Here is a 57671-nt window from a genome sequence, read left to right as displayed (position 1 = left end):
TTTCACGAGTCCGGCAGCGATCTGGCTTACGCGTGTCGACAGCAGTCGCCAGCTGACCACGCGGGGAGCGGCGCCGCTGGACGGCACCATCTCGATCAGCGCGGTCTCGTCGCTGTGACTCAACTCGTCGAGGTATTGCCAGAGCGGGCGGAAGCCGGCGGCAGTTTCAGCAACCATCGACTCGTCGTCATCCGCCGCAACAGAATCTGCATCGGATTCAGGCTCGCTGGCGGCACGGTCGCCCAGCCAGGTCAAGACGGCGGCTGCGTAGTCGACATCCTCTGCAAGAAGGTGCCCTGCACCCTCGAAGCGGTGCACATCTGCCTGCGGCAGACGGGTGATGAGGTCGTCGAGGTAGCGATCGCTGAAGATCGGGTCGCGCGGACCCCACAGAAGCAACGCCGGTACGTCGACGTGGCGCAGCTTCTCGGCGATCCGGTCGAGTTCAGCAAAACTCTCATGCTCAGCGTCGACAGGAATATCGGCGACGAAACCGCCGATGCCGCCACGGCGGACTGCGCCGCGGTATGGCGCCCGGTAGCCGCGCTTCACATCAGTGGAAAGGGGCGGATGCGCCAGAGCCAGCGTCGTCTCGAGGAACGCCGGCGTGCCGACGGTCGCCGCTCCGAGTACGCCCTGGCGCAGGGCCAGCCGCAGCGGAGCGGGGATAGGGGAGTCCTCTGGCTGGTGGATGGCGGTATTCAGCAACATCACACCGGCGAGCATGTCGGGGTGGTCGACAGCCCAACCCATGGACACGACACCGCCCCAGTCATGCCCGAGGGTAATGACGGGACCGTCGAGACCGATCGAGTCGGTAAAGTCGGCGAGATCACGCACGCGCTGCTCGAGCGTGCGCGTCCGGCCGGTGCGTTCAGAGAAGCCCATTTCAAGCTGGTCGACAGCAATTACGCGCCACACGTCGCCGAGGGGAGCAGGGGCATCCGCTGCCGCGGGTGCCGCAGTTGTCGAGGCTACTGCTGCCACAGCCGTCGCCGACGAGACCAGGCGCCGCCAGAGATACGACCACGTCGGGTTGCCGTGCACGCAGAGCACAGTGCCGACCGGCGTGACGCCGAGTCGGTCGAGCTCCGCCGCATTGTCGAGCACATGCCAGCGCTGCGTGTTGCCTGTCGCAGCACCCGATGAATCGCGTTCTGGCACGTCGACCAGGCGCGAGAAGGCCGGGTCGAGCCCAACAAGTCCCGTGGGTGGGAGTGAAGCTGGTGAGGGCGTTGACGCTGTACGCGGCAGCGAGGCGGTCACCAGACGATTTCCATCATTGCGGTGTTGAGACCTGAGCCGACGCCCATCAGCAGCACGCGGTCGCCTGACTTGAGGTTGTCAGCTTCGGCGGCCAGCGTGATCGGGATCGACGCCGGGCCGACATTGCCGAACTTCGGGTAGGTGAGCGGCACCCGCGCGCGATCGATGCCGGTGGCCTTCAGGATCGCGTTGGTGTGCACATCGGAGACCTGATGCAGGATGTAGCGGTGCATGCCCGACCAGTCCCAGTCACGCTTCGACTCGGTCCAGGCCGAGACCACAAGCTCCATGCCGCCCTTGAGCAGCGCCTTGGCGTCGGTGAACATGCCGTCGACGCTGCCGACGCAGAGATCGTTGAACTGGGTGGCGGCGCGGGTAACGCCACCGAGCATCCGGTGGCCTGACGGGTGTGCGTCAGCGCGTCCGAGTACGGCAGCAGCGGCACCAGAGCCCAGAGTCAGGCTCGCGAACTCACTCATGAACTCTTTGCGCCCGATTTCGGGGTTGCAGAGACGATCAATCGTGTTGGTCTGGATGTCGTCTGCGTCTTCACCATCGATGACGACCGCGTAGTCGATCTGTCCGGCGTCGATAAGCTGCCCGGCGAGGGTCATGCCGTTGACGAAACCGAGGCAGGCGTTCGCGATGTCGAAGTTGGTTGCAGACGACGGCAGACCGAGACCGTGGTGGATGCGCACGGCAACCGACGGTTCAAGGTGTTTACGTGTCACCGACGTGTTGATCATCAGCCCGACCTGGCCTGGCTCGATTCCCGCGGCCTGGAGGGCACGTTGACCAGCAGCTACTGCCGCGTCGTCGAATTTCTCACCTTCGGCCCAGTTGCGCCGCTCGTGTACCCCGGCCACGCGCTGTAGCAGGCCCTTGGGTAAACGCAGCCGTTTGAGCGCGGGCGCGAGGCGATGGTCGATGTCCTCAGACGTAGTGATTCGCGGTGCGATGGTACTCGCCACCGACAACAGGGCAACGTTCTGATGCCTCGTCGTGGCATTTCCGTTCAACGGAGCTCCCTGTCAATTGCGTGGGACGTCGTAGTTGTCCCGCGGCAATTATCCTCCTCGCAAAGCTGAGAGTTACATCTGCCCCGGTTTCTCCCGATCAAAGATGGGTTCACGGAACGCGTGCGATCCATTCTGGCGTCGTGAACTTGCTCTCCACGAGGGCCTCAGCTGCCTTATATTCCGAATCGGTAATGTCATCTGGGGTCGCCCCGTACAGCTCGGTGAAGGTCTGCTTCATCCGCTCAATGATCTCGGCACGTGAAAGTCCGGTCTGGCTCTTGAGCGGATCGACCCTCTTGGCCGCACTGGTGATGCCCTTGTCGCTGAGTTTCTCGCGACCGATACGCAGTACCTGCACCATCACTTCGCCATCCATGTCGTAGCTCATCGTGACGTGGTGGAGCACTCCGCCGTTTCCGAACCGCTTCTGCGCGGCGCCACCGATCTTGCCCTTCGGGCTGGTGATGTCATTGAGCGGCTGGTAGCTGGCGTCGATACCGAGCGACTTGAGCGTCAGGATGACCCACTCGTCGAGGTAGGCGTATGAATCGGCAAAACTCATGCCCTGCACGAGCTCGGCCGGCACATACAGCGAGTATGTGATGACAGACCCCTTCTCCATCATCATCGCGCCGCCGCCCGAGATACGACGGACGACGTCGAAGCCGAATTTGGCTGCACCCTCTGGGTCAACTTCATTCTTGAGCGACTGGAAGCTACCGATGACAACTGCCGACTCGTCCCACTCCCAGATGCGCAGCGTTGGCTGACGAAGACCCTCTCCGACCTCGGTGGTGAGCACCTCATCGAGCGCCAGGTGCATGGCAGGCGAGACGGCCTTCGAGTGGATGATCTTCCAGTCGTAGTCCTTCCACTCGCTGGCATGGGCCAGGGAGCGACGGATGGCGACAGCGACGCCCTCTGGGCTGAAGCCCAGCAGCGTCGCGCCCTCCGGGAGGGCAGCGCGTACGGCCGCGGCATAGGTGGCCGCGTCGCTGTTAGCGGGCAGCCCGTTCACCGCAGCGTTGATCGCCTCAAGCGCCTCATCGGGCTCGAGGAAGAAATCCCCGGCCAACCGGAAATTCGTTATCTTGTTGTCAACGACATCGAGGTCAACGACAACGAGCTTTCCGCCTGGGACTTTATATTCACCGTGCATGCGATCCAGCCTATGCCTCGCACCCCGGTCGGCTCCCGCGCGGCGTGCACTCATCGCGTGCTACGCGCCGCAAAATTCGGCCACCAGATCCATGGGTCGCCCGAATTCGCTAGTGCCGGAGCCCGCGCTCGAGCGAAAAGGGGCGACTCATGGAGCAGCGGGTGCGGAGTTCGGCTGGTCCGGCAGGTGTTCGTTCAGCCAGGCGATGAGGTCAGCACGTACAGCTTCCCGATTGGTTTCGTTGTAGATCTCGTGGCGGGCACCTGGATAGATGATGAGGTGGATGTCGCGCAGTCCCGACCGCTTGGCGTAGGCATCCGCCAGCTTGAGCGCACTCTTCTCGCCACCAACGGTGTCATCGCCGCCGACCTGGATCAACAACGGAAGGTTGCTCGGCAGGTTTTTGGCTGGACGGCCAAAGAGTCGGAGGCCGTCGCGAATCCCGAACAGCTTGGCGATCGGTGTCAGCGTGGTGAGCGGATCGGCGACGAATGCCTCAGCGACGGCAGGATCGCGGCTGAGCCATTCGGCTCCTGTCGTGCCGAGGTGCTTGTGCTTACGGTTCAAGTCGCCGGTGTCGAGTGAGCCCGGCCAGCGATACGCCGTGCCGCTCAGGACGACCGCGTCGTACTCAGACGCGTGCTTGCTCACGATCATCTGCACCATGAACGATCCCCAGCTGTGGCCGAACAGCACCAGCGGAACCCCGGGGTTCTCCGCCCGAATGATGCCGCTGAGCTGGTGAACCGCCGCGACAGCGGCACGCAGCCCGCCGGGACCCAGCTTTCCCATTCGCGTCAGGTCACCGCCGTGCTGGATGAATCCGGTCTGGCCATGACCGCGATGGTCGTCGGCGTACACGCTGTAGCCAGCCTCGTTGAGCGCAGTCGCAAGCTCAACGTAGCGCTGGGCATGCTCCCCCACGCCATGCGAGACCTGCACCACTGCCCGCGGCTTTTCAACCGGCCAGACGTAGTACGTGATTTCGACACCGTAGGAATCTGTGTAGGTAGGCACGTTGCCATTGTGACGTAGCGCACAGCGATAACGCACTAGTGACAGCCCGGCAGACGATCCGCGAATACTTAGCCAAACTAATTTGTTATGCTAATCAATTACGGAAAGGGTGTGCGATGTCAGCAGTTTCTGCCGCAGAGTCGGCGTCATCAACCGTCACGACGCACGACGCAGTCGCCGAGCTGAGCCACGACTTCCGTCTCGCGAACGGCCGCCTGGCCAGGCGGCTCCGCCAACAGCAGGCGGGCAACGAGGTGACACCCGGGCAGTTTTCTGCCCTGTGCGCCCTCTTCACTCACGGGTCGCTGACGCTCGGGGAGCTCAGCGAGCAGGAGCGTGTGACACCGCCATCGATGAACCGCACGGTGAATGCCCTGGTGGAATTTGGCCTCGTCATGCGCACCAATTCGGCCGATGACGGCCGCAAGGTGGTGCTGTCGCCGAGCGACGAGGGCAGCGACCTCGTCCTGAAGACCAGAGAACGCCGGGATGCCTGGATCACTCAGCGCGTGGTGAAGCTCACCACGCACGAGCAGCAGATCCTCGCAGAGGCGACAACGATCATGCGGAGGCTTGCCGAGAGTTGAGTGCAATGTTCCGCTCATTGAGCGGTGTAAATTATCGAATCTGGTTCGCCGGAGCGCTGGTGTCGAACATCGGCACCTGGATGCAGCGCACCGCACAGGACTGGATCGTCCTCACGCAGCTGACCGACCACAACGCCACGGCGGTCGGCATCGTGATGGCACTGCAGTTCGGTCCACAGCTGCTCCTGATGCCGTGGAGCGGCCTCATCGCCGATCGGTTTGACCGGCGAAAACTGCTCATTCTGACCCAGACGCTGATGGGCGTGCTTGGTCTTGGCCTCGGCCTCATCACGGTGTTGGGTGTTGTCGAACTCTGGCAGGTTTACCTCTTTGCCTTTGCCCTCGGGGTTGTATCTGCCATCGACGCCCCTGCCCGCCAGACGTTCGTCGGCGAGCTCGTCACCAACGAGAACATGTCAAACGCCGTCGCGCTCAACTCGGCCTCATTCAACGGCGCCCGTCTGATCGGCCCCGCCGTCGCCGGCGTGCTAACCGCGGCGGTCGGCGCCGGTTGGGTGTTCATGATCAATGCGGGGACGTTTGCCTTCACCGTGCTCGCCATGTTCTTGCTGCGGAAGTCCCTGCTGCGACCGCAGCCGCGCGCCTCCCGTGAACGCGGGCAACTGATGGCCGGTTTCCGCTACGTGAAAAGCCGGCCAGACATCATCGTCGTGCTCATCGTGGTCTTTCTCGTCGGCACCTTCGGCTTCAACTTCGCCATCTTCACCTCGACCATGGCCACCGTCACGTTCGGCCTCGGGGCAAGCGAGTTCGGTTTCCTCAGCTCGATCATGGCAATCGGCTCCGTCGCTGGGGCGTTGATGGCCGCCCGCAGGGCAGAGGCCCGCCTGCGCCTCGTCCTTGTCGGCGCCGCCGCCTTCGGCGTGTTCTGCGCAGTCGCCGCCTTCATGCCCAACTACAACCTCTTCGCCCTCTCGCTGGTCTTCGTCGGTTTCTCCTCACTCACCTTGATGACCACGGCCAATGCCTACGTGCAAACGACGACAGAGCCGGCCATGCGCGGCCGCGTGATGGCCCTCTATATGGCAATCTTTGCCGGAGGCACCCCGCTTGGCGCCCCACTTGTCGGCTGGGTGGCCGACGAGTTCGGGCCGCGGTGGGCGGTCGGCGTGGCCTCGGCATCCGGAATTCTCGCCGCCATTGCCATCCTGATCTGGATGGTGAAGTACCGCGACCTGCGCGTACGCCTGCGCCTGCGCGGGGCCCAGCGCTCCCGGGTGCGTTATGCGGGCGACGGGCTTCCGGCGACGGCAGCCGTGCGCGTTGTCAGAGCGGATGCCGCCAGAGCGGATTCCGGCAGAGCGGATTCCGGCGGCACGACACTCACCGACGACCTCGAGACTGAAGACCGCGAAACGGCAACGACGGAGATCGCCATCGTCGAAGCGACGGCGCCGCGCTAGCCGGGCACGTCGGCCAGGCAGCTCGCTAGCTGCGCTGACCGGCGAGGTTGGTTGAGTGACTCACTCGCCCCGACCATGCACCGGTCTCGCGTTCGCCGGGGGTTCTCCGACCTCCTGGATTGTGTGGCCGGTGCAAGCCGTTTTGGTTACGCTGGCTCGCTCGATGCGCGACACGATGAACCATCGCATTGCGTTGCGCAGTCGGCACCATCCGACGAGGTACCAGTGGCCGTTCGTGGAGGCGAACAGCACGGGCTCAACGTCGCGGGTGGTCGTGGTCCCATCTCTCGACGTATACCGAATGCGGATTACTCGCTGCTCGGCCATCGCCTCCTCCAGCGCCGACCTGAGTGCACGCGAAGAGGAGGGAATCGCGTTGACCCAGACGCGTCCGGCCAGCTCGTCGGCTCGTGCTCGGGTTCTGGGATCGAGGACGTCCAGGATCTTCTGGATCCCGGCTGCTGCCAGATCGGCGTATGGGGCATCGGGTGCAGCGGACACGGCCGCCATGAGCGCCACGGCCTGCGCTGGGGACAGGGTGACAGGCGGTAGGGACGCACCAACGGCCAATCCGTAGCCACCGCCCGGTCCGGGGCGAGACCATACGGGCGCGCCGCTGTTCTCAAGCGCAGCGAGGTCTCTCTTGACTGTGCGCACGGACACGCTGAACTCTCTCGCCAGCCGATCGGCGGAGCACCCCCGCGACCCGTTCCGGCGCAGCATCTCGGACAGGGCATGGAGTCGTTCTGCTCGTTTCACCGTTCAGCCCTCATCAAATTCATGACACAAATAGTGACATACACCTGCCCGCAGCACCTCCCAAGGTGGTGACATGACAACTACTACGAGCAGTCCGACCATCATTCTCATCGCCGGCCACTGGCTGGGCGCTTGGGCGTGGGATGAAGTCCTTGAACACCTGAAAACCGACCGCTCTCGTGCACTCGCGATGACGCTGCCTGGTCTCGATGGGGACGATCCTGACCGTGCGGCGAAGACTCTCGACGATCAAGCCGCAGCGATCCTGGACGTCTTCGCGGGGCTCGGGGTCTCCGAGGATCAGCCCGCGACCATCGTCGCTCACAGTGGAGCGAACGCTCCCGTCAGCCTTGTTCTTGACCGGCACCCTGAACTTGTTCATCGGGTGGTGTGGGTCGACTCTGGCCCCGTGGCGTCGGGAAGCGTCTTCGCCCCGGATATTGCGGACGAATTGGAGGAGCTTCCGCTGCCGTCCCTCGACGTCCTCGCACAGCAGGCGAGCCTCGAAGGCCTGAGCATAGAGGTCCTCGAGCGTTTTCGGTCCAGGGCCGTCCCTGAGCCCGGCCCCGTGCTTCGCCAGCCCGTCGAGCTCACGAACGATGCCCGGCGCGCGGTCCGGACCACGCTGGTGTGCTGCTCGATCCCCAGCGCGCAGGTGCTGGAGCTGGCCCGCACGGGTCATGCCCTGTTTGCCGAAGTCGCGAACCTCGAGCACCTCGACGTCGTTGACCTCCCGACCGGGCATTGGCCTATGTGGAGCCGCCCGCGCGACCTCGCCAACGCCATTCAGTCAGCGGCTTCTCGAACCAACTGAACCGCACGCACAAGCTGAAGGGGCCAGCCGAATTCGGCTGGCCCCTTTACGCTTTCGTGCCCCCTGGTCTAGCGAACGCCGCTCATCAGGCGCAGGATCGGCCGCGTGAATATCGCCAGGATGATGCCGAGCACGATGGCGATGCCACCGAGCACACCGAAGTAAAGCTGCTCAGGAGCCGAGTCGTACCACTCAGCGAGGCGACCGGAAATAGCGGTGCCGAGAGCGACAGACAGGAAGAACAGCGCAACCATCTGAGTCTTGAATAGCTCGGGCGCGAGCTTGGTCGACACGGACAGGCCGACGGGCGAGAGCAACAGCTCGGCAATCGTGAAGACAAGCAGGATGCCGATCATGGCCAGAAGCGGAGTCGAGTTGGCTCCCCCGCCGGCAAACGGCAGGAACAGCAGGAAGGCAACGCCCATGATTGCGGTACCGAACGCGAACTTCACCGGAGTTGACGGCTGCCTGTCGCCCCATTTGGTCCAGAGGGCGGCAAAGACACCGGAGAGCACGATGATGAAGATCGGGTTGATCGACTGAACCCACGACACCGGCATCTCCCAGCCGAAGAGATTTCGGTCGAGTCGCAGGTCGGAGTAGATCGTCACCACGGTGAACTGCTGCTGATAGAGCGACCAGAAGGCGACGCTCGCGATGAAGAGCGGAATGAACGCGTACACGCGCTTCCGTTCAATAGTCGTGATGTGCTTGTTGCTGAGGATCACGATGAAGTAGGCGACGGATGCCACGATCGTCACGCCGATCACGATGGTCACCAGGTTCTCGGCGGTGATCACGCCGGTGATCACGAGCACCACGATGAGCACGATGGCCGCTGCACCGATCAGCGCGTACGTCAGGAACTTGTTGCGCGGCAGGGGGTCTGGAACTTCACGGGATGACGCAGGAAGCCGCTTGCGTCCGAAGGAGTACTGGGTGAGGCCGATCGCCATTCCGACGGCCGCCAGGCCGAAGCCATAGTGGAAGCCGAGTGTCGTTTGCAGGAGACCCGTCAGGATCGGGCCGAAGAACGCGCCCAGGTTGATGCCGAGGTAGAAGATCGAGAATCCGGCGTCTCGGCGAGAATCATCTTTTTTGTACAGCGTTCCGACGACCGATGTCGCGTTGGCTTTCAAACCACCGCTACCGAACGCGATCAGGATCAGGCCCGTTGCAACGCCCGCGACGCCGGGAATGAGGGCAAGAGCAATGTGCCCGAACATGATGACGAACGCGCTGACGTAAAGCACGCGTTCCGAGCCGACCAACCGGTCGGCGATCCAGGCGCCGAGGATCGTCGACAGGTACACCGCGCCGCCATAGGCACCGACGACTCCCGCCGCCGTGACCTTGTCGATACCCAGGCCGCCCTCTGCTGCCGAGTAGTACAAATAGAGCAGCAGGATGCCCTGCATCCCGTAGAACGAGAAGCGCTCCCACATCTCGACGCCGAAAATACTCGCTAGCGCACGAGGCTGCCCGAAGAACTTGTGGTCATCCTGAGGGGTGCCAGAATCCGGCTCCGCGATCCTAGTCATACATCGACGATACCCCCGCTCTCGGCGAATGGACGACCCCGGGACCGCTGAAAAGCGAGGCTCAGCTAGCTAGCCAGATGTCCCTCACGGCGCAGCTCGGCAAGGAAGAGGTCGTAGCGATCACTGAGCCCGGCAACCTGCGCGGGGTCGGGTTCAACGACACTTGATGAGCCCGCCATCCTGGATGCGACAGCTGGCAGACCCTCAGTCACCAGACCGTTCACCGCAAGGATCGCCGCACCAAACGCGCTCGATCGATTGAGCGGGACGACAACTTCGCGACCTAGGATCGACGCTCTGATGACGTTCCAGACCGAGCTGGAACTGCCTCCACCGCTGAGATGGTGTCGACCGAGTGATACTCCAAGCCCGTGAAGTCGCGTCAAACCGAGCCGCTCGACAAAGCCGACACCTTCCAGCACTGCTCGGTGCCGTTCGATCGGATCCGTCGTCGTCAACGATGCGCCGCTGTGGTCTATCGAGAATCCCTGCAACATTCTGTCTGCCACGGGGAACCGCTCGCCAACCCCTGACAGCGGGTACATGACGACGGACGCCCCGCCGAGTGCTGCCGCACGCCGATCAGATTCCCGCACATCGAGTCTGGCCGCAGCTCCGCGCCCGAGCACACCGGCCCCGGAGTTGGAGGCACCCCCTACCCAGAAGGATCCATCAGGAGCCACATGCGAATAGACGCCGAACGATGGCTCAGTGATCTCGGTCTCGCACACGGCTTTCAGCACCAGAGTGGTGCCGAGTACCCCCACGGTATCGCTAGCGCTGACCGCTCCCGTCGCCAACTGGGAGGTGCAGCCATCGGTCATTCCAGACACAATGACCACATCTTTCGGCAGCCCGAGCGAGCGAGCGATCGAATCCGTCACAGTACCTATCGCTCGGCCGGGGGACACGATGTCTGGCATCCGTTTCACATCCAGCCCGAGCGTGGCCAGCGCCTTGTCATTCCAGGCTCGAGTGACGGGGTTGATCCCACTCTTCAGAGCGTGGGAGGTATCACTCGACACAATTTCGCCGGCAAGCGCCGCCGCGACGCAATCGGGTGTGAAGAGGTAGCGTGCCGCCGGCCGATTCCGGTCAAGCCATGCGGTGCGGGCTAAAGCGGTCGACGGTCGCCCGGCTTGTCCCGCTCGTGCCAGTTCGGCCAGTTCTGCGGCACCTCGTGCGTCGTTGTAGAGCAGAGCGGGACCCGCTGGACGCCCGCGATCATCCGTTGGAACAATCGTGCCGCTCGTGCCCGTGATCGACAGGGCGCTGATGCCACGCGCGCTCTGCCCGAGATCGGCCGTCAGCATGGCGATTAGCCGCTGTGCCACCTCAGCGTATGCCGGCGCCTGCTCACGCACACCGTTGCAGCCCTGAGGCGCGGGCAGCAACGCCGTTCTCTCGGCGATGGTGACGCCCGTCTCCGCGTCAACCGCAATCACCCGGGCGTTCGCAGTAGCCAGATCAATGCCGAGGACGACGGCACGACCACTGATCCCGTTCACATCACTCAGCTCTTCGCAGCGATCGGCGTGGTGCCGAACGGCTCTGTGGAGAGCAGCCGCTCAGCGAGTCCGCCGAGCGAGTGCACGGCGAAGTCGGGTTCGGCGAGCTGCTCGACGCTCGGCTCGTCGGGCGCCTCACCGCGCAGCAGCCACACAGTGCGAAGACCGACAGCCTTCGCCGGGCGGACGTCGGTGTCGAGGCGGTTGCCAATGTGCACCGCCTCGCCAGGCGCCACTCCGGCTTCCTTCAGACACCAGCGAAAGAGTTCTGGTGACGGCTTTTCGAAGCCGACAACTGCCGAGACTCCCCAGACGTCAATCAGCCCACCGAGCCCGTCGCGATGTAGCGCATCAATGACCGGCGCTTCCTGGTTGGCCAGCACGCCGATCCTCACCCGACCCGCTAGCTGTCGAAAGAATGGCAGGACATCGTCGTACATCGTTCCAGCCGGGTGGGACCAATACGTGCGGGTTAGCTCATGTAGTTCGCGCTTGCGATCGACGCTCCCCAGGAAATCTGCAGCGAGCGCCTCTCGCAGGGACCCACTTTGCTGCGCACGGATTCTGTTGTACACCTCACGGAACTGTGATCGGTCGACTGCCCCGTTACCATCGCGCTCCCTCAGTTCATCGAGGGCGGTGAGCACAGCGGCGACGAAGTTTTCGTCGTCGTAGATGGGACCGCCGATGTCGCAGAAGACCGCACGCACCACTGGCGACACTAGTTCGTACCCGCCAGCGCCTTGCGTCGTTCTGCGAAGTCTTCCCTGTCGAAATACTTGGCCACGACGTCAGCACCGAGCCCAGCCACTCCACCGATCGCGTAGGCATTCAAGCGCACGCGAGCACCCTTGACGGCCATCAACGAGATTGCCTCTGCCCCAGCGGCACTGGAGGCAATTGCAACGATTCCGTGGTTGCCGAGGAGCACGAGCGAGGGCAGCGCGCCGTGCTTGTCCACGTACGCCTGCAGGTGGTTGTAGAACAACCGGCCCAGATCAATTCCGGGCTGCGCGTATGGCACGAACAACGGCACGCCGAGCACGACGGCCTCATCTGAGTACACCGCTTCGTCGAATGCCGTTGCCGCGTGCACGCTGGCGAGCAACGACACCACGGCAGTCGGATGCGTGTGGGCCACGAACGCTGACGGCGAAATGGCCTGCACTGCAACGTGGATGAGTGTTTCGATCGAACCGCGCCGGTGGACGTCCCCATGCTCGCCAGCGTCGAGCACGGCCGTAAGGTCTGCCTGGGTCGCGGCGGGATCGTTCATGAGCGCGACCAGCGGAGCAACGTCGACGATGACGAATTCGTCGCTCGTTGATGTCGCCATATTTGATCCCGATGTTTTCACCGCGATGCGGCCGTCGGTGAGGCGCTGGGAGGTGTTCCCTTCCGCGAGGATCACGAGGTCTTTCGCTGGTTCTCCCAGTGAGCGGGTCAGGGTGACGAGCTCGTCGGTGACGAAGGTGGGATTCCATTCGGTTGCCATTTAGATACCTCCATACTTGCGCTTGGTGATTCCGTTCAGCAGCGACGCGAAGATCAGCACGAGGCCGAGCGCGAGCAGCTGGAACTGCGTGCCGTCATTGCCGGGCAGTGCCAGGAGGATGCCGGCGTTGATCCAGACGATCAGCAAGGTGGAAAGCACGATGCCGGACACTCGGCCGATGCCGCCGGTGATCGCAACGCCGCCGAGAACCGCGATGGTAATCGATGGAAGTGCCATGCCGTTGCCGCTTGTGCCGGCATCCGGCCTGGCCGATGCGAACTGGGCGACGGTGACGACCGCGACGAGCCCGGATATCACTCCGGAGAGGATGTACACGGTCATACGGTTCGACTTCACGTCGATCCCAGACCACGTGGCAGCAATATCGTTCGTGCCGAGCGCGTAGAGGCGTCGACCGAAGGTGGTCTTATTCAGGAGCACCCAGACGATCACGATTGTGGGGACGAGGAAGGTGAAGATGCCGAGCGGCACGAGGGGCAGAGAGCCACCGATCAAGGGAAGCTCGATCGACTGCGCTGCGGAATAGAAGTCCTGGATGACCGGCGAGTTCACGGGCTTCTGATCGCTGACAACCAGTGCGAGGGATCGGAACGCGTAGTAGGTGGCCAGCGTTGCAATCAGCGGCGGGAAGCCGACGTATGACACCAGGACGCCGTTGACGGCGCCACACACTCCGCCGACCACAACAGCGAGGACCAGTGCCGCCAAGAGGCTCCAACCCCAGATTCCGTATGCCAGCCCGAAAATCACGCTGGTAAGCGACACGATTGACCCGACTGACAGGTCAATCCCGCCCCGACCAGAGAGGATCACCAAGAGTTGGGCAAGCCCGAGCATCGCCAACGGAACCGCGCTGATCAACGCGGACGCCATGTAGTCCGCGTCGAAGGCACCGCTCAGTGCGCCTGCTGCATCCAGCACAGACATGACGACAACGACGATGACAATGAGTACGGCGAGCAGGACGACCCGCTGCGTGAGCAGCGCTTCCAGTGCGCGAGCGACCAGAGGGCGTCCCGCCGGGCTCTTTCCCTGCGGCGATGCGCCGGGCGAGGTTGATGGGCGATCCGTTGTGATGGTCATGCTTTTCTCCTGGCTCGCTCGCGGAGTAGGTCGGTGCCGACGGCGATGATGATGAACAGCCCCACGAAGAGGTTTGCGAGCTGTGAGGGCCATCCGATCTGAGTCACGCCCGAGGTGACGGTCTGCACCAGGATGGCGCCGAGTAACGTGCCGATCACTGAACCGCGGCCCCCGAGGATCGAGGTCCCTCCGATGACGACGGCAGCGATCACGGCTAGTTCCCGTCCTGATCCGACTGCCTGGTCGAGCGTCGCGGTTCCCGCAGCGATGAAGAAGCAGGCCGCGAGCCCCACGAGGGCTCCGGTGAGGCCGTATGCGATCATCACCCGTGGCTGGACCTTGATTCCGGCCAGACGCGCAGCCTGCGCATTGCCACCAATGGCAAACAGATTACGACCGCCGGACGTGTGGCGCAGGTACCACCAGGCGATAGCCACGACAACGATTGTGATGGCGAAGCTGTGCGGGATCCCGAAGGTGCGTCCGGCCTCGCCTCGCCCGAATACATCGAGGGTCGACGGGATTCCGTTGACGGTGGATGACCCGAAGACCCGCAGCGCGAGGAACTGAAAGATGTTCGCCGTTCCAAAGGTGATGATGATGGCGTGAACTCGACCGTAGGCGATGAGCACGCCGTTCAGTACGCCGAGCACGATACCGAGGCCGACCGAGATAGCGATGGCCGCGACGAGGGGAACGTCAAGGTTCACCAGGAACTTCGCCGTGACCACTGCGCAGAGCATGATCGCGCCACCGACAGAGACATCGATCCCGGCCGTGATGATGATGAAGGTCATCCCGACGCCGATCAGGGCGATGGGCGCGACGGATACCAGGAGCGGCTGAATCGATCCAGGGCTGAGGAAGGCAGGGGTGAAGAGCCCGAGCAGGATCCACAGCGCCGCGATGACGCCGAGCAGCACGAATTCCTGACCGGTCACCGGAGAGGGCAAAATGCGCCGAGCAGTTGCCCGCGCAGGGACAGATGGCGCGGTGCGCTGGTCGATGGTCATGCGATCTCCTCCGAAGCGGGGGTCATGGGCTGAGCCGTATCGGCTGTAGAGCCTGCGCTCGGCTCGTCGGACCAGACGCCGGCTGCCGCTGCAAGAATCTCGACCTGGGTTGCATCTGCTCCAAATTCCGCGGCAATTTTGCCGGCCCGAATGACGAGAATGCGGTCGGAGATACGGAGCACCTCTCCGAGGTCGCTGGTCACCACAAGCACGGCAGTGCCTTGATCGGCCAGCCCAGAGATGATGCGGTGAATCTCTTCTTTCGCACCAACATCCACGCCCTGCGTCGGCTCGGCGAGCACGAGAACCTCGGGACGCTTGACGAGTTGTCTGGCGAGCACGACCTTTTGCGCATTTCCACCCGACATTGCACTGATCGGCTGGCTCTGGCTCGGCGTCTTGACCGCGAGCCGCTGGATGAAGTCCTGCGCTATCTCACGTTCGCGGCGTTTGGTAACCCAACCGGGAATCCGGCTGAGCAGTGACAACTCGCCGACGGTGATGTTGAATGCGATGCTCTGAAAGGAGAAAGATCCCTGGGCTGAGCGGTTGGCCGGCAGCAGGTGGATGCCGAGTTTCTTTGCCTGGGTGGGGTTCTTTACGGTGACTGGCTTACCAGCCAGCAGCATCTGGCCAGCCGTCGCCCTGTCGACACCATAAATGACGCTGGCGATGTCGCCGGCGCCGGAGCCGACCAGCCCGTACAGGCCGACGATCTCACCGGAACGCACACTGAGGTCGATGTCCGAGAATCGTCCATCTCTGGTGAGCCCGTCGAGTTCGAGCACGACGGCCCCTGGGGTGGAGTCGTCCTGGGATCGGGTCTCACCGAGCACGCCACCGACCATGAATTCAGCTATCTGCCGCACAGAGAGCTCCGCGATCGGCTGGGTGGTGATGGTCTGGCCGTCGCGCATAACGGTTACTTCGTCAGCGATCCGGAAGAGCTCATCGAGTCGGTGGGAGATGTAGATGACCGCGACTCCCGACGCGGTCAAACGACGGATGACGGTGAAGAGCACTTCGATCTCTGAGTCAGTCAGGATGGCTGACGGTTCGTCGAGGATCAGCACTGACGCGTCGCCGGCGAGCGCCTTGGCGATGGAGACCTGCTGTTGCGCGGCAATGGATAGAGTGCCGACCGGGGCGGTTGCAAGGCTCTCTGGTAGTCCGACCGTATCGAGGAGGCCATGCATCTGGTCAGCTTGGCCCGACCAGTCGACCCTGATTCCGCGCTTGATCTCGCGGCCGACGAATACATTCTCGGCCACACTGAGCTCAGGAAACAGCTGCGGCTCCTGGTAGACCGTCTGCACGCCGAGATTGAGGGCGTCGGTGGTCGATGTGATCGTGGTGGGGACGCCGTCGAAGGTGATCGTGCCGGCGTCGGCCCGCTCTGCGCCAGCGATGATCTTGATCAGGGTGGATTTGCCGGCGCCATTTTCACCGACGAGGGCATGCACGGTGCCGGGGCGAATGGCGATCTCTGCGTGCCTGATCGCGCGCACGCCACCGTAGCTCTTGACGATGTCCCGCATCTCGAGTCGATACTCCGACCCTGCTGGCGGTGTGAGGTCTGGGCTCATGGCCGACTCACTCCTTGCTTGTCTCATGGTGACTATCGGTGGAGCTGTTCGGGGGTGCCACACACTGGGCACCCCCGAACAGCTCTGTGGGGTGAACCTGTCGACTAGTAGTCGAACGTGTCGACGTTGTCCTTGGTGATTTCCAGCGCCGGACCGAGCAGGAGCACCTTGGTAGCCGAATCGAACTCGACGGCTGGGAGGTCGGCGCTCACATTGTTCGTTGCTTCAAACGCGTTCCCCTCGGCCAGCTGCAGACCCGTCCATGCCGTCAGGTAGCCGAGTGCCTGTACATCCCAGAGGATGGAAGCGCTGGACGAGCCGTCCTTCAGATACGGAGCCATCGACTGCGGCGTACCGAGACCGTCAGTGAAGACGGTGCCAATCTTGCCGGCGTCCTTCACTGCCTGGGCGACACCGGGTGCCGACGAGGTGCACTCGCCGACGAGTCCGGTGAGGTCGGGGTTGGCGTTCATCAAGTCGGTGGCCATCGAGGTAGCTGCTGCCTGGTCTTCGCCTGCGTAGACGACATCGACGATCTCGGCTTCTGGGTACTTCTCGGCCGTGTACTTCTTCTGCACGTCAATCCAGGCATTCAGGTTCGCTGCCGTCTCACCACACGAGACAATCGCATACTTTCCCTTGCCGCCCATGGCCGTCATGATCGAGTCGGTGAGTGCCTGACCGATGCCCTCAACGGATGCCTGGTTCACGAAGACTTCGCGCACCGAGTTCGGGGCGTCGGTGTCTGCGGTGGCAACCTTTATGCCCTTGTCTGCAGCTTCTTTGAGCAGCGGTGCCATCGAGTCAGGGTCGTTCGGGGCGACGATCAGAGCATCGACACCCTGCTGGATGAAGGAACGGACGATGTCGGCCTGTGCTGCGGCATCCGCCGTCGTCGGCCCCTGATAGAGCCATTCGATGCCAAGTTCTTCGGCGGCCTGCTTTCCGCCGGCATTCATGGCCTCGAAATAGGGAATGCCCTGGAGCTTGGGGACGAACGCGACCTTGATCTTGCTGTCGCCATCGCCGCTGCCCGCTGTGCTGCCGGCGTCGTCGTTGCGGCTGGTGCAACCAGAGAATGTCATGACGGCTGCGAGCGCTAGCGCGCCGACCATCAGAGTCTTTTTTGCTTTGATCATTGTGTTGCCTCCTTCTGTGCTGTGCGGGGCCACGTCGCCCTCACGTCCTGGTGCGCGAACGATGTCGCGTTGGGTTCCTCGAGACCGCGGCGGCGCGACTCTGCGCGCTCGAGCCCTCGAAGCTTCTCGGCCGCATCACTCCAGCGACCATCGGAGCGCGGTTCGAAGGAGTGCGTCTGTGTACTCGCCCGAACCACCTCCCAAATCTGTTCGATCGAGCCGATCTCGCCCACGGCGCGCAACTGGCTGGCCGCGTTGCCAAGCGCGGTCGCCTCCTTCGCCCAGCAGACAACGGGAAGCCCCGTCGCGTCTGCCGTTGCTTGCTGCAGAAGGGCGTTCTGGCCACCCCCACCAACGACGGCAACCGACGTAAGTGGCACACCGGTCACCGCAGCGATATCCTCGGCGGTGAGTCGGTAGCTGAGGGCAAGAGAGTCGAACACCGTGCGCGCGATTTGGCCGATGGTTTCCGGCACCGGAATCGCATGTACGCGGCAGTAGTCCTGAATGCGCCGTGGCATGTCACCGGGGGTCAGGAACTCCGTCGCGTTTGGATTGATCAGGCTGACAAGAGGAACCTCGGCGGCGGCGCGCGTTATCAGGGTGTCGTAGTCGACACTCAAGCCATCTCGCTCCCATTCACGGCGGCACTCTTGAAGCACCCAGAGACCCATCACATTGCGAAGAAACCGCACTGTGCCGTTGTATCCGCCCTCGTTGGTGAGGTTGGCTTGCTGCGACGCTGCCGTAACCACAGGGGAATCGAGCACGACGCCAACGAGCGACCAGGTTCCCGACGAAATGAAGAGTGTCTCTGGCGACGCATCCGGTATCGCCAAGACCGCACTCGCGGTGTCATGCGCCGCTGGCAGGATTACGCGAGTCTCTGCCAGTCCCCCGACGGCGAGCTGGCCAATCACAGGGCCGACATCGGTCCCGGACGATACGACATCGGGCAAAATACCGACAGGCACATCAACGCGCTCAAGAAGTTCCGTCGCCCAGCGACCGGCCTTCATGTCATACATGCCTGTTGTGGAAGCGGCGGAGAACTCGGTAACCGTGCTCCCGGAGAGCAGCCGGTGAAAGACATCCGGCATCATCAGCATGCTCCGGGCGCGGTCGAGGAGTTTAGGGCGGAGCCGGGCATCGGTGGCGAGCCCGAAGAGCGAGTTGATCTCCATCAGCTGAGTGCCGGTAGCGTCGTAAATGGTCGAGGCTCCAACGGCGCTCACAATTTCGCTGAACACATCAATCCGGTGCTTGTCACGGTACGCAGTCGGAGCTTCGAGCAGCCGCCCCTCGTTGCCGTAGAGGCCGTAGTCGAGTCCCCAGGTATCTACGCCTACCGACGCAATCTGCGTGGACGCTGCCAGGGATGAGAGCCCGTCAGAAACCTCTCTCCACAGCCCGTCAATATCCCAGCGGAGCCAGCCGTCGACGACGGAGGGCTGATGCGGGAATCGGTGATGAATGTTGAGGCTCAGTCGTGATCCGTCGAACTGCGCGGCTCCAACCCGCCCGCTCTCTGCACCGAGGTCCACCGCGGCAACGGTGAGCGTGCTCATCCTGCTGCCCGTGAACTCTGGGCGCGTTCGGCCGCTTGAACAACGGCACGCTGGCCACTTTCCAGAATTGCCCCTGTGCCCTCGACCCGAGTGACAGGCACGCCATACGCAGCCCAATCGGCGACAAATTCGTCATCAGCGTGCTCATCGGTGAAGAGTCCGGAGATCTCGGCCGGCTCGGCAAAGGAGTGCAGGCCAAACCCACCGATCTTCGATGACGTGAACAGTCCGTAGACCGAGTCGCACGCGCTGACCAGACTCTTTTTGGTTGCCGCCTCTTCGCTCGAGAGCTCAAGCAATCCCAAATGTGTCGAGAGTGTGGCGAGGCCGAAGAATCCCATCGTTATCCGGCCGCGGCCTTCCAGGACGTTCGCGAATGCACCGATCAGAGAGCCGGATGCGCGACGCAGGACACCGCCCGGCATGATGACCGTCGCGCTGGAGTGATCCATGAACAGGCTCGCTACCCGCATGCCATACGTGACAACCATGAGATCGCGTCGGTCAAGAATTTCTTGTGCCAGGTAATAGCACGTCGTTGACGAATCGATAGCGATGACGTCGCCGTCTGAGACCAGGGCGGCCGCGTTGCGAGCCAGCGCACGTTTCGCGTTCGAGTCGTGTCGCAGCCGCTCGCTGAACGCACCCTCATCGCCGGCGGAGGAGACAACGGCGCCACCGCGCACCCGACGAAGCAGCGACCGTTGTTCCAGTGAGTCAAGGTCCTTGCGAATTGTGACAGCGGAGACACCGAACTGTTCAACGAGGTCGTTGACGAGTACGCGACCACTTGAGTTGAGTTCGAGCAGAATGCCCTCTTCGCGAACGAAGTCATAGCGTTCGGACATCTCTCTCCTCCAATCGACAACCCTGGCGACAACGCGGTCCGAAGCGTTCCGGACGTCGCGTAACTGGAAACCTAACTCAACGGCAACTTCACGTCAATGATTGAAACCGAAACGTAAGTCAAATGGGTTTCGAACGAAAGTTCGTGTCTTGACAGGGGCGAAACGGGCCTCTTAGAGTGACTGCACCAGAGCTCGTCGACTGGTCGGAATCTCTTCCGTACGGCACGAGCCTCCTCGAGGGAGAGGACCAGCGGCACGCTGGAGCGGTACTGATCCTTCGCCAGACCAGGAAAGGCCGGGACTCATGCTGATTGGCTGCCACGGGCTCGTATGGACCGGAAACTTCGATGAGACCGGCTTCGATCGTGCCGTCACCCAAAGCCTTGAGGCTGGCTTCACCCTCCTTGAGATCCCACTGCTTGAACCGGACTCCTTCGATGTGGCCGCGGCAAAACGCAGCCTGGCCAGAAACCCGATCGCCATCTCCGCTTCGCTCGGGCAGAGCGCCGACACTGACATCAGCAGCGAAGACCCCGACGTCGTGGCCGCAGGCGAACGCAAACTGAACACGGCGCTGGAGATCCTGAGCGAACTCGGGTCCGAGTACTTCGTCGGCGTCCTCTACAGCCAGCTCGCCAAATACGATGCCCCGGCCACTGCACTCGGTCGACAGAACAGCCTCGACGTGCTGCGACGGGTTGCCGAACGCGCCGGCGCACTGGGAATCCGTGTCGGGCTTGAAGTCGTCAACCGCTACGAGACCAACCTGTTCAACACGGCCAAACAGGCCTTGGCTTACCTCGACGACCTTGGCCACCCGAACGTCGGCGTCCACCTCGACACGTACCACATGAACATCGAGGAATCGGATATGGTCGGACCCGTTCTCGCCTGCGGCAACCGAATCAGCTACGTGCACATCGGCGAAAGTCACCGCGGCTACCTCGGCTCTGGAACCGTTGACTTCGACGGGTTCTTCCGCGCCCTGTCGCTCATCGGCTACACAGGGCCGATCGCTTTTGAGTCGTTTTCCAGCGCTGTCGTGAATCCGGATCTCAGTCGGAGCCTCGCCGTCTGGCGCAATCTCTGGAACGACTCGGCCGACCTCGGAGCGCACGCCAACGCCTTCATTCGCGGCAAGATCCGCGCCGTCGAAACCATTGCGCTGCACTGATTGCGAGGGGAACCCAATGACGAGCACGGTTGTGTCTGAGCGGGTGTGCTTCCAACTGCACGTCAAGCCCGATCGCATCGCTGAGTATCGCGAGCGGCACGCCGCGGTGTGGCCGGAGATGCTCCGCGCGCTGAAGCAAGCAGGGTGGAATAACTACTCGCTGTTCATCCGCGACGACGGTTTGCTCATCGGCTACGTCGAGACCGAGAGCCTCGCCACAGCCCAGGCCGGCATGGCGCTCACGGACGTCAACGCCCGCTGGCAGGCCGAGATGGCCGAATTCTTCGTCGATCTCGACGGCGCCCCAGACATCGGCTTCATCCAGCTGACCGAGGTCTTCAACCTCGACGACCAACTCGCCACATCCGTTCTCGCCGAACAGCGTTCGACGCAACCAAAAGAAGGTACCAACTCGTGAGCATCAGCGCTGCCGTCCTCACCCAGCTCGAGGTCCAGGCCATCGAACTGCCCTCCTGGGCGTTCGGCAACTCGGGAACGAGATTCAAGGTCTTCCAGACCCCCGGCACTCCCCGCACCATCCAGGAGAAGATCCAGGATGCGGCCAAGGTCAACGAGTTGACCGGGCTGGCACCTGCCGTGGCGCTGCACATCCCGTGGGACAAGGTCGACGACTATGCGGCATTGCGATCATTCGCCGAGGATCTCGGCCTCGCCCTCGGAACCGTCAACTCCAACACCTTCCAGGACGACGACTACAAGTTCGGCAGCCTCACCCACGCCGATGCCGCCATCCGCCAGAAGGCCATCGATCACCACTTCGCCTGCATCGACGTGATGGATGCCACCGGTTCGCGCGACCTCAAGATCTGGCTCGCCGACGGCACCAACTATCCGGGGCAAGGCGACCTGCGCGGCCGCCAGGATCGCCTCGCCGACTCGCTCCAGCAGATCTATGCTCGCCTCGGCGACGAGCAGCGCATGGTGCTGGAGTACAAGTTCTTCGAGCCCGCTTTTTATCACACCGATGTCCCGGACTGGGGAACCTCATACGCCCAGGTCAGCGCCCTCGGCGACAAGGCCATGGTCTGCCTCGACACCGGTCACCACGCGCCCGGCACCAACATCGAGTTCATCGTCATGCAGCTGCTGCGCCTCGGCAAGCTCGGCTCCTTCGACTTCAACTCGCGGTTCTACGCGGATGACGACCTCATCGTCGGCGCCGCAGACCCATTCCAGCTCTTCCGCATCCTCTACGAGGTGAACCGCGGCCGCGGCTTCGACGCCGGCAGCCCCGTCGCTTTCATGCTTGACCAGTGCCACAACGTCGAGGACAAGATTCCTGGCCAGATCCGCTCCGTGCTGAACGTGCAGGAGATGACGGCCAGGGTGCTCCTCGTCGACGCACCGGCATTGGCCGCTGCCCAGGATGCAGGCGACGTGCTCGGCGCCAACGGCATCCTCATGGACGCCTTCTACACGGATGTTCGACCGGAGTTGGCTGCGTGGCGCGAGTCCCGCGGCCTGGCGGCCGACCCGATGGCCGCCTATGCGGCATCCGGTTACCAGGCGAAGATCGCTGCCGAGCGTGCGGGCGGCACTCAATCGAGTTGGGGCGCCTAATCCCGTCAGCTGTCGCCGACCCTGGCACGTACGATCTCTACTCTCGAGGAAGCAGTCATGACAATCAATCCCACAGCCGCCGATCTGATCGCACGCAGCAACCGCCTCGGCAGCAACCCGAAGAACACCAACTACGCCGGGGGAAACACGTCGGCCAAGGGCAGTGAGCTCGACCCGGTGACCGGTGAGCCCGTCGAGCTGATGTGGGTCAAGGGCTCAGGCGGAGACCTCGGCACGCTCACCGAGAGCGGCCTCGCCGTGCTGCGCCTCGACCGGATGCGCTCCCTCGTGAACGTCTACCCCGGGCTCGACCGCGAAGACGAGATGGTCGCGGCCTTCGATTACACGCTGCACGGCAAGGGCGGTGCGGCCCCCTCGATCGACACCGCCATGCACGGCCTCGTCAATGCAGCGCACGTCGACCATCTGCACCCGGACTCCGGCATTGCCATTGCGACGGCGGCCGATGGCGAAGAACTCACCACGACGATCTTCGGCGACAAGGTCGTCTGGGTGCCGTGGCGCCGCCCCGGCTTCCAGCTCGGCCTCGACATCGCCGCCATCAAGGATGCCAACCCGCAGGCTGTCGGCTGCATCCTCGGTGGCCACGGCATCACCGCGTGGGGCGACACCAGCGACGAGGCTGAGGCGAACTCGCTGTGGATCATCGACACCGCAGCCGAATACATCGCCACGCACTCGACGGCAGAGCCCTTCGGCCCCGCGCTCGAAGGCTACGGTGCACTGGCTCCGGCCGAGCGCCTGGCCAAGGCTGCCGCGCTGGCGCCCACGATCCGCGGGCTGGTCTCCACCGACCGCGCGCAGGTGGGTCATTTCACCGATGACGCCGTCGTGCTCGACTTTTTGGCATCCGCTGAACACCCGCGACTGGCCGCCCTCGGCACCAGCTGCCCCGACCATTTCCTGCGCACCAAGGTGAAGCCGATGGTGCTCGACCTGCCAGCAGACGCCTCCATCGAGCACTCGATCGAGCGCCTGCAGGAGCTGCACGAGCAGTACCGCGCCGACTACCAGGCCTACTACGACCGCAACGCGGATGCCGATTCCCCCGCCATTCGCGGCGCTGACCCACTCATCGTGCTCATCCCGGGCGTCGGCATGTTCAGCTACGGCGCGAACAAGCAGACCGCCCGCGTCGCTGGCGAGTTCTACATCAATGCCATCAACGTGATGCGCGGTGCAGAGGGTCTCTCCAGCTACGCGCCGATCGACGAGGCCGAGAAGTTCCGCATCGAATACTGGGCACTCGAAGAAGCCAAACTGCAGCGGATGCCGCCGACCAAGCCGCTTGCCACCCGCGTCGCGCTCATCACCGGTGCCGCATCCGGCATCGGCAAGGCCATCGCCACCCGGCTGGCCGCCGAGGGCGCCTGCGTCGTCATCGCCGACCTCGACCTCGCCAAGGCGCAAGCCGCAGCTGCCGAGATCGGCAACACGGATGTCGCGATCGGCGTGCAGGCCAACGTGACAGATGAAGATCAGGTGCAGGCATCCGTCGATGCCACGGTGCTCGCGTTCGGCGGGCTCGACCTCGTGGTCAACAACGCCGGCCTCTCGCTGTCGAAGTCGCTGCTTGAGACCACTGTCGCCGACTGGGACCTGCAGCACAACGTGATGGCCAAGGGCTCATTCCTGGTCTCGCGTGCAGCAGCCCGCGTGCTCATCGACCAGAAGCTCGGTGGCGACATCGTCTACATCTCCTCGAAGAACTCGGTGTTCGCCGGTCCGAACAACATCGCGTACTCGGCGACCAAGGCCGACCAAGCCCACCAGGTGCGCCTGCTGGCCGCCGAACTCGGCGAACACGGCGTGAAGGTCAACGGCATCAACCCTGACGGCGTCGTCCGCGGCTCCGGCATCTTCTCCAGCGGCTGGGGTGCCAAGCGCGCCGCCGTCTACGGGGTGCCGGAAGAAGAACTGGGCGCCTACTACGCCCAGCGCACGCTGCTGAAGCGCGAGGTGCTCCCGGAGAACGTCGCGAACGCCGTGTTCGCACTCTGCTCCAGCGACCTGTCGCACACCACCGGGCTGCATATCCCGGTGGATGCCGGTGTCGCCGCGGCGTTCCTGCGATGAGCCACTCCGCCGAGAATCGCCGTTTCGACCGAGAATCGCCGTTGCATCGGCGATTCTCGGCAGCAACGGCGACTCTCGCGGCGGCGGACGCGGCATGAGCGGCGGACGCGGCGACGGACGCGGCATGAGCGGCGGACGCGGCGGCACCGTCGCGGCCGTCGACCTCGGCGCCACGAGCGGCCGGGTCATGCTCGGCCACGTCGGACCGAATGAGCTGCGACTTGAAGCCGTGACCCGCTTCCCGAACACGCCGGTCGAGGCACCGGACGGCCTGCACTGGAACATCCATGAGCTCTACCGTTCGGTCGTCGACGGGCTGGCGCACGCGGCCCGCGTCTCTCCAGGGCTGTCAAGCATCGGCATCGATTCGTGGGCCGTCGACTACGGCCTGCTGCAGGGCGACCGTCTCATCGGCATCCCGTTCCACTACCGTGATTCGCGCACGGCGGCCGGGGTCACCTCCGTACATGGGGTCGTGCCGTTTGCGGAGCTGTACGCCGAGAACGGCCTGCAGTTCCTCCCGTTCAATACGCTCTACCAACTCGAAGCAGAGCGCACCGGCGGCCTGCTTGAGCGCGCCGACCAGGCCTTGCTCATTCCGGACCTGATGGCGTACTGGCTGACAGGCGAACGGGTCGCTGAGAGCACCAATGCGTCAACGACCGGGTTGCTCAGCCTCCCAGACGGGCCCGGCGTACACCCGCACTGGAACGAGGCGCTGATCGAACGGCTCGACCTGCCACGCAGCATCTTCCCCGCGCTCGTGCAGCCGGGCGAACGCATCGGCACCCTGATTCCCTCTGTGGCTGGCACGACGGGCCTGGCCGCCTCGACACCGATCGTGGCCGTCGGGTCGCACGACACGGCATCCGCTGTGGTGGCCGTGCCGATGACCGATCCCGACGCCGCGTACATCTCCTGTGGCACCTGGGGTTTGGTCGGTGTCGAGCTCGAACGCCCCGTGCGCACGGAGGCCAGTCGCCTCGCCAACTTCACCAATGAGGGTGGCGTCGACGGCCGCGTGCGCTTCTTGCACAACGTGATGGGTACCTGGCTGCTCAGTGAATCGGTGCGGACCTGGCAGAAAGCAGACCAGAGCGTCTCGTTGTTACCACTCGTCGCCGCGGCCGAGGCAGTGACCACGCGTGTGGCCGTCTTCGACGCCAATGACCCGCGCTTCCTGGAACCAGGCGATATGCCGGCTCGAATCGCCGTCTGGTGCATCGAGCACGGCCAGCCGGTTCCGGCGAGCCAGGCCGAGTTCGTGCGCAGCATCATCGAGAGCCTCGCCCGCGCGTTCGCGGCTGCGGTGCAGACGGCGTCAGAGCTGTCGGGCGAAACGGTGAACGCCATCCACATCGTCGGGGGCGGATCTCAGAACGCGCTGCTTTGCCAGCTCACGGCCGACCACGCAGGAGTGCCCGTTCTCGCCGGTCCTGTTGAGGCGACGGCACTGGGCAATGTGCTTGTGCAGGCGCGGGCAGCCGGTCTCATCTCCGGCGACCTCGAGACGTTGCGCGCGCTGGTCGCGGCCAGCAACGAACCGGTGCGCTACGCCCCGCGGTGCGTGGCCGAATAGCGAGCTCAGTACTCGCGCGTGATCTCGACGTTCACGAACAACTCTGAGCCAAATGGGCCAGCGTACACGCCTCGAAGTGGCGCGACATCCGTGTAGTCCCTGCCCCGACCGACGAGGACATGCCGGTCGCCGATGTCGATGAGGTTCGTCGGATCGTAGCCACGCCAGCCACCGCAATACCATTCGACCCACGCGTGCGACTCCCCCGTCACGGTCTCGCCGATGGCAGCATCCGGATTCGGATGCAGGTATCCGGAGACGTAGCGGGCCGGGATTCCCACTGAGCGCAGGGCACCGAGCGCAATATGCGCGATGTCCTGGCAGACACCCTTCTTCTCTGCCCACGCCTCTGCCGCCGTTGAGTGCACCCCGGTCACTCCTGCCATGTATTCGACAGCCTCTCCGACGGCCAGACAGATGGCCAGTGCACTCTCGCACGGGGCCAGTCCGCTGGCGGCGATCTCCGCGGCGAGCGCCGCGACATCCGCAGGGGGTGTCGTTCGAGACGTTTGGGCGACCTGGTCCACTGTGTCCATGCTCGCGCGGGCAGCCGTGGCGAGTTCGGCCCAGTCGAACGGATGCGCACGATGGGTGTTCTCGCGCACTTCGACCAGGCTCGTGGCCGTGAGGGTGAGTTCCCGGTGCGGACTCAGCACGTCGAAGGCGCTCACCCTGGTTCCCCAATAGTCGACATAGGTATTGAGCGACGACATCGGCGAGATGTTAAGGAATGACGACAGCACGAACTGGTTCTCAGCACCCGCCGGCAGCATCCGCGCCTCGTTGTATGACGCGTTCACCTCACCCTCGTAGTGGAAACCGGTGGTGTGGGTGATGCGATGGCGCTTCACAGGCGCTCTCCCGTCCAGCTCGGTGCAGCGCTCGTGGGAAAGTAACGCTGGCGGATCGCTTCGCTGGCGGCACTCGTGGCATCCTGCACACTGTCCATCTGCGCCGGCAGGTCTTCAAGGATGTCCACTATGGGCCGGTATTCGAGCTCACTGCGCATCTGGCCGAACAGGCGTTGTGCATTGTCAGAGACCCCCACCCTGTCGAGGCGCGGCTCCAGGGCCCGCATGCATTCCTCAGCACGCGTCACAGAGAAGAGGATGGAGCGCGGAAACAGCCGGTCAAGGAGTAGGAACTCGGCGGCATTCTGCGCAGACGGCACCCCCCGGTAGGTGCGGAGGTACGCCTCGTACGCGCCACATGAGCGGAGAATTGTCGTCCACGATGGGCCGGATGCCTCGGTGAGTGAGCGCGTGGCCAGCAGCCTGGCCGTCATATCCGCCCGTTCGAGGCTGCGGCCGAGCGTGAAGAAGTGCCACGCGTCGTCTCTGCTGGTCGCCGACTCAATGATGCCAACGGCCAGCGCAGCCCGCTCATGAACCCAGTGAAAGAACTCATGCACCTTGTCATCTGCGACGCGGCGCGGCATTCTGGCCCTCGTTGTGTTCAGGCACTCCCAGAGTTCGCTCGATACGATCTCGCGCGCACGGCGGGCGTTCTCCCTGGCCGCGCCCAGCGAATATGCGATGGACGCCGGCTGCGACCGGTCGACGGCGAGGATGCCAAGCACGTCCTTGCGGGTGAGGATCTTGTCCGCCGGAGGCTCGCTGCCCATCACGGACAACAGTGAACGACAGGCGGTATCCTCGTCGATCCACGGGTCCTCGAGCAGCAGTTGCAGATGAACGTCGAGGATGCGCGCTGTGCCATCCGATCGCTCAATGTAACGTCCGATCCAGAAGAGTGATTCTGCGATTCGAGAAAGCATTAGGCGTCCTCCTTGACGTTCATCTGCTGTTGCTGCTGTTGCTGCTGGTCGGTGCGCGGATCGTCCTGCGGGGAGTGATCGGGCGCATGAGGCTTGTCGTGGTGTGCGGGCAACGCCACCGTCGCAGCCGCCTGCTCAGAGACAAGACCCTGGATGTCGTGCGGGTCGACCACGCTCACTGGCGTGCCTGCAGGGGCGCCGACGACCCAGGTGTCCTTGGAACCGCCGCCCTGGCTGGAGTTGACGACAAGCTGCCCCTCTGGCATCGCCACCCGGGTGAGACCGCCTGGCAGCACCCAGATGTCGCTACCGTCATTGACCGCGAACGGGCGAAGATCAGCATGCCGCGGCCTCATGCCGTCTTCGACGAGCGTGGGAATCGTTGACAGCTGCACGACCGGCTGGGCGATCCAGCCACGCGGGTCGGCAATGAGCCGTTTCCGGAGCTCGGCGAGTTCGGTGGGCGTGGCATCCGGTCCTACGACCAAGCCTTTGCCGCCCGAACCGTCAACGGGCTTCACGACGAGTTCGTCGAGGCGGTCGAGCACCTCTTCGAGTGCCCCCGGATCTTCGAGGCGCCATGTGTCAACGTTCGGCAGGATCGCATCTTCTCCCAGGTAGTAGCGGATGAGATCTGGCACGTATGTGTAGACGAGCTTGTCGTCCGCAACACCGTTTCCGACGGCGTTCGCGATTGTCACGTTGCCGAGCCTGGCCGCCAGCAGCAGACCTGGGGATCCGAGCATTGAGTCGTCCCTGAACTGCAGTGGGTCAAGGAATTCGTCGTCGACCCGGCGATAGATCACATCGACCCGCATCGGGCCTGCCGTTGTGCGCATCCACACCTTGCCGCCTGAGACGTAAAGGTCACGCCCCTCAACAAGTTCGACGCCCATCAGCCTCGCGAGCAGGGTGTGCTCGAAGTACGCCGAGTTGAAGACACCGGGCGTCAGCACCACGACATTGGGGTCGTCGACACCCTCTGGTGCGCTCGCCCGGAGGGCCTGCAGGAGCCGGATCGGGTATTCGCCGACGGGTTGCACCCTGAGCGAGACGAAGAGTTCCGGCAGCGTTTGAGCCATGACCCGGCGATTGGAGATGACGTAGCTGACGCCGCTCGGCACCCGCACATTGTCTTCCAATACCCGCCAGGCTCCCTTCTCATCGCGGATGAGGTCGATTCCGGACACCTGGATGCGCACGCCGTTCGCGCTGACGATCCCCGCTGCCTGCCGGTGGAAATGGCTCGACGAGCTGATCAGGGACGCCGGGATGACGCCATCCCGAACTGCCCTTTGGCCGCCGTAGACATCGGCAAGGAAAGCCTCAAGCGCTCGCACCCGCTGCTTGATGCCGGCCTCGACATCGACCCATTCGCTGTGGTCGATGACTCGCGGAACGGCATCAAGCGGGAACGGGCGCTCCTCGCCGGCGAAGTCGAAGGTGACTCCCTGAGCCAGGTATGAACTTGCCAGGGCTTCGGTTCTCCCGCGCAGCTCTGCTTTGGTCATCTGGGCGAGCGCCTGGTAAATCTCCTTGTATGCCGGCCTCGCTTCCACATGGCCGCGCCCTGTCGGCTCAGCGAACATCTCGTCCCACGCCGCGCTGCCGGTTCGTTTACGGGGCAGAAGCGTTGAGCCATACCCGTCAAAGAGGTCCACCATGGGCCGAGCCTAGGACTGCCCTGTTGCGGGGGTGTTTCCGGGAGGCTGCCCGCCGGTGTCGAATTGGCCGGCCACCGATCATGGTGAACCTCGGCGATGTCAGCCAGGCAGCTGCGAGGACACCAGCCAGGCGCCCCGCCGCACGGCGCGCTCCAGATCTCGCGCCCGCACATTGAAGTCCGCGGCCGAGACCGACACAGAGACGGCGCCGATCGTGCGACCGGTGCGCGAGCGCACGGGAGCCGCGATACAAGCCAGCTTCGGCATGTACTCCTCGATCTCTACCGCGAGTTGCTGGGCGCGCACGTCGTCCAGTTGTTCCCGCAGGCCGGCGACATCCGTCACGCTGTCGGCCGTCAGCGCCAGCGGACTGTGCCGCTCCAAAAACCGACCAAGCGCGGCCTCGTCCTTGGCCGCCAGCATCAGTTTGCCGAACGCCGTCACGTGCGACGCCTCGGCAAAGCCGACGTGCAGCTGCGAGATGCGCGGATGCTCAGCTGAGTCCTCGATGTGGGCGACGGCGATGTCATCTCCCCTGAAGACGGTGAGATAGGCCGGTGCGTGGGCGCTCTCGTGCACCGACTGAAGCACGCTCCGCACCTCGGGCGTCGCCAGCAGCTGCAGGTGCACAGCTCGGCCGAGCGCATCGACAGTGCGACCCAGGATGTACCGGTGATCGCCGGCCTGGCTACTGATGTAGTCGGCTTTCTGCAACGTGGCGAGCAATCGGTAGCTTGTCGAAAGTGACAGCCCGAGTTCGCGGGCGACCTCGGCTGCGCTCGCGCCCATCGGCGACGATCCGATCAGCTCGAGGATGCGCAGCGCGCGCTCTGCCGATTGGATGCCCGCGCCATCGCGGGGCTGCATCGCTGAAGCCATGCCCAGAGTGTAGGTCAGGCGCTGGGCGGCTGAATAGGGCGCGGGCGGGCGAATCCGCATCCGTTTCGCACATGGTGGGAAAGCCGGTTGTCCGCGGCGAGCGCGCTTACGCACACTTGTGAAAGCGGATGCCGTCACCCCGCATTCCACACATACAGAGAGGTATGACATGGCCAAGGTACTCATTCTCACCGGAGACGCCGCTGAGACACTCGAGGTTTTCTACCCGTACCAGCGACTGCTGGAGGCCGGTTATGAGGTGCACATCGCCGCGCCAGAGAAGAAGAAGCTGCAGTTTGTCGTGCACGACTTCATCGATGGCTTCGACACCTACACCGAGAAGCTCGGCCACACCTGGGACGCCGACATCGCATTCAAAGATGTGAACAGTGACGACTATGTAGCCATCGTGGTGCCAGGTGGCCGCGCGCCCGAATACATCCGCAACGACGAGGATGCGAAGCGAATCGTGCGTGAGGTCTTTGACCGCAACGCTCCCGTCGCCGCGCTCTGTCACGGCCCGATGCTGCTCGCCGCAGCCGGAGTGCTGCAGGGACGCACCTCATCGGCATACCCGGCGCTCTCGCTCGACGTCGAATTCGGCGGTGGCACCTACGAGAACGGCGCAGCTGTCGTCGACGGCAATCTGGTGTCCGGCCGGGCCTGGCCAGACCACCCGTCATGGATGCGCGAGTTCATGCGCATCCTCGAAGCAGCCCACCCTGCGACGGATTCTGGCAGCACGGCAGGCGACTCTGAGGCCGCCGTGCAGCCGGTCAGCGTTCCGGCCTAACGGGCCGGTTCGATCACGGGGCGCGCATCGAGCGTTCTCTCGTAGGGGCGAGAGAAACCGATGTGCGCCCCGTGGTCTGTTCTGTCGTCGTCTAAGCGGATGCGACGTCGAGCGCCGCGAGCTCGGCATCCGTCAGCACCAACGCGGCCGAGGCGAGCAGATCGGGCAGCTGCTCGGTGATGCGAGCGCTGGCGATCGGCGCAACTACTGTGGGCTGCTGGCGGAGCCAGGCCAGCGACACGCTTGCCACCGACGTCTCATGAGCTGCGGCAATCGAGTCGAGGGATGCAAGTACCCGGCGACCGCGCTCATCGAGGTATGCGCGGGCACCATCGGCGCGCGGGCTCTCTGAGGTCGAAGCGCTCTCATCACGGTACTTGCCGGCCAGGAACCCGCTGGCGAGCGAGAAATACGGGAACACGGCGAGGTTCTCGCGTTCTGCACGTTCGCGCAGCCCGGACTCGAAGGCACGATTAACCAGGTTGTAGTGCGGCTGCAGGGCGACTGCGCGGTGCAGGCCGTTCTCGGCGGTGATCCTGAACCACTCGTCAATGCGCTCCGGCGTGTAGTTGGAGATCGCGATGTAGCGAACCTTGCCCGCGTCGACCAGCGCTGAAAGCGCACCGACAGTTTCGTCGAGCGGCACCGATGCATCGTCAAAGTGGGCGTAGTAGAGGTCGATGTGGTCTGTCTTCAGCCGGCCGAGCGATGCATCGGCAGCGAGGCGGATGTTGTCGGCAGCGAGCCCGGAGAACTGCGGATGGGTACTCACCTTGGTGGCAATCACGACATCGTCGCGGTTACCCCTGGCGGTGTGCCAGTTGCCGATGATGGTCTCGCTCTCGCCACCGGTATTACCGGGCACCCAGTGCGAGTAGCCGTCTGCCGAGTCGATGAAGTTACCTCCGCCGGCGACGAAGCCGTCAAGCACGTCGAACGAGGTCGGCTCATCAGCCGTCCAGCCGAAAACGTTGCCCCCAAGGACCAGCGGGAAGATCTCAAGATCCGAGTCGCCGACGCGGCTCCGTGCGGTACTGACTGACGTTTCTGCCATGAAAATCTCCTTCGTGTCCAGCCGAACTGCGTTCAGGCGTTATCGGTCGCCCAATCAGGCTAACCATGCCGGAGCTCGAAGATTCCCGGGTGCCCCAAAGCTGCACATTTGCGCGTAATAGTCTGTAAGCTGTGTGGTCTGACCACAGGAGCTCAGCACTGAGTTCCCCACCGCGAACGAGAGGCCAGCGAGTGAGCGACGAGCGACGAGCCTGGCAAATGGTGCTCGAACACATCGAGGCCGATCTGCTCTCCGGCGCATTGCGGCCCGGCGACCACCTGCCGAGTGAACGAGCACTCTCCATCGAACTCGGCGTCGGCCGATCGAGCGTGCGAGAAGCCATCCGGGTACTCGAAGTGCTCGGTCTCATCCGCACGGCGACCGGGTCCGGCCCCACCTCCGGCGCAATCATCGTCGCAACTCCCTCGGGCGGAATGAGCGCGCTGATGCGTCTGCAGGTCGCGGCCACCGGTTTCGCGGTCTCCGACATCGTCAAGACCAGGCTCGTGCTTGAGACAAGCGTCGCCGCCGATTTGGCCGCAACCGAGCCACGTCCCGACCTCACACTGGCAACCGATCTGCTGGATGCCATGGAACCAGGCGAAGCGGATGCCACCCAGCTGACGATCAACGAATTCCTCGCCCTCGACACCCAGTTCCACCTCACGTTGGCCGAGATCCTCGGCAATCAGGTGATCGCCGCCACGATGGCCGGTCTGCGCAGCTCGGTCGAGAGCTACGCCAGGGTGGGCGCCAGCCACCTGGATTCCTGGGCAGACGCATCCGCTCGCCTGATGCACGAGCACCGCCAGATCATCGCTGCCATCGAGGCAGGCGATGCCGACCGAGCCAGAACCGTCGTGCACGCGCATATCTCCGGCTACTACGCCGAAAGCCACCTCACCGGGCAGCAGCTCGACCAATAGAAGGAGTCCACACCGTGGTGAAACGCCAATTCCCCAACCCCGTCGAGCTCGCCGAGCTGATGAAGTTCAAGACGCCGACCCTCAACCCGACCGACCGACGGCTCGGAAAGGCGCTGACCATTGCTGATCTGCGCGCCATTGCCAAGCGCCGCACCCCCAAAGCGCCATTCGACTACACCGAGGGTGCAGCCGAGGGTGAAATCTCGCTGTCCCGCGCCCGTCAGGCCTTCCAGGACATCGAGTTCCACCCGTCGATCCTGCGCAATGTGCCCGTGGTCGACACCAGCTGCGAGGTTCTGGGCGGCCCCAGCTCGCTTCCGTTCGGCATCGCGCCCACCGGTTTCACCCGCATGATGCAGACAGAGGGCGAGACTGCCGGCGCCGGCGCTGCCGGGGCTGCCGGCATCCCGTTCACGCTGTCGACACTCGGCACCACCTCGATCGAAGACGTCAAGGCCGCTAACCCCCACGGACGCAACTGGTTTCAGCTCTACGTGATGCGCGACCGGGAGATTTCATACGGCCTCGCGCGCCGTGCTGCAGCAGCCGGCTACGACACCCTGTTCTTCACCGTCGACACCCCCGTCGCGGGCGCCAGGCACCGCGACAAGCGCAACGGCTTCTCGATTCCGCCCCAGCTCACGCCGGCAACCGTGATCAACGCGCTGCCCCGACCGGCCTGGTGGATCAACTTCCTGACAACCCCCAAGCTCGAGTTCGCCTCTCTCTCGTCTACCGGCGGCACAGTCGGCGAACTGATCGACGACGCCATGGACCCCACCATCTCGTTCGACGACTTGGAGATCATCAGGTCGATGTGGCCGGGCAAGATCGTTGTCAAGGGCGTGCAGACGGTTGAAGACGCCAAGATCCTCGCCGAACTGGGCGTCGACGGCATCGTGCTTTCGAACCACGGCGGACGCCAGCTCGACCGCGCTCCCATTCCCTTCCGCCTGCTGCCGCACGTCGTCCGCGAGGTTGGCAAGGATCTCGAGGTGCAGATCGATACCGGCATCATGAACGGTGCCGACATCGTGGCATCCATCGCGCTCGGGGCGAACTTCACGCTTATCGGCCGCGCGTACCTCTATGGCCTGATGGCCGGCGGACGTCGCGGCGTCGACAAGACGATCGAGATTCTGCGCACCGAGGTCGAGCGCACAATGAAGCTGCTCGAGGTTTCGACGCTCGCCGAGCTCGGCCCGCAGCACGTCACCCAGCTGGCGCAGCTGATGCCGATCGCCCAGCCGATAGCGGATGCCGCCGCAGCGGTTCCGGCACGCAAGGCACCGGTTCGTAAGCCGGTCGCCACAGCATCCGTCGTGAAGAAATCTCCCGCTGCCCAGAAGTCAGTCGCAGCCGCGTCCAAGTAGCGCTGGCCGCAGACAGCCATCGACCGGGAGTCCTGCTTACGGAAACTCCCGGTCGATGGTTGCTTATGGCGTTCTTGTCACAGCTTTGCGTATGACCGAATGGGCGACTGCTTCAGGCTGGCTGCCATGGCTGCCGCTTCTGCGGCCGTCGGGCCTGCACTCGGTGCGTACACCGGAATCTCGGCCGGATCGGTAGCGGCGATGAACTCGACGCTGTCATCGATTGCCGCGGTGAGCAGCATCCGCAGCTGGTCGTCGGGATTACTGATGCACGCTCGCCCGATGCCGTCGATCGACGACGCGATGATCGAGTGGCTGTGCCGCACCGAGATCTCGGTCGGCTGCCTGCGCAGGTTGGCCGCGATGAAGGCCCTGGCCCACCGTTCGGCCTCCGGGGCAGCAGCGAATGCTGCATTCAGTGAACCCCGGATGTCGATAGGTCCAGCTCCTCCCATCAGGTCTAGGCCGGCGGATGCGACGAGCGCACCGACCGCAAGCGAGTGCTGGCGTTCTTCGGCCACCACAGGCAACGCTGCCGAAGCCGCGCGCAACGCGAGAATGACATCCAGTCGCTTGTCATCGGTGGTGAGACCGATGACGGTGGGGATCAGTGTGGCCAGCTTGCTCCTGGCCCGATCCGAGCTGCAATCGTTCACCATCCGGGCGAGATGCGCGAGCCCGGCGTGCGTGCAGGCGGGATGATCGCTCCAGCGTTCCCCTGCAAGGAACGACGCGAATTCCATGAAACATGCCCCCGCACGTGGGGTGCGGTGTTTTCCTGCCGAAAGCAACGGAAGGATGTCTGGCTGGACTGACGACCCATTCATGAGGGCCTCCCCTCGACGACTCTGATTCCTCTACTGTGCGCCCGAACGAGTCGAAATACAACGCTCAATTACGACAGTGTTGAGAAGTCCTCAAGTACCGCTGCGAGCTGCTCGACCGCCCAGTCCAGGTCGGCTTCAGACACCGTGAGCGGCGGGGCCAGCCTGATCGTCGAGCCATGGGTGTCTTTGGCCAGCACGCCGCGATCCATCAGCGCTTCACACACCGCACGACCGGATGCGAGAGCTGGGTCGATGTCGATCCCTGCCCAGAGTCCGGCCCCACGCAGCTCTACGATGCCGTGGCCGACGAGTCGTTCGAGGGCAGCGTGCAGGTGAGCGCCGAGCACCCGTGCGCGCTCCTGGTACTCGCCGGTGGCCAGCATCCGCACAACGGCCAGACCAATCGCCGCTGCGAGCGGGTTTCCGCCGAAGGTCGAGCCGTGCTCGCCTGGCTGCAGGACGCCGAGGATGTCAGCGTTGCCCACGACGGCAGAGACCGGCACGATTCCGCCGCCGAGCGCCTTGCCGAGCAGGTAGAGATCTGGCACGACGTCGACCAGGTCGCAGGCGAATGTGGCACCGGTTCGGCCAAGGCCGGACTGGATCTCGTCGGCGATGAACAACACATTGTGCCGCGTCGTGATCTCACGCACCGCGGGCAGATAGTCGGCGGGCGGCACCACGATGCCGGCCTCGCCCTGGATCGGCTCGAGAAGCACTGCAACGGTGTTCTCGTCGATGGCGGCCTCGAGGGCTGCGGCATCCCCATATGCCACAGTCCTGAAGCCCGGCGTGAACGGTCCGAAGCCCGCACGCGCGGATTCGTCGTCAGAGAAGCTGATGATGGTGGTGGTGCGTCCGTGGAAGTTACCGGAGGCAACGATGATGTTGGCCTGATCGGCGGCCACACCCTTCACCCGGTAGCCCCAGGCCCTGGCCACCTTGATGCCAGACTCCACGGCCTCGGCCCCTGTGTTCATCGGCAGCACCATGTCTTTGCCAGACAACTCGGCCAGTGCCGTCACGAACGGCCCGAGCTGGTCGTTGTGGAACGCCCGGCTGGTGAGGGTGATGCGGCCCAGCTGAGCGCGTGCGGCCTCAAGGAGAACCGGGTTCGAGTGCCCGAAATTGACCGCTGAATACGCGGCGAGGCAGTCAAGGTAGCGGCGACCGTCGACATCCGTCACCCATGCGCCCTCCCCCGTCGCAACGACGACGGGCAGAGGGTGGTAGTTGTGCGCAGCGTGCTCTTCTTCGAGGCGGATGTCTTCAGCCTGGCGAGGGGTGAGCGGGCGGGCGGTCAGCTGCGCGTCGACGGTGCCTGGCGTTGTCTGTGTCGTCATGATGTGCCTTTCGCGGGTCGGCGGCTGTCAGCGGCGGAGTTCGAGCGTGCAGCACTTGACGCCGCCGCCACCGAGCAGCAACTCGGAGAGATCGACGCCGATCGGGTTGTATCCACGTTCCCGCAGCTGCCGCTCGAAGTCGGTGGCCCTTGATGCGATGACGACGTTGTAGCCGTCCGAGTATGAGTTGAGGCCGAGGATCGCGGCATCCGATTCGGTCGCGATGATGGCATCCGGGTAGCGGGCCTCGAGAATATCGAGGCTGGCCGCGTCAAAAGCGCTGCGCAGATAGGCAATGTTGGTGTCATCGAGTACAGCGATGGCCGTGTCGAGGTGGTAGAAGCTCGGGTTCACCAGCTTGAGCGTGATGACCTCGCGGCCAGAGATTGCCGCCAGTTCTTCGTGGCTGTTTGAATCACTGCGGAAGCCCGTGCCGGCCAGGATCACGTCACCGACGAGCAGGAAGTCGCCCTCGCCCTCGTTGATCTCCCGGGGCGCGTGCACCTCGAAGCCGTTGTCGCGGAACCAGTCCATGTATGCCGGCCCCTCCGGCTGACGCTCCGGGTACGTGAAGCTGGCGCCATAGGCCTTGTTGTCGATCACGAAGCCGCCGTTGGCCGCGTAGACCATGTCGGGCAGCCCATCAATCGGGTCGATGAGGTGTACATCGAAACCGAGCTCGATGTAGATGTCGTAGAGGGCCTGCCACTGCGAGACCGCCAGCGAGGTGTCGGTGGGCAGCGCGGGGTTCATCCACGGGTTGATGCGGTACACGACAGTGAAGTACTCGGGCTTACACATGAGAACCGTGCGCTTGATGGGCGTGCGAACTGGGTGTTCGGTCATCGGTGAGTCCTGGAGATTGGTCGACATGGGAACTCCTCTGTGGGCGATCCGGCGCACAGCTGCCGATCGCGGTGAATGGCGGACCAGGTCGCTCACGAGAGCCCGGCGCGACCATTCGGGTTGATCGCGTCGGGACGCCGTCTTCAGTCTCACACAGCATGATTCAACGTTTTCTGCGTACAGACGCACTTTCACTGCGCATTTAGCGGGGTAAGCGCATTAATCGTGCGCACTGGGCCGCTGGAGCAACGCGGGGTGCGCAGGGGCGCGCCCGCCAGCCCGGGTCGATGCTGCCGGATCGCCCGCGCCCATCACGCAGAAATTAGAAGAATCCTTGCGTTTCACGCTGAAATACTGCGCAACACGGCCCGACGGCGCAATGAATGCACCTATAATCGCGGCATGGACAACCTCGACCGCAGCATCCTGGATTTGCTCCGCCAAAACGCGAGGGCTGGATATGGCGACATCGGCTCGGTGATCGGGTTGTCAGCTTCTGCCGTGAAGCGTCGCGTAGATCGTCTGGTTTCTGACGGAGTAATCAGGGGTTTCACCATTCAGGTCGACCCTGCGGTCGACGGCATGAGCACCGAGGCATACGTAGAGCTGTTCTGCCGTGGCACCGTTGCGCCCGACGAGCTGCTGCGCATCCTCTCAGGGGTTCCAGAGGTGGTTGAGGCCGGCACCGTCACCGGAAGCGCCGACGCGATGGTGCACATCCGCGCCCGTGACATACCCGGGCTGGAGGCCGCCCTCGAGAAGGTGCGGTTGGCCCCGAACGTTGACCACACCCGAAGCGCGATTGTGCTGTCCAGGCTGATTCACCGCACCGCCGACTGAGCGAGGCGGCCCGGTTGCCCGGTGGCTGGGTATGAGTTGTGAGTTCTGGGTTCTGGTTGCTTCACTTTTCAGTTGCGCCGAGAGCCGCCGCACGCCACACTGACCTCACACCCCTCGAATGATTCTGGAGCAGCAGTGTCTCTGGCCTTCCTCACGATTGATTCCACGTCGACGCTGCCACCGTACGAGCAAATCAAGCTACAGATCATGGATGCGGTGAAAACCGGCATCCTCCCGCCAGGCGCCAAGCTTCCGACCGTGCGCAGCCTTGCAGGCGAGCTCGGGCTCGCGGCGAACACCGTCGCACGTGCGTATCGCGAGCTTGAACACCACGAGATCATCGAGACCAGGGGACGCAACGGCTCATTCATTGCTGCGTCTGGTGATGGAACGCTTCGGCAGGCGCAACAGGCCGCCATCGCGTATGCCGACCGAGCGGCCCAGCTCGGTCTCGGCACTGACGAGGCGCTGGCGCTCGTGGCATCCGCTCTGAATCGGTAGCGAGCTGCATAACTCCTGCAGGCTGCATAGCTCCTGCAGGCTGCATAACTCCTGCAATCTGGAGATCGTTGCCGCAGCCATCCGCGCCATTCCGCGGCACACCACAGCTCCCGTATGCATCCTGCAGGAGTTATGCATTCCCGCAGCGCCGTCCTGAAATTTTCAGCCACATTCAGACGCATTCAGGTGGGGGGGGTTCAGGTGGGGGGTTCAGGTGCGGACAGGTCATTGCGAGGTGCATAACTCCTGCAATCTCGCCGTGCCTCCAGACGGCATCCGCGTTATTCCGCGGCACACCACAGCTGCCGTATGCATCCTGCAGGAGTTATGCAATCCCGCAGGATGGAACTTGCAACTTGCGACCTGCAATCTGCAAACCCACAACCCACAACCCACAACCCACAACGAAAACAGGATGGATGCCGCCCAGCGGGCACATCCATCCTGTTTTCGACTACCGCGGCCGGTTTTGTCCTGTTTTCAGAACGCGGGCGGCGGCGGCAGCGGCAGCGGCAGCAGCGGCAGCAGCGGCAGCAGCAGCAGCAGCAGCAGCGGCAGCAGCAGCGGCAGCAGCAGCGGCAGCGCGCCGACTGGACTGTTAGATCACGCCCTCGGAGAGCGCGCTCGGGTTACCAAAGCGGTGCGCGGTGATCGAGATTGCCTGTTCGCGCAGGAACGGCAGCACCTCGACGCGACCGGCCTGGGTGACCGGGTGTGAGTAGACAGCGATGTCGGGGCTTCCGTCGAGCGCAGTAGCCAGAGCGGATGCCGCAGCAGCAGCGCCGTTCAGCGGGTCGCCACCGATCAGGCGCACGCGGCTCGTGGTGATGCCACCGCGTGCTGCACGCTTCAACCACGTCTCGTCGGTCTCGACGGTGACAGAGATCTCGGCGGCCAACAGCAGGTTACGCACAGCCGGCGGCACCGGGATGGCGCTGGAGACCGAGTAACGCGACTTCGACAGCGTCGCAGCAGCGATCACACGCAACAGGTCGGACAGCGTGCCGTCCTCGTTCAGGCGCACGGTGACGGGCAGCGGCAGATAGCGGAACAGGTTGCGCTCGAGGCCGACACCTGAGACATCCTTCACCGTGTTGAACTCTTCGCGCCAGGCCAGTGCATCGCTGAGGGCCGAGCGACGCAGGGTATCGAATTCGGCATAGCCCAACGACGACTGCGACGCTTCGATGATGTCGGTCACGCGCTTCTCGAGCCCGCGCAGGTGCAGGGTTGAGCTGTTCTTGCCCGGATCGGTGACCCAGCCACCAAGACCGAACAGGTAGTTCGGGCCGCCGGCCTTGGTTCCCACACCCACCGATGAGCGCTTCCAGCCACCGAACGGCTGGCGCTGCACGATCGCACCGGTGATTCCGCGGTTCACGTAGAGGTTTCCGGCCTCGACGGTGGCCAGCCACTCGGCCAGCTCGTCGGAGTCCAGCGAGTGCAGGCCGGCGGTCAGTCCATAGTCGACAGCGTTTTGGTAGCGGATCGCCTCTTCGAGGGTGCGCGCGTGCATGATGCCGAGCACAGGACCGAAGAACTCAGTGAGGTGGAAGTACGAGCCGGGGGCAACACCCGTGCGGATGCCAGGCGACCACAGCTTGCCGGAGTCGTCGAGCTGCTTGGGCTCGACCAGCCATTCTTCGTCTGCGCCGAGGTTGGTGAGTGCGTGCAACAACTTGCCGTTGGCCGGCTCGATGATCGGGCCCATCTGCGTGACCGGGTTCGACGGGTAGCCGACGCGCATTGAGGTGGCGGCATCCACCAGCTGGCCCATGAAGCGCTTGGACTTCGCGACGGAGCCGACGACGATCACGAGACTCGCTGCAGAGCACTTCTGGCCGGCGTGGCCGAAGGCGCTCTTGATGACGTCGGATGCCGCGAGATCGAGATCGGCAGACGGCGTCACGATGATCGCGTTCTTGCCGCTGGTCTCAGCCAACAGGGGAAGGTCTGTGCGGAACGAGCGGAACAGCTCGGCCGTCTCGTAGCCACCGGTGAGGATAACGCGGTCGACGTTCGGGTGCGAGATCAACTGGGTGCCGAGGTCGCGATCGGCCAGGTCGACGAGAGCGAGCAGCTCACGCGGAACACCGGCCTCCCAGAGCGCCTCGACCATGATGGCGCCTGAGCGCTGGGCCAGCTTGGCCGGCTTGATGATGACACCCGAGCCTGCGGCGAGCGCCGACAGCACAGAACCGGCGGGGATGGCGACCGGGAAGTTCCACGGCGGCGTGACGACTGTCAGCTTCGACGGCACGAAGATGGCACCCTGCACCGCATCGAGGTCGCGGGCCCGCTCGGCGTAGTAGTGCGCAAAGTCGATGGCCTCGCTGATCTCTGGGTCGGCTTCAGCGATGGTTTTACCGGTCTCGGCAGCCATCACCTCGATCAGACGGTCGCGGTTGGCGGCCAGGGCGAGACCGGCGCGGTGCAGCACGGCCGCACGCTCGGCACCCGGAAGCTGGCCCCAGGCGTTTCCTGCACGCGTAACTGTCTCGATGATCCCGTCGAGAGCACCGGCATCCGCTACCCGCGCCGACGCGATGGTGTCGATGCCGAGCGTTGAGGTCTCGACCCTGGCCAGGATGCGGCGGCCCCAGGCACGGTTGGCCGGCAGTGCGGGATCGGTGTCTGGCTCGTTTTGGAACCCGGTGTTGTGGAAGCCAGACTGCACACTGCCGCGGGTGAGACCGAGCACTGCGGCCGTCAACTGGGGCTCGTTCTCGCCCTCCAGGGTCACGGCATCACGGCCGAGTTCAGCGGGCGCTGCACCTGCCGCGAACTCGGCAGTGGCCGATCGATCCTGGGTGCGGTTGGGTGCGGGCACGATGATGCTCTCGCCGCGCGTCGTCTCGAGTGCATCGAGCGAGGCGAGGAAGCGGTTCTTCTCACGCTCGAACAGCTCGGGGGTGTTGGTCAGCTCGAACACGGCCGACATGAAGTTGTCCTGGCTGGCGTTCTCTTCGAGGCGACGGATGAGGTAGCTGATGGCCACGTCGAACTCGGCAGGGTTCACGACCGGCGTGTAGAGCAGCAGGCGGCCGACGTCCTTCTTGACAGCTTCGGCCTGGCTGGTCGCCATGCCGAGCAGCATCTCGAATTCGACGCTGTCTGCCACGCCGCGAGAGGTGGAGAGCAGGTGGGCGTACGCCACGTCGAACAGGTTGTGGCCTGCGACACCGATCTTGACGGCATCCGTGTTCTCTGGCGTAAAGGCCCAGTCGAGAACGCGCTTGTAGTTCGTGTCGCTGTCCTGCTTGGTCGAGTAGGTTGCCAGTGGCCAGTCGTGAACAGCTGAGTCGACGTGCTCCATCGCCAGGTTCGCGCCCTTGACGACACGCACCTTGATCGGGGCTCCCCCGGCAGCGCGACGGTTCTTCGACCAGGCGGTGAGGCCCTGAATGGCGCCGAGCGCGTCTGGCAGGTAGGCCTGCAGCACGATACCGGCCTCGAGGTTCTTCAGCTGCGGCTGGTCGAGGATCCGCTCGAAGACAGCGATCGTGAGGTCGAGGTCGCGGTACTCCTCCATGTCGAGGTTGATGAACTTGGCACCAGCCGGTGAGCCTGCCGCGAGCTCGTAGAGCGGGGTGAGGCGTTCAACGACCCGGTCGACAGCTTCGTCGAATGACCACATCGACAGCTGGCTGGCGATGGCAGAGACCTTGATTGACACGTAGTCGACGTCGTCGCGGGCGAGCAGCGCGCGGGTGCCCTCGAGGCGGCGCAACGCCTCTTTCTCGCCGAGTACAGCCTCACCGAGCAGGTTGATGTTCAGGCGGTTACCGGATGCGCGGAGGCCGGCGATGACCGGACCGAGCTTCTCGGGCGTGGCGTCGACAACGAGGTGACCGACCATCTTGCGCAGCACGGTGCGGGCGGCGGGGATGACGACCCACGGCAGAACCGGACCGAAAACGCCACCAAGCCAGATGGCGCCGCGCATGTATGGCGGCAGGAAGCCGGGTGCGAGCTTGGCGACGCGCTGCAGGTTGTAGCCGGCGACCATGACGTCTTCAGGGCGCATGACGCCGTCGACGAATCCCACGGTGAAGTCGAGCCCGTTCGGGTCTTTCAGGACTCCGGCCAGGCGCTCGGCAGACGCATCCGCTGGGATGGTCTCGCTGTCGGCCAACCACTTGTGAACGAGGCGAATGACCTCGGCGCTGAGGTCGTTCGTTGCTGCCGATTCTGGGGTGCCGATCGGGCTGCTGGGATTGGTCATAGTCACGAGGCTAGTCTTTCGTTCGTCCTGAATTCTGTACTCAGTGTGGCGTTCCCGTTCGATTAGCAAAAGCGAATCTATGTGAACGATATTCATTAGAATTACTTACGCTTTGGCCAGCGGGCCAGCGCAGACGACGGAGGTGCCGGATGCTGGATATAAGGCGGCTTCGACTGCTGCGCGAATTGAAGATCCGCGGCACTCTGGCCGGGGTCGCGGAAGCCCTCGCCTACAGTCCATCGGCGGTGTCGCAACAGCTCGCCCTGCTGGAAAAAGAAGCGGGTGTCGAGCTGCTGCAGAAGGTCGGGCGCCGGGTACAGCTCACCCCGCAGGCCGAGATTCTGGTGGAGCACACGGCGGTACTGCTCGACCGTCTCGAGGTGGCCCAAGCCGACATGACAGCGTCGCTCACCACGGTGTCCGGCACGGTGCGCGTGGCGGTCTTCCAGACGGCAGCACACGCCGTCATTCCCCAGACGCTGACGCTGTTGTCGACCGAGTATCCTCACCTGCGCGTTGAAATCACCGAGCGCGAGCCGGAGGTCGGGCTGTTCGAAGTGTCGGCACGCGACTTCGACCTGGTGATCGCCGAGCAGTATCCGGGCCACACCCGCGCCCACCTGCCCGACCTCGACCGGGTGCATCTGGCAACGGATGCCCTGCGCCTGGCCGTACCTCCGGCTTCGGTCACGGTGCCGAGCACATGGGCTCACGGCCACCGGATCATCACACTCGAGGATGCCGCCGGGCTGCCCTGGGTGATGGAGCCGGAGGGCACCGCGTCGCGCCAATGGGCAACGCAGCTGTGCAGGTCGGTCGGTTTCGAACCCGACGTACGATTCGAAACCGCCGACCTGATCGCTCACATCCGGTTGATTCAGTCGGGCAACGCCGTCGGCATCCTGCCCGATCTGGTGTGGTCGGGCGAACACCCCACTGTGCAGCTGCGCGACCTGCCGGAATCTCCGCACCGCACGATCTTCAGCTCTGCCCGCCGCTCAAGCGCGGGGCGACCCGGCGTTGTCGCGGTGCGAGAGGCGCTGGCGGATACAGTGTCACTCGCGGCCACGCCGGTGGTTTAGCTTGAGGCTATTCACCCCGAGGTTTGTAGTCGTTCCCCTCGGCTACCACTTTCGAACAATCGGATAAATTTTGCCGCTGTTGCCCGTTGGAGGTCCATTGCCTCCGCTTCCTCACGTTGACTTCTCCGAACTATTCCACAAACGAAAAGCCCGATGAGGGTGAGAAGCCCAAACCCCACACGTAGAACCGGTTGAGTGAGAGTGGCGTTTAACTGAGCCTCGCGGGCCGACTGAACTTTCGAGTACAAGTCATTGAGTTTTCTATCCTCTGGAATGCTGAGCGGCTCGAATAGCGCACCCCGGGGCCGCAACTCAATGACAAAGCTGTCTAATTCAGATTCCGCAATATTCAACGCATTTTGCTTGGAAGGGAGATCGTTGATTAGAACCGATACCGCGGGGGCGATGACAAGAGCTGCGATCGCCACAAATATCGAAAACAAAGTGACCAGGGTTGGCCGGAAGGCCGAAGCGTGAGCGGGTTTACGCAGTTCTTCGACGTGATAGAGGAGTCCCAGCTCTCTTTGCCGACCTTCCCGCCCGAGACGAACGAATTCCGTGACTCTTCCGCTTATCGCCGACGCGGGGATCAACATGAGTCCTTGCACGTACGACAAGGCTTCCTGAGATACTTCCTCCGTTTCAAGCGTTACGCGATTATTCGTCTTGTACTTCGCTGGCATTTCGTCAACCAATCCTCGCCCTGACTATCGGGCCAAGGATCATTTGCGTAAGCCCTTGCGGGGGGGGATACTGGGGAAGCCCCTGCGCCGCGTCGACAAGAGTGTTCTAGTCCATTAGCTGGGGCTTCCGTGGGTGTGATGGAACCCAAGGGAACCTCGTCCCGCCAGTGGGCAACGCAGAGCTGTGCAGGCCGGTCGGTTTCGCACCTGACGTGCTAAACGAAACCGCCGGTCGATTGCGCACATCCGGCTGATCCAGTCGGTCGGCATCCTGCCCGATCTGGTGTGGTCGGGCGAACAGCCCACGGTGCAGCTGCGGGATCTGCGTGATGCGCCGCGCCGCACAAGCGCCGGACGACCCAGTGTGGTTGCGGTGCGCGACGCCCTGAGCCGCGCTGTGCTGCAAATTTCAGTCCCGGTCTCGGGCTGAGAGCTCCAGCGAGACGCCTGGGCTCCGGTTAGACGCTGGCTGGCATGGCGAGCGCGTCGCGCAGGCCATCTTCGAGAGGTGTGGTCGGGTGTCCGATCAGGCGGGCGAGATCACCTGAGGTCTCGCCGAGAAGGCCATCCGCGATATTCGCATCGAGAGCGACGATGAAGCCGGCAGTCTCCGCCGGAAGGCCGACGGCGGTCAGCGTTGCGAGGTGCTCGTCAGCCGACAGCGGTGTGTAGACGACATCGCGGCCCAGGATGCGAGCTGCGGCTGCAGCGAGATCGTCGTGCGTCCAGGCTTCATCACCGGAGAGCTCGTAGACGGAATTCTCGTGACCCGGCGTGGTGAGCACCGCGGCGATAGCCTCTGCATAATCGGCGCGGCTGGCACTGGCCACCCGCCCCTGTCCGACACTGGCGATGATGACGCCGCTCTGGCCGGCCTGCTCGACTGTCTGTGCGTAGTTCTCGGTGTACCACCCGTTGCGGAGGATCGTGAAGGGAATACCTGACGCACTGATCAGCTCTTCGGTCGCTTTGTGCTCCGGTGCCAGAATCAGGCTGGTGGTGTCTGCATGGGGCGCGCTCGTGTAGACGATGCGACTGACACCGGCAGCCTTCGCGGCATTGATCGCGTTGGCATGCTGCTCGACGCGCTTGCCTACCTCGCTGCCAGAGACCAGTACGAGAGTGTCAGCACCCTCGAATGCTGCGGTGAGGCTTGCGGGGTCTGAGTAGTCGATCGCCGCTATATTGACGCCCAGACCAGCAAACTCCTGGAGCCTTTCGACATTGCGACCAGCTGCAACGATGTCGGCAGGAGCGACTCCGCGCTGAATGAGTGATTCGACGGCCAGGCGGCCGAGGTGTCCGGTTGCGCCGGTAACGACAATTGACATTGGTATCCCTTCGGTGGCGCCATCGGTTAACCCGGTGACTCTCAGGTCAACGTCGTGGCGCCCCAGAGATTCCGTAACGCTCAAAGAAAGGCCTCGTGTGCCGCCAACTCCCAGCCGACCTGATCGGCTATCGCAGCCCAGCGCCTCAGCCTAGTAAGCTCTCGGCCGCGAGGCCGACCGCGAGGGTGTGCGCTGCCGACTGGTGGTCCTGCGCGCTCCACACTGATGACAATCCACAGTAAGCAACCGTCCACGCCACAATGCGTTTCAGGTCGATGCCGGTCGCTTCGGCGATGATTGCCGACTGCCTGGCGACTCGTCCCTGGCGCACAGCAACGCTCGGGGTCGGATTGCAGAGGATGTTGGCGAATTCGAATGCCGGATCACCGACAAGGCCCTTGGGATCGATCGCCAGCCAGCCGGCCTCAGCAAAATCGAGCACGTTACCGTGATGCAGATCACCGTGCAGCACCACAGACTCTCTCGATGAGGAGAGCATCTGCCGCGCCAGCGAAGCCGCCCTGGACTGAAACTCACCCGCTTCGCGAGAGGCAGGCAGCGCTCTGTCAGAACCACCGGGTTCGATCAGGTCGGCGAACCAACGTGTGAGCGGCGTGAGTTCAGCCGCAGCCGCTGGTGGCCCGAGCTCGTGCAGGCGCAGCCCTGTCGCACACAGGATCCGGCTCGCCCGATCGTCGCCGTCAGCATCCGTGTCGGCCAATACCGCCAGCGAGCGGATGCCGGTGGCCCGCTCCAGCAGGATGGCGCGGCCGTCGTGCTCGAGCACCGGAGCAGCACCGCGTCCACCCCACCAGGTCATCAGGTGATTGCCCCGCACCTCTTCGTCGACGAGCGCGATCTTGAGCATGGCCGCTGCACCTCGGTGACGCACCGGAGCCAGGATGCTGCTGTTCGTCGTGAATTGCTCACCGTCGGCCACAAGACTCCAGCGTTCGAAGAAGCCTGCGACAGCGTCTCGGTCAGCTGAGTTGGTCATCGTGCAAGTATCGCGTGACGACTCACCCTGTCGCAGTTCAGTAAACAGGCCTAGCCTGAAATGAAGGGTTCACCACCGTGGAGGTCGACATGTCAGCACATCCAACCGGACGCCTAGCCCACCGCAACGATGGGCTGTATCTCATGCTTGATCGGCTCTTTTCTTCGCCAATCGAAGACGTGTGGGCGAGTCTGACTCGCCCAGCTGAGCTGGCGAAGTGGATCGGGACCTACACGGGCTCTCCGTCCACCGGCGCGGTGAAATTCCTGATGTCGGCTGAAGAGAGTGCCGACTGGGAGTACGTGACGATCCGTGAGTGTGACGCCCCACACCGCTTCGTCGGCGAATTCGGCGAGGGCGACGACTCATGGCGCATCATGTTCCACCTCGTCACAGGCGATGGCATGACAACGCTGACGTTCGGGCAGCGGCTGCGGAGCGCGGCCGAAGCCGCCACCGTCGGTCCGGGCTGGGACTACTACCTCGATCGACTGGTTGCCTCACGTGCCGGGCGTCCGCTCCCGCAGTGGGAGCACTACTACCCGGCTCACGCGCAGTATTACAAGGATCTCATCGTTCCGAGCAAGTCCGCCTGAGCGCCGAATAAGGCGCTAGTTCCAGGTACTCGGCGCCGCCGCCCGAGTGGCAGGGAGTGCGACATCCGTGCTCCAGTTCAGCAGCCAGTCGGGCACAGGTTCGCCGGGAGGCGTACCGATTGTGGTGAGCAGTTCCTCGATCGAGACGACGCCACCGCTGCGCTTGAGAAAGCGACCACGAATGAAACCCTGCGCGTAGATCTCGGGCTGACCGTCGGCATCCGGGCGCACGAAGCGCTGCTCGACGTAGACAGCCTTCTCGTCAAAGCCCAGAATGCGCGACTCCACCTGGAACTTCTGCCACAGGGTCAGCGACTTCCGAAAGCTGATCGTCTCTGACACGACGACCGGATACCAGCCCTTTTCCTTGAAGATCTGCCAGACGCCATTGCGCTGCAGCATGTCAAACCGGGCGACATCCATGATCGACAGGTACACGCCGTTGTTCATGTGCCGCAGGATGTCCTGGTCGGTCGGCAAGGTGATGAACGAGGTGCGCGCGATATCGAAGTGACCGAGACGGTGACCAAAGCGCGAGCGGAACAGATGAAAGATCGTCCTAAAGAACATGTGCACCCGCCGATGCTAGGGCAGCAGCGGATGCCTGTCTCCTTGTTTGTAGAAGTTCTACAGTTGAGCGCTGCAGGCCGATCCGATTACGCGGGCAGGTCGCGCTGCTCGACGCCGTTATAGACCGAGAGCGGACGGATCAGCGCGTTCGAGTTCAGCTGCTCCATGATGTGTGCCGTCCAGCCCACAATGCGACTGGCCACGAACAGTGGAGTGAACGTCTCGGTGTCGAATCCCATCACGTGATAGGTCGGTCCTGCCGGGTAGTCGAGGTTCGGCTTGATGTTCTTGCGCTCGCCCATGTCGTGCTCGAGCTCTGTGTACAGCTCCAACAGATCGGGGCGATCGAAGTGGATGAGCATGGTCTCCATCGCGGCACGCATGGTGGGCACGCGCGAGTCACCGTTCTTGTACACCCGGTGGCCGAATCCCATGATCTTGCGCTTGCCTGCCAGGGCATCGTCGAGCCAGGCACCCACCTTGTCTGCGGTGCGGATCTCTTCGAAGGTGTGCATGACAGCTTCGTTCGCGCCGCCGTGCAGGGGGCCCTTGAGCGCACCGATCGCACCGGTGACCGCCGAGTACAGGTCGGACAGCGTCGACGTGATCACGCGAGCGGTGAACGTCGAGGCATTGAACGAGTGCTCGGCGTACAGGATCATCGAGATGTCAAAGGCGCTCACTACCTCGAGGTCCGGCACCTCGCCGAACGTCATGAACAGGAAGTTCGCCGAATAGCTGAGGTCATCGCGCGGCTCGACGAGGTCGAGCTCATGGCGGCGGCGCTGGTCGTACGCCACGATGGCCGGCAGCTGGGCATAGAGGCGGATCGCCTTGTCGAGATTGCCCTCTGGCGACGCATCCGCTGCCCCCGGGTCACGCGCACCGATGACGCTGACCGCCGTGCGGAGCACGTCCATCGGGTGCGCGGTGAGCGGCAGCTCGTCGATGACCCGCTTGACCACGCTGTCGAGACGACGGAGCGACCGCTCTCGATCCTCAAACTCTGCGAGCTGCTGATCGTTCGGTAGCTCACCGTGCCAAAGCAGGTAAGCCACCTCTTCGAAGCTGCACTTCGCCGCAAGCGCCTGCACGGGATAGCCCCGGTACAACAGTGAATTGGTGTCTGGATTCACCTTGGAAATCGCGGTGTAGTCGACCGGAACGCCGGCCAGACCTTTGTAAATCTCCTGAGTCGTTGCATCGGCCATGATCGCTCCCCTAGCGCTTGATCTGGAAGTTGAAGACGTTGGTATCGAAGTGGTTGTAGGAACTGTAGTCAAGCAGTTCATACAGATCAGCGCGATGCTGCATTTCACCTAAAACCGGTTCAAGGGTGCCGTGCTCGTTGATCGTGTCGAGGCCGCGCACCGCTGAGCCCATCGCCAGACGCAGCAGCGAGACGGGCCAGATGACCATGTTGATGCCGACATCCTGCAGCTGATTCACGGTGAACAGCTCGCTCTTGCCGAATTCGGTCATGTTGGCCAGCAACGGTACGTCGACCGCGGCCCTGATCGCAGCGAACTCGGCCAGGGTGCCCATGGCCTCAGGGAAGATGGCGTCTGCACCGGCATCGACGAGCTTCTTGGCCCGATCGATGGCGGCATCCAGACCGTCGACAGCGCGGATGTCTGTGCGCGCCATGATCAGGAAGTTCGGGTCACGACGGGCATCGACTGCGGCCCTGATGCGCTTGAGCGCCGTGTCTTCGTCGACGACCTGCTTGCCATCGAGGTGTCCGCACCGCTTGGGGTTGACTTGGTCCTCGATGTGGGTGCCTGCCAGCCCGGCATCCTCAAGCGTCTGGATGGTACGCGCAACGTTCATCGGCTCGCCGAAGCCGGTGTCGGCATCGACGATCGCCGGCAGGTCGGTCATGCGCGCGATCTGCTGCGAGCGCCCGGCCACCTCGGTGAGTGTCGTCAGGCCGATATCAGGCAGGCCGAGGTCGGCCGAGAGCACGGCGCCAGAGATGTAAACGCCGTCGAAGCCCTTCTCCTGGATGAGCTTGGCCGACAGCGGGTTGAATGCACCAGGAAAACGCTGGATCGTGCCTGAGGCCAGACCGGCGCGAAATGCGATGCGCTTCTCGGCGGGAGTCGTTGTCGCGTACAGCATTAGAAGAGTCCCTTCGGCAGACCGGCCGCCTGCAGCAGTCCCGGCCTGGCGACGATTGTCAGTTCACCGATCTCATGGGCGTTCAGCTCGGGCAGACGCTCGGCCAGAGCCAGGAAGCGCTCGATCTCGTCGGCTTCGAGCACATCAGCGGCGAGAGTGCGGAACTTGTTCACGTACTCCGCGCGTCCGAACGGCCGGGCACCAAGCGGATGCGCATCCGCTACCGCGATCTCATCGACGATCTGGCGACCGTCGGTAAGCGTGATGACCACGCGGCCACCGAATGCTTTTTCGTTCACGTCGAGCGAGTGGTACCTGCGAGTCCATTCCGGGTCTTCGACTGTCGTTGTCTTGTGCCAGAGGGCGACGGTGTCCGGCCGACCAGCGCGCTCAGACGAGTAGGAGTCGACGTGGTTCCACGTTCCGTCCTGCAGCGCGACAGTAAAGATGTACGGGATCGAGTGGTCGAGCGTCTCGCGGCTCGCCTGCGGGTCGTACTTCTGCGGGTCGTTGGCGCCAGAGCCGATCACGTAGTGCGTGTGGTGGCTGGTGTGGATGACGATCGAGGCCACGTTGTCGGGGTTCGTGACCTCCGGGAATGTGTCGTGCAGCTTGCGCGCCAGGTCGATCCAGGCCTGCGCCTGGTACTCAGCCGAGTGCTCCTTGGTATAGGTGTCGAGGATTGCGCGCTTGACCTCGCCGCGCTCGGGCAGCGGCACCTGATATGCGGCACCCGGGCCGTCGAGCAGCCAGGCGATCACGCCGTCTTCGCCCTCATAGATCGGAGTCGGGCTGGTTTCGCCGCGCATTGACCTGTCGACGGCTTCGACGGCCATCTTTCCGGCGAACGCGGGAGCGTGCGCCTTCCACGACGAAATCTCGCCCTTGCGTGACTGCCGCGTGGCTGTCGTGGTGTGCAGCGCCTGGCCGACGGCCTGGAAGATCGTCTCTGCAGGAAGGCCGAGCAAGGTGCCGATGCCGGCAGCGGCGCTCGGGCCGAGGTGGGCGACGTGGTCGATCTTGTGCTTGTGCAGGCTGATCGCCTTGACCAGGTCGACCTGGATCTCGTAGCCGGTTGCGATGCCACGCACGAGATCGCGGCCGGTCAGACCGCGCTCGGCAGCAACGTGCTGCGCGACCGCGACGATCGGCGGGATGTTGTCGCCTGGGTGGGAGTACTCGGCGGCGAGGAAGGTGTCGTGGTAGTCGAGCTCGCGCACGGCAACGCCGTTTGCCCAGGCTGCCCATTCAGGTGAAACGCGGATGGCGGCGTCTGTACCGAAGATGTTGGCACCGTCGCCACCGGTGGAACGTGGATGAGAGAGCGCCTGCGCTCGGGCAGAGACAACGGGCTTCCGCGTCAGCGATGCCGCGGCGACCGATGCGTTGTCGATCACGCGGTTGATCACCATCTCGGTGACCTCTGGTGAGACGTCGACGGGGTCGGCCGCGACTTCTGCGATTTTCCAGGCCAGCTGGCCGTCGCGGGCCAGGTTCTCGTCGCTCGTGTGAACGCGGACGTCGTGCAGCTTCATTACGATTCCTTTTCCGATGTGGCGACCCCCAGGGAGGTGCCGATGAGCTCAGGAGAACGAGCTGGACGCAGCGTCTCCATCACGTTGACGAGGCTTGAGTGCAAATGTACGGCTGTTGCTTGAGCCGCAAGGGTTTCGTTTTGGGCGAGGATCGCCTCGGCGATGATGAGGTGTTCAGCCGCAGCCCGAGCCATGCGCTCCGGGTTCTCCCTTGAGAGTCGGCGCGCACGCACGAGGTGAACGCGAAGGGCGCGCAACGCCGTCTTCAAATAGGCGTTATCGATCGCTCCGGTAATCGCGTCATCGAACCGATCGACAGCGGCATAGAAGGCGTCTCGCTCATTCTCGGTGAACGTCGACTGCCGGGAGATGCGTGCGAAATCGTCCCTGAGCAGGCGGAACACATCGGGATCACGACGACGGGCAGCGAGTCTGGCCGCCTGGGTGTCGAGAGCTTCGCGCAGCTCAAAGAGTTCGGTGAGGTGATCGGCTCCGAGGTCGGCGACGATATCGACTCGACCCCGGGATTCAACGAGGCCATCTGCGGCCAGTCTGCTCAGTGCCTCGCGGACCGGTGTGCGCGAGACCCCGAGGCGCTCGGCGACCTCAATCTCTGCCAGTGGGGCACCGGGAAGCAGCCGCCAATTCAGGATGTCGTCGCGGAGCGATGCGTAGGCCCTCTCGCTCGCTTTCATGGCTTGATTGTATACCCAGCACCCCCAGGTCGAACTAATACCGCGCAGAGTTCGCAGTTTTGTATACACAGTGCGGCCCGTGACGGGCAGGACTAACATTCAGCCATGGTGCCGCTTTCCAACTTATTGACGTTCGCGCTGGCCGCGATCGCGCTCATCGCTCTACCGGGCCCGAGTGTGCTTTTCGTCATCGGTCGCTCACTCGCCCTCGGTCGCCTCGGCGGCTTTCTCAGCGTGCTCGGCAACGCACTCGGACTTGTTCCGATCGTCATCGCCGTCGCCCTTGGTCTCGGCGTGATCGTCACCCAGTCGGTCGTCATCTTCACGATCATCAAGTTTGTCGGTGCCGGGTACATCGTCTACCTCGGAGTGCAGGCCATCAGGCACCGCAAGGATGCCGCGAAAGACATCGGCGTCTCGTCCGCCAGAAAGTCGAATTGGCGGGTGCTGGCCGAGGGCTTCATGGTCGGCATCAGCAACCCGAAGTCCCTGGTGTTCTTCGTCGCCGTGCTCCCGCAGTTTGTCGACTACTCGCAGGGCGCAGTCCCCCTGCAGCTTGCGACGCTCGGCATGGTCTTCGTGGTGCTTGCTGTGCTGGGCGACAGCGTCTGGGCACTGACGGCTGGCTGGGCGAGAGACTGGTTTGCCACATCGCCGAAACGCCTCGAAAAGCTGTCGGCGACCGGCGGGGTCATGATGATCGGCCTCGGCGGCGTCCTCGCCGCATCCGGTGCGAAATCCGCATAAGTCTTGGTTTTTGCCGTGTGAATGTCGTTAAAGTTCTGCAGTCGTGCAAGAAAATCGCGGGGCGACCAATGACCCTCCGATCCCTGTCGTAGTGGGCGGATTCCCGGTGTGCCTGAAACGAAATCCGCGTAATTCCGGGCATCTCAGTTAGGCGCGCCGCGCTCCGGTTGATACGTTGTTAGACGGCCTTCGGGCCAAAAACCAGTCCGCGACCACGCCGGCACCAGCAGCATCCGGTGCCCGTGAGCGTATGGTGTGACGAGGTTGGCGCCGGTCCCAATGACCACGCCCGCTCCGAGAGTTCGAGTCGCTGTGGCCCGTGCGCGTTGAATCGCGCAGCCACTTCTTGATGGGTAACCGGAGCATGTCTCGCTCACCCGGCCGACAGAAACGAAAACCCACAACGCACAGCGATTTTTAGCGTGTGGGCCGGAGTCACGTGTCCGAAAAATTAGCAATCGAAGCTCAACATCTCTACAAAGCGTTTGGACGGAAGCCCAAGGAAGTAGTCAAGAAGCTTCAGGCAGGCGCCAACCGGTCAGCACTCACTAACCTGGGCACCGCCGCCGTCATCGACGCATCATTTGAAGTGAAGGCCGGCGAGATCTTCGTCGTCATGGGCCTGTCTGGCTCTGGCAAGTCGACCCTGATCCGCATGCTCAACGGTCTGCTCGAGCCGACATCCGGCTCGGTCTCGGTGATGGGTACCCCCATCAGCGGCATCCCGGCCCAAAAACTCCGCGATGTGCGCCGCAAGAACATCTCGATGGTGTTCCAGCACTTCGCCCTGCTCCCGCACCGCACTGTGCTCGACAACGCCGCATACGGCCTCGAAGTGCAGGGTGTTCCGCTTGAGGAGCGCCGCGCACGCGCACAGGGCATCGTTGAACGTGTCGGTCTCTCCGGCTGGGAGAACAAGCTTCCGAGCGAGCTGTCCGGTGGAATGCAGCAACGTGTCGGGCTTGCCCGTGCGCTGGCCAGCGACACTGACATCCTGCTGATGGATGAGGCGTTCTCCGCCCTCGACCCGCTGATCCGTCGCGAGATGCAGGAACAGCTCATCGAGCTGCAGTCCGAACTCGGCAAGACGATCATCTTCATCACGCACGACCTCAACGAGGCAATGTTCCTCGGCGACCGCATCGCAGTCATGCGTGACGGCCGCATCGTGCAGGTCGGCACCCCAGATGACATCCTCACCGACCCGGCGAATGACTACGTCGCCCAGTTCGTCCAGGATGTCGACAGGGCACGTGTTCTCACGGCATCCGGCGTGATGGAGCCGGCAAAGTCGGTTGTGTCGGCATCGGCCGGCCCACGCGCAGCGCTGCGCACCATGCGCGACCTGCAGACCTCTGCTGCCTTTGTTGTCGGCAACGGCCGCACACTCGTCGGCGTCGTGCACGACAAGGACGTAATGCGTCAGGTGAAGGCCGGCGACACGGACCTCATGCGTATTGTGCGCAACGACGTCGCCACCATCGAACCGGATGCGCACCTCAGCGACATGTTCGAGCTCTCGGTCGAGAGCCCACTGCCCGTCGCAGTGATCGACGACAAGAAGCGCCTGCTCGGCGTCATCCCCCGCGTCACCCTGCTCGCCGCGCTCGGAAACGTGCCGTCGAATACTGACGAGGTGACGATCGTCGAGCCACCGGCCACGTACTCGATCGAAGTCATCACCGAGACGCTGCGCGAGACGGCTCCCGCAGCTGCTGCCGCGGCATCAGCTGCCGAGGCAGCAGGCCCCACCCAGGCATTCGCCGCCGGGTCTGAAGCTCTGGCATCTGCCGGGCGTGAAGACCAGGCATTCGCAGGATCAGAAGGAGAATCCCGATGACCGACATCCGTCTTCCCATCGGCACGTGGGCCGAGGCCTTCGTGCAGTTCATCACCGATGTCTTCCAGCCGGTCTTCAACGTGATCAGCATGGTTTTCGGCGGATTCTATGAGGGCGTCGACCTGCTCCTGCAGGCCCCGCCGTTCTGGATCCTCATCCTGCTGATCGCCGCTCTCGGCGTTTGGGCCAGAGGCTGGTTCTTCGGTGCAGGCACGGCCGTCGGGCTGCTTTTGATCGCCGGAGTCAACCAGTGGGCCAACGCCATGGACACCCTGGCGCTCGTGCTCGTCGCTGCGATCATCGCGATCATCATCAGCGTGCCGCTCGGCATCCTGGCTGCGCGGTCACAGACAGCGTCGAAGATCCTCAAGCCGGTTCTCGACTTCATGCAGACGATGCCCGCATTCGTCTATCTGATCCCGGCGCTGATCCTGTTCCGCGTTGGTGTCGTCCCCGGCATCGTCGCGACGATCATCTTCTCGCTGGCTCCCGGCGTGCGCATGACAGAACTCGGGATCCGTGGCGTTGACAAGGAAGTTGTCGAGGCCGGACACGCTTTCGGCGCCTCACCGCGTCGCATCCTGCGCCAGATCCAGCTTCCGCTTGCTGCTCCGACCATCATGGCCGGCGTCAACCAGGTGATCATGCTGTCCCTCTCGATGGTTGTCATCGCCGGTATGGTCGGCGCTGGCGGATTGGGAGGCCAGATCGTTCAGGCCCTCAGCCGCATCGACGTAGGACTCGGTTTCGAAGCCGGCCTCTCCGTCGTCATCCTCGCCATCCTGCTCGACCGCCTCACGGCATCCCTCGGCGCCCCCAGCCCGAAGCGCATCTTCGCCCGGTCGGCTGCGAAGGCTGCCGTTGCCGGCGCACCCGCCAACCGAGTGCGCAAGGGGCTCATCGCCACCGGCGTTGTCGTCGTTGTCGCAGCCCTGGCCATCACTGGCGTCGTGACGTCGAACTCTGGCCCCGCATCCGCTGGCCCAGATAACGGCGACAAGAAGGATCTCTCCATCGCGGTCTTCAACGGCTGGCCGGAGGGCGAGGCTGCCTCGTATCTCTGGAAGGGCATCCTGGAAGACAAGGGATACAACGTCACGCTCGAGTACGCGGATGCCGGCACGGCGTACGTCGGACTGAGCACGGGAGACTACGACGTCGTGCTCGACTCCTGGCTGCCGACCACCCACAAGGCCTACATGGAGCAGTACGGCGACAAGCTTGTCGACCTGGGTTCGTGGAACGAGGATGCTGCCAACTTCATCGCGGTGAATGCGGATGCCCCCATCGATTCACTGGAAGAGCTCGCGGCAAATGCCGACCTGTTCGACAACCGCATCGTCGGTATCGAGCCGGGCGCAGGACTCACCGATGCCACAGAGCAGAACGCTATTCCGCAGTACGGACTCGGCGGCATGAACTTCGTCACATCGTCCACACCGGCCATGCTCTCAGAGCTGAAGGCCGCCATGGCCTCCGGTGAGAACATTGCCGTCACCCTGTGGGCGCCGCACTGGGCCTACGACGAGTTCGACCTGAAGAACCTCGCAGACCCCAAGGGTGCGCTGGGCACGACAGAGTCGATTCACTCCATCGGCAGCCTGTCATTCACCGAGGACTTCCCCACCCTCTCGACATGGATCAAGAACTTCACGCTTGACTCCGACCGACTGTACGAGCTCGAGAACGTCATGTTCAACGGTGACGCAGCCGGCGCGGGCGACTACGCCCCGATCGTGGAGGACTGGATAGCCAAGAATCAGGACTACGTGGACAGCCTCACAAAGTAGCTGGTCCCCGCAAGGGGACGCTCCGGCGTCCCGCGCACACCCCCGCACCCGAGCTTCGGGTGCGGGGGTGTGTTGTTTCTGGGGCGGGCCGTGGTGCGTTTTGTCGCTGGGGCGGGCCGTGGTGCGTTTTGTCGCTGGGGCGGGCCGTGGTGCGTTTTGTCGCTGGGGCGGGCCGTGGTGCGTTTTGTCGCTGGGTCGGGGTTGTCGCCGGCCGGAGTGCTCGCCGGGTGTCGTGCCCGGGCAGGGAGCGCCGAGAATCGCCGTTACGCCCGCGAGTCGCCGTTGCAACGGCGACTCTCGGCACGAACGGCGACTCTCGAGCGGTGAGGGCGTGACAGCGGCTGGTGCGGATGCGATT

The 57671-nt window shown here is 63.7% G+C and carries 50 protein-coding genes (1 of these 50 running past the window's edge); 18 read left to right on the top strand and 32 right to left on the bottom strand.

Annotated features, from left to right (window positions below):
- The 4 genes from ACMT3I_RS14600 to ACMT3I_RS14585 all read right to left on the bottom strand — a co-directional run.
- A protein-coding gene (locus tag ACMT3I_RS14600; protein WP_414805249.1) for an alpha/beta fold hydrolase crosses the window boundary here: on the bottom strand, nt 1–1266 show its beginning. The gene continues 1542 nt to the left of window position 1, outside the view; the window shows 1266 of its 2808 coding nt (coding positions 1–1266); its start codon is at nt 1264–1266; its stop codon lies off the left edge, out of view.
- Entirely contained in the window at nt 1263–2285 is a 1023-nt protein-coding gene (locus tag ACMT3I_RS14595; RefSeq protein WP_414805248.1) for a 3-oxoacyl-ACP synthase III, read from the bottom strand. The genes ACMT3I_RS14600 and ACMT3I_RS14595 overlap by 4 nt, the downstream gene beginning before the upstream one ends.
- Nucleotides 2286–2394: 109 nt before the next feature.
- Nucleotides 2395–3444 (bottom strand): biotin/lipoate A/B protein ligase family protein, encoded by a 1050-nt coding sequence (locus tag ACMT3I_RS14590; RefSeq protein ID WP_414805247.1) that lies wholly within the window; start codon nt 3442–3444, stop codon nt 2395–2397.
- A 147-nt stretch (nt 3445–3591) separates the two neighbouring features.
- Nucleotides 3592–4461 (bottom strand): alpha/beta fold hydrolase, encoded by an 870-nt coding sequence (locus ACMT3I_RS14585; protein ID WP_414805246.1) that lies wholly within the window; start codon nt 4459–4461, stop codon nt 3592–3594.
- Nucleotides 4462–4577: 116 nt separating this feature from the next.
- Here ACMT3I_RS14585 and ACMT3I_RS14580 point away from each other — a divergent pair, with 116 nt between their 5' ends.
- Both ACMT3I_RS14580 and ACMT3I_RS14575 read left to right on the top strand, forming a co-directional pair.
- Nucleotides 4578–5048 (top strand): MarR family winged helix-turn-helix transcriptional regulator, encoded by a 471-nt coding sequence (locus ACMT3I_RS14580; RefSeq protein ID WP_414805245.1) that lies wholly within the window; start codon nt 4578–4580, stop codon nt 5046–5048.
- 5 nt (nt 5049–5053) lie between these two features.
- A complete protein-coding gene (locus ACMT3I_RS14575; RefSeq protein ID WP_414805244.1) occupies nt 5054–6472 on the top strand; it encodes an MFS transporter in 1419 nt (472 codons plus the stop codon).
- A gap of 60 nt (nt 6473–6532) precedes the next feature.
- Here ACMT3I_RS14575 and ACMT3I_RS14570 read toward each other — a convergent pair whose 3' ends face one another.
- On the bottom strand, nt 6533–7231 hold the full coding sequence (locus ACMT3I_RS14570) for a helix-turn-helix transcriptional regulator (protein WP_414805243.1): 699 nt from the start codon (nt 7229–7231) through the stop codon (nt 6533–6535).
- Between the two features lie 73 nt (nt 7232–7304).
- Here ACMT3I_RS14570 and ACMT3I_RS14565 point away from each other — a divergent pair, with 73 nt between their 5' ends.
- Nucleotides 7305–8045 carry an alpha/beta fold hydrolase gene (locus ACMT3I_RS14565; RefSeq protein ID WP_414805242.1) on the top strand — a complete coding sequence of 247 codons (741 nt, stop codon included), beginning with the start codon at nt 7305–7307 and terminating at the stop codon, nt 8043–8045.
- Nucleotides 8046–8113: 68 nt separating this feature from the next.
- Here the strand turns inward: ACMT3I_RS14565 and ACMT3I_RS14560 are convergent, their stop codons facing one another.
- The 10 genes from ACMT3I_RS14560 to ACMT3I_RS14515 all read right to left on the bottom strand — a co-directional run bounded on the left by ACMT3I_RS14560 (nt 8114) and on the right by ACMT3I_RS14515 (nt 19847).
- On the bottom strand, nt 8114–9586 hold the full coding sequence (locus ACMT3I_RS14560) for a peptide MFS transporter (RefSeq protein WP_414805241.1): 1473 nt from the start codon (nt 9584–9586) through the stop codon (nt 8114–8116).
- Between the two features lie 65 nt (nt 9587–9651).
- Nucleotides 9652–11094, bottom strand: coding sequence for an FGGY-family carbohydrate kinase (locus ACMT3I_RS14555; protein ID WP_414805240.1), 1443 nt, complete (start codon nt 11092–11094; stop codon nt 9652–9654).
- Nucleotides 11095–11099: 5 nt separating this feature from the next.
- Complete coding sequence (locus tag ACMT3I_RS14550; protein WP_414805239.1) at nt 11100–11807, bottom strand: HAD family hydrolase; 708 nt, start codon at nt 11805–11807, stop codon at nt 11100–11102.
- 8 nt (nt 11808–11815) lie between these two features.
- Nucleotides 11816–12589 (bottom strand): class II aldolase/adducin family protein, encoded by a 774-nt coding sequence (locus tag ACMT3I_RS14545; protein ID WP_414805238.1) that lies wholly within the window; start codon nt 12587–12589, stop codon nt 11816–11818.
- Nucleotides 12590–13693, bottom strand: a complete 1104-nt coding sequence (locus ACMT3I_RS14540; protein WP_414805237.1) for an ABC transporter permease — start codon at nt 13691–13693, stop codon at nt 12590–12592.
- A complete protein-coding gene (locus ACMT3I_RS14535; RefSeq protein WP_414805236.1) occupies nt 13690–14706 on the bottom strand; it encodes an ABC transporter permease in 1017 nt (338 codons plus the stop codon). Before ACMT3I_RS14535 ends, ACMT3I_RS14540 begins: the two co-directional genes overlap by 4 nt.
- Entirely contained in the window at nt 14703–16292 is a 1590-nt protein-coding gene (locus tag ACMT3I_RS14530) for a sugar ABC transporter ATP-binding protein (protein ID WP_414805235.1), read from the bottom strand. Before ACMT3I_RS14530 ends, ACMT3I_RS14535 begins: the two co-directional genes overlap by 4 nt.
- 104 nt (nt 16293–16396) lie before the next feature.
- The gene (locus tag ACMT3I_RS14525) at nt 16397–17431 is read right to left on the bottom strand and encodes an autoinducer 2 ABC transporter substrate-binding protein (RefSeq protein ID WP_414805234.1); all 1035 of its coding nucleotides are present in this window, start codon (nt 17429–17431) and stop codon (nt 16397–16399) included.
- Nucleotides 17428–18999, bottom strand: a complete 1572-nt coding sequence (locus ACMT3I_RS14520) for a rhamnulokinase (RefSeq protein ID WP_414805233.1) — start codon at nt 18997–18999, stop codon at nt 17428–17430. The genes ACMT3I_RS14525 and ACMT3I_RS14520 overlap by 4 nt, the downstream gene beginning before the upstream one ends.
- On the bottom strand, nt 18996–19847 hold the full coding sequence (locus tag ACMT3I_RS14515; RefSeq protein WP_414805232.1) for a DeoR/GlpR family DNA-binding transcription regulator: 852 nt from the start codon (nt 19845–19847) through the stop codon (nt 18996–18998). The genes ACMT3I_RS14520 and ACMT3I_RS14515 overlap by 4 nt, the downstream gene beginning before the upstream one ends.
- 304 nt (nt 19848–20151) lie before the next feature.
- Here ACMT3I_RS14515 and ACMT3I_RS14510 point away from each other — a divergent pair, with 304 nt between their 5' ends.
- The 5 genes from ACMT3I_RS14510 to ACMT3I_RS14490 all read left to right on the top strand — a co-directional run bounded on the left by ACMT3I_RS14510 (nt 20152) and on the right by ACMT3I_RS14490 (nt 26278).
- Entirely contained in the window at nt 20152–21021 is an 870-nt protein-coding gene (locus ACMT3I_RS14510) for a sugar phosphate isomerase/epimerase family protein (protein ID WP_414805231.1), read from the top strand.
- A gap of 16 nt (nt 21022–21037) precedes the next feature.
- The gene (locus tag ACMT3I_RS14505; protein WP_414805230.1) at nt 21038–21439 is read left to right on the top strand and encodes an L-rhamnose mutarotase; all 402 of its coding nucleotides are present in this window, start codon (nt 21038–21040) and stop codon (nt 21437–21439) included.
- Complete coding sequence (gene rhaI / locus ACMT3I_RS14500) at nt 21436–22602, top strand: L-rhamnose isomerase (RefSeq protein ID WP_414805229.1); 1167 nt, start codon at nt 21436–21438, stop codon at nt 22600–22602. The genes ACMT3I_RS14505 and rhaI overlap by 4 nt, the downstream gene beginning before the upstream one ends.
- A gap of 57 nt (nt 22603–22659) precedes the next feature.
- Nucleotides 22660–24699: a bifunctional aldolase/short-chain dehydrogenase gene (locus tag ACMT3I_RS14495; RefSeq protein ID WP_414805228.1), complete on the top strand. Its 2040-nt coding sequence runs from the start codon at nt 22660–22662 to the stop codon at nt 24697–24699.
- 94 nt (nt 24700–24793) lie between these two features.
- The gene (locus tag ACMT3I_RS14490; RefSeq protein WP_414805227.1) at nt 24794–26278 is read left to right on the top strand and encodes a rhamnulokinase; all 1485 of its coding nucleotides are present in this window, start codon (nt 24794–24796) and stop codon (nt 26276–26278) included.
- 5 nt (nt 26279–26283) lie between these two features.
- Here ACMT3I_RS14490 and ACMT3I_RS14485 read toward each other — a convergent pair whose 3' ends face one another.
- From ACMT3I_RS14485 to ACMT3I_RS14470, 4 genes are all read right to left on the bottom strand, one after another.
- The gene (locus ACMT3I_RS14485; RefSeq protein WP_414805226.1) at nt 26284–27129 is read right to left on the bottom strand and encodes a transglutaminase family protein; all 846 of its coding nucleotides are present in this window, start codon (nt 27127–27129) and stop codon (nt 26284–26286) included.
- Nucleotides 27126–28055 carry an alpha-E domain-containing protein gene (locus tag ACMT3I_RS14480; protein ID WP_414805225.1) on the bottom strand — a complete coding sequence of 310 codons (930 nt, stop codon included), beginning with the start codon at nt 28053–28055 and terminating at the stop codon, nt 27126–27128. Before ACMT3I_RS14480 ends, ACMT3I_RS14485 begins: the two co-directional genes overlap by 4 nt.
- Nucleotides 28055–29719 (bottom strand): circularly permuted type 2 ATP-grasp protein, encoded by a 1665-nt coding sequence (locus ACMT3I_RS14475; RefSeq protein ID WP_414805224.1) that lies wholly within the window; start codon nt 29717–29719, stop codon nt 28055–28057. The genes ACMT3I_RS14480 and ACMT3I_RS14475 overlap by 1 nt, the downstream gene beginning before the upstream one ends.
- Nucleotides 29720–29818: 99 nt before the next feature.
- Complete coding sequence (locus ACMT3I_RS14470; RefSeq protein WP_414805223.1) at nt 29819–30598, bottom strand: IclR family transcriptional regulator; 780 nt, start codon at nt 30596–30598, stop codon at nt 29819–29821.
- Between the two features lie 169 nt (nt 30599–30767).
- Here ACMT3I_RS14470 and ACMT3I_RS14465 point away from each other — a divergent pair, with 169 nt between their 5' ends.
- Nucleotides 30768–31391 carry a DJ-1/PfpI family protein gene (locus ACMT3I_RS14465; protein ID WP_414805222.1) on the top strand — a complete coding sequence of 208 codons (624 nt, stop codon included), beginning with the start codon at nt 30768–30770 and terminating at the stop codon, nt 31389–31391.
- A 91-nt stretch (nt 31392–31482) separates the two neighbouring features.
- Here ACMT3I_RS14465 and ACMT3I_RS14460 read toward each other — a convergent pair whose 3' ends face one another.
- On the bottom strand, nt 31483–32445 hold the full coding sequence (locus ACMT3I_RS14460) for an aldo/keto reductase (RefSeq protein WP_414805221.1): 963 nt from the start codon (nt 32443–32445) through the stop codon (nt 31483–31485).
- 191 nt (nt 32446–32636) lie between these two features.
- On the opposite strand from ACMT3I_RS14460, the gene ACMT3I_RS14455 reads away from it, so the two are divergent.
- Together ACMT3I_RS14455 and ACMT3I_RS14450 are read left to right on the top strand one after the other, a co-directional pair.
- Nucleotides 32637–33371, top strand: a complete 735-nt coding sequence (locus ACMT3I_RS14455) for a FadR/GntR family transcriptional regulator (protein ID WP_414805220.1) — start codon at nt 32637–32639, stop codon at nt 33369–33371.
- 14 nt (nt 33372–33385) lie between these two features.
- Complete coding sequence (locus tag ACMT3I_RS14450; protein ID WP_414805219.1) at nt 33386–34744, top strand: alpha-hydroxy-acid oxidizing protein; 1359 nt, start codon at nt 33386–33388, stop codon at nt 34742–34744.
- Between the two features lie 77 nt (nt 34745–34821).
- Here ACMT3I_RS14450 and ACMT3I_RS14445 read toward each other — a convergent pair whose 3' ends face one another.
- The 3 genes from ACMT3I_RS14445 to ddaH form a co-directional block, all read right to left on the bottom strand.
- Nucleotides 34822–35487, bottom strand: a complete 666-nt coding sequence (locus tag ACMT3I_RS14445; RefSeq protein WP_414805218.1) for a hypothetical protein — start codon at nt 35485–35487, stop codon at nt 34822–34824.
- Between the two features lie 152 nt (nt 35488–35639).
- A complete protein-coding gene (gene rocD / locus ACMT3I_RS14440; RefSeq protein WP_414805217.1) occupies nt 35640–36914 on the bottom strand; it encodes an ornithine--oxo-acid transaminase in 1275 nt (424 codons plus the stop codon).
- Between the two features lie 27 nt (nt 36915–36941).
- A complete protein-coding gene (gene ddaH, locus ACMT3I_RS14435; RefSeq protein WP_414805216.1) occupies nt 36942–37787 on the bottom strand; it encodes a dimethylargininase in 846 nt (281 codons plus the stop codon).
- A 375-nt stretch (nt 37788–38162) separates the two neighbouring features.
- On the opposite strand from ddaH, the gene ACMT3I_RS14430 reads away from it, so the two are divergent.
- Together ACMT3I_RS14430 and ACMT3I_RS14425 are read left to right on the top strand one after the other, a co-directional pair.
- Nucleotides 38163–38600: an Lrp/AsnC family transcriptional regulator gene (locus ACMT3I_RS14430; protein WP_414805215.1), complete on the top strand. Its 438-nt coding sequence runs from the start codon at nt 38163–38165 to the stop codon at nt 38598–38600.
- A 135-nt stretch (nt 38601–38735) separates the two neighbouring features.
- Nucleotides 38736–39101, top strand: coding sequence for a GntR family transcriptional regulator (locus tag ACMT3I_RS14425; protein ID WP_414805214.1), 366 nt, complete (start codon nt 38736–38738; stop codon nt 39099–39101).
- A 598-nt stretch (nt 39102–39699) separates the two neighbouring features.
- Here the strand turns inward: ACMT3I_RS14425 and ACMT3I_RS14420 are convergent.
- Nucleotides 39700–43326, bottom strand: coding sequence for a proline dehydrogenase family protein (locus ACMT3I_RS14420; RefSeq protein WP_414805213.1), 3627 nt, complete (start codon nt 43324–43326; stop codon nt 39700–39702).
- 149 nt (nt 43327–43475) lie between these two features.
- Between ACMT3I_RS14420 and ACMT3I_RS14415 the strand changes: the two genes are divergently transcribed.
- Nucleotides 43476–44408, top strand: a complete 933-nt coding sequence (locus ACMT3I_RS14415) for a LysR family transcriptional regulator (protein ID WP_414805212.1) — start codon at nt 43476–43478, stop codon at nt 44406–44408.
- An 11-nt stretch (nt 44409–44419) separates the two neighbouring features.
- Here the strand turns inward: ACMT3I_RS14415 and ACMT3I_RS14410 are convergent, their stop codons facing one another.
- The 3 genes from ACMT3I_RS14410 to ACMT3I_RS14400 all read right to left on the bottom strand — a co-directional run bounded on the left by ACMT3I_RS14410 (nt 44420) and on the right by ACMT3I_RS14400 (nt 47419).
- On the bottom strand, nt 44420–45091 hold the full coding sequence (locus ACMT3I_RS14410) for a hypothetical protein (protein WP_414805211.1): 672 nt from the start codon (nt 45089–45091) through the stop codon (nt 44420–44422).
- A gap of 458 nt (nt 45092–45549) precedes the next feature.
- Nucleotides 45550–46422: an SDR family oxidoreductase gene (locus tag ACMT3I_RS14405; RefSeq protein ID WP_414805210.1), complete on the bottom strand. Its 873-nt coding sequence runs from the start codon at nt 46420–46422 to the stop codon at nt 45550–45552.
- Between the two features lie 145 nt (nt 46423–46567).
- Nucleotides 46568–47419: an aminoglycoside phosphotransferase family protein gene (locus tag ACMT3I_RS14400; protein WP_414805209.1), complete on the bottom strand. Its 852-nt coding sequence runs from the start codon at nt 47417–47419 to the stop codon at nt 46568–46570.
- 89 nt (nt 47420–47508) lie between these two features.
- Here ACMT3I_RS14400 and ACMT3I_RS14395 point away from each other — a divergent pair, with 89 nt between their 5' ends.
- Nucleotides 47509–48015 carry an SRPBCC domain-containing protein gene (locus ACMT3I_RS14395; protein WP_414805208.1) on the top strand — a complete coding sequence of 169 codons (507 nt, stop codon included), beginning with the start codon at nt 47509–47511 and terminating at the stop codon, nt 48013–48015.
- A gap of 15 nt (nt 48016–48030) precedes the next feature.
- Here the strand turns inward: ACMT3I_RS14395 and ACMT3I_RS14390 are convergent, their stop codons facing one another.
- From ACMT3I_RS14390 to ACMT3I_RS14370, 5 genes are all read right to left on the bottom strand, one after another.
- On the bottom strand, nt 48031–48585 hold the full coding sequence (locus ACMT3I_RS14390; RefSeq protein ID WP_414805337.1) for a thioesterase family protein: 555 nt from the start codon (nt 48583–48585) through the stop codon (nt 48031–48033).
- A gap of 86 nt (nt 48586–48671) precedes the next feature.
- Nucleotides 48672–49796 carry a bifunctional 2-methylcitrate synthase/citrate synthase gene (locus ACMT3I_RS14385; protein ID WP_414805207.1) on the bottom strand — a complete coding sequence of 375 codons (1125 nt, stop codon included), beginning with the start codon at nt 49794–49796 and terminating at the stop codon, nt 48672–48674.
- A 10-nt stretch (nt 49797–49806) separates the two neighbouring features.
- Nucleotides 49807–50706 (bottom strand): methylisocitrate lyase, encoded by a 900-nt coding sequence (gene prpB / locus ACMT3I_RS14380; protein ID WP_414805206.1) that lies wholly within the window; start codon nt 50704–50706, stop codon nt 49807–49809.
- Nucleotides 50706–52241, bottom strand: a complete 1536-nt coding sequence (locus tag ACMT3I_RS14375; protein ID WP_414805205.1) for an MmgE/PrpD family protein — start codon at nt 52239–52241, stop codon at nt 50706–50708. The genes prpB and ACMT3I_RS14375 overlap by 1 nt, the downstream gene beginning before the upstream one ends.
- Nucleotides 52241–52936 (bottom strand): GntR family transcriptional regulator, encoded by a 696-nt coding sequence (locus ACMT3I_RS14370; RefSeq protein ID WP_414805204.1) that lies wholly within the window; start codon nt 52934–52936, stop codon nt 52241–52243. Before ACMT3I_RS14370 ends, ACMT3I_RS14375 begins: the two co-directional genes overlap by 1 nt.
- Nucleotides 52937–53041: 105 nt before the next feature.
- Here ACMT3I_RS14370 and ACMT3I_RS14365 point away from each other — a divergent pair, with 105 nt between their 5' ends.
- The 3 genes from ACMT3I_RS14365 (at nt 53042) to ACMT3I_RS14355 (ending at nt 57313) form a co-directional block, all read left to right on the top strand.
- Entirely contained in the window at nt 53042–53683 is a 642-nt protein-coding gene (locus ACMT3I_RS14365; protein ID WP_414805203.1) for a LysE family translocator, read from the top strand.
- Between the two features lie 439 nt (nt 53684–54122).
- Entirely contained in the window at nt 54123–55523 is a 1401-nt protein-coding gene (locus tag ACMT3I_RS14360) for a quaternary amine ABC transporter ATP-binding protein (RefSeq protein ID WP_414805202.1), read from the top strand.
- Nucleotides 55520–57313: an ABC transporter permease/substrate binding protein gene (locus ACMT3I_RS14355; RefSeq protein ID WP_414805201.1), complete on the top strand. Its 1794-nt coding sequence runs from the start codon at nt 55520–55522 to the stop codon at nt 57311–57313. The genes ACMT3I_RS14360 and ACMT3I_RS14355 overlap by 4 nt, the downstream gene beginning before the upstream one ends.
- The last annotated feature ends 358 nt before the right edge of the window (nt 57314–57671 follow it).

Origin of the sequence: Leifsonia sp. A12D58 (genome assembly GCF_047530025.1) — a bacterium.
Classification (GTDB): domain Bacteria; phylum Actinomycetota; class Actinomycetes; order Actinomycetales; family Microbacteriaceae; genus Cryobacterium.
The sequence above is the reverse complement of the archived record's forward strand: the minus strand, read 5'-3'. Positions and strand labels throughout refer to the sequence as shown.

Excerpts from the sequence above, each read along its gene's own strand:
- ACMT3I_RS14590 (WP_414805247.1), bottom strand. The coding sequence starts at position 3,444 with ATGCACGGTGAATATAAAGTCCCAGGCGGAAAGCTCGTTGTCGTTGAC.
- ACMT3I_RS14580 (WP_414805245.1), top strand. The coding sequence starts at position 4,578 with ATGTCAGCAGTTTCTGCCGCAGAGTCGGCGTCATCAACCGTCACGACG.
- ACMT3I_RS14575 (WP_414805244.1), top strand. The coding sequence starts at position 5,054 with ATGTTCCGCTCATTGAGCGGTGTAAATTATCGAATCTGGTTCGCCGGA.
- ACMT3I_RS14565 (WP_414805242.1), top strand. The coding sequence starts at position 7,305 with ATGACAACTACTACGAGCAGTCCGACCATCATTCTCATCGCCGGCCAC.
- ACMT3I_RS14560 (WP_414805241.1), bottom strand. The coding sequence starts at position 9,586 with ATGACTAGGATCGCGGAGCCGGATTCTGGCACCCCTCAGGATGACCAC.
- ACMT3I_RS14545 (WP_414805238.1), bottom strand. The coding sequence starts at position 12,589 with ATGGCAACCGAATGGAATCCCACCTTCGTCACCGACGAGCTCGTCACC.
- ACMT3I_RS14540 (WP_414805237.1), bottom strand. The coding sequence starts at position 13,693 with ATGACCATCACAACGGATCGCCCATCAACCTCGCCCGGCGCATCGCCG.
- ACMT3I_RS14535 (WP_414805236.1), bottom strand. The coding sequence starts at position 14,706 with ATGACCATCGACCAGCGCACCGCGCCATCTGTCCCTGCGCGGGCAACT.
- ACMT3I_RS14530 (WP_414805235.1), bottom strand. The coding sequence starts at position 16,292 with ATGAGCCCAGACCTCACACCGCCAGCAGGGTCGGAGTATCGACTCGAG.
- ACMT3I_RS14525 (WP_414805234.1), bottom strand. The coding sequence starts at position 17,431 with ATGATCAAAGCAAAAAAGACTCTGATGGTCGGCGCGCTAGCGCTCGCA.
- ACMT3I_RS14520 (WP_414805233.1), bottom strand. The coding sequence starts at position 18,999 with ATGAGCACGCTCACCGTTGCCGCGGTGGACCTCGGTGCAGAGAGCGGG.
- ACMT3I_RS14515 (WP_414805232.1), bottom strand. The coding sequence starts at position 19,847 with ATGTCCGAACGCTATGACTTCGTTCGCGAAGAGGGCATTCTGCTCGAA.
- ACMT3I_RS14510 (WP_414805231.1), top strand. The coding sequence starts at position 20,152 with ATGCTGATTGGCTGCCACGGGCTCGTATGGACCGGAAACTTCGATGAG.
- ACMT3I_RS14505 (WP_414805230.1), top strand. The coding sequence starts at position 21,038 with ATGACGAGCACGGTTGTGTCTGAGCGGGTGTGCTTCCAACTGCACGTC.
- ACMT3I_RS14495 (WP_414805228.1), top strand. The coding sequence starts at position 22,660 with ATGACAATCAATCCCACAGCCGCCGATCTGATCGCACGCAGCAACCGC.
- ACMT3I_RS14490 (WP_414805227.1), top strand. The coding sequence starts at position 24,794 with ATGAGCGGCGGACGCGGCGACGGACGCGGCATGAGCGGCGGACGCGGC.
- ACMT3I_RS14480 (WP_414805225.1), bottom strand. The coding sequence starts at position 28,055 with ATGCTTTCTCGAATCGCAGAATCACTCTTCTGGATCGGACGTTACATT.
- ACMT3I_RS14475 (WP_414805224.1), bottom strand. The coding sequence starts at position 29,719 with ATGGTGGACCTCTTTGACGGGTATGGCTCAACGCTTCTGCCCCGTAAA.
- ACMT3I_RS14470 (WP_414805223.1), bottom strand. The coding sequence starts at position 30,598 with ATGGCTTCAGCGATGCAGCCCCGCGATGGCGCGGGCATCCAATCGGCA.
- ACMT3I_RS14465 (WP_414805222.1), top strand. The coding sequence starts at position 30,768 with ATGGCCAAGGTACTCATTCTCACCGGAGACGCCGCTGAGACACTCGAG.
- ACMT3I_RS14460 (WP_414805221.1), bottom strand. The coding sequence starts at position 32,445 with ATGGCAGAAACGTCAGTCAGTACCGCACGGAGCCGCGTCGGCGACTCG.
- ACMT3I_RS14445 (WP_414805218.1), bottom strand. The coding sequence starts at position 35,487 with ATGGAATTCGCGTCGTTCCTTGCAGGGGAACGCTGGAGCGATCATCCC.
- rocD (WP_414805217.1), bottom strand. The coding sequence starts at position 36,914 with ATGACGACACAGACAACGCCAGGCACCGTCGACGCGCAGCTGACCGCC.
- ddaH (WP_414805216.1), bottom strand. The coding sequence starts at position 37,787 with ATGTCGACCAATCTCCAGGACTCACCGATGACCGAACACCCAGTTCGC.
- ACMT3I_RS14430 (WP_414805215.1), top strand. The coding sequence starts at position 38,163 with ATGGACAACCTCGACCGCAGCATCCTGGATTTGCTCCGCCAAAACGCG.
- ACMT3I_RS14420 (WP_414805213.1), bottom strand. The coding sequence starts at position 43,326 with ATGACCAATCCCAGCAGCCCGATCGGCACCCCAGAATCGGCAGCAACG.
- ACMT3I_RS14415 (WP_414805212.1), top strand. The coding sequence starts at position 43,476 with ATGCTGGATATAAGGCGGCTTCGACTGCTGCGCGAATTGAAGATCCGC.
- ACMT3I_RS14410 (WP_414805211.1), bottom strand. The coding sequence starts at position 45,091 with ATGCCAGCGAAGTACAAGACGAATAATCGCGTAACGCTTGAAACGGAG.
- ACMT3I_RS14405 (WP_414805210.1), bottom strand. The coding sequence starts at position 46,422 with ATGTCAATTGTCGTTACCGGCGCAACCGGACACCTCGGCCGCCTGGCC.
- ACMT3I_RS14400 (WP_414805209.1), bottom strand. The coding sequence starts at position 47,419 with ATGACCAACTCAGCTGACCGAGACGCTGTCGCAGGCTTCTTCGAACGC.
- ACMT3I_RS14395 (WP_414805208.1), top strand. The coding sequence starts at position 47,509 with ATGTCAGCACATCCAACCGGACGCCTAGCCCACCGCAACGATGGGCTG.
- ACMT3I_RS14390 (WP_414805337.1), bottom strand. The coding sequence starts at position 48,585 with ATGTTCTTTAGGACGATCTTTCATCTGTTCCGCTCGCGCTTTGGTCAC.
- ACMT3I_RS14385 (WP_414805207.1), bottom strand. The coding sequence starts at position 49,796 with ATGGCCGATGCAACGACTCAGGAGATTTACAAAGGTCTGGCCGGCGTT.
- prpB (WP_414805206.1), bottom strand. The coding sequence starts at position 50,706 with ATGCTGTACGCGACAACGACTCCCGCCGAGAAGCGCATCGCATTTCGC.
- ACMT3I_RS14375 (WP_414805205.1), bottom strand. The coding sequence starts at position 52,241 with ATGAAGCTGCACGACGTCCGCGTTCACACGAGCGACGAGAACCTGGCC.
- ACMT3I_RS14370 (WP_414805204.1), bottom strand. The coding sequence starts at position 52,936 with ATGAAAGCGAGCGAGAGGGCCTACGCATCGCTCCGCGACGACATCCTG.
- ACMT3I_RS14365 (WP_414805203.1), top strand. The coding sequence starts at position 53,042 with ATGGTGCCGCTTTCCAACTTATTGACGTTCGCGCTGGCCGCGATCGCG.
- ACMT3I_RS14355 (WP_414805201.1), top strand. The coding sequence starts at position 55,520 with ATGACCGACATCCGTCTTCCCATCGGCACGTGGGCCGAGGCCTTCGTG.